Below are 57,671 nucleotides of genomic sequence, written 5' to 3'. Positions count from 1 at the left end.
AACACTCCAATTGTATTTTTCGGACTCTATTTCGTAAAAACGTCTTTCTTTTTCATCGTCAATTCGCATTAAGAAAACATAATGTGTCCAAGTCAATTTAAAAAACGAAGATAATGTTTCATAATCAAATTTATTTAAATCCGCAGTCACTGTCTGCGCTTTTTGAGATTTAAATTCCCCGGTCAGTGACTGGGATTTTTGAATTTGTAAAATCCGAGTCACTGACTCGGAAATTGAGTAAGCTAAATAAAACTTCCTCATATTTTCTAAATTATCAGTAGAAAACCCTTTTCCAAACTCAATAGTCAACTGTTCAGAAAGTCCTTTTAGCAGTTGCTTTCCGTATTCAGCTCGTTCTTTTCCGCTTTGCTCTTCTTCAACAATCATTCTTCCTATTTCAAAATAGGTATACACCATTGTTAAATTTACGGTGCGTAAAACCTGTTGACGGGCATTTTGCAATAACGCGACTACTTGAGAGAATAAAGCTTTATTTTGAATATTATGTGGAACTGTATTTTCTTCGTCTTTCATTAAATATATTCTATTGAATACTAATTAATTTTAATTTTGTTCTAAAGATTCTAAAAAGAATATTTTTCTTTACAAACATGCTCTTCTTTTGCAGTCTCAATTCCATTTTTATCCAACTCTCTATTTATAATTTTATCACATTCTTTATGATCATTACTTCTTATGATAAAAAAGGTAGTTGAAAAACTAATCACGAATAATACAGCGATGAAAATCAGTGTGTTTTTTGTAGGCATTTTATAAAGATTTAAACTTTTTCAATTACATCTAATTCTACTTTCAAATTCTTGATGATAAATTCTTGCCTGTCTGGAGTATTTTTACCCATATAGAAAGACAATAATTGTTCAATAGATGTATTTTTATCCATCATAATAGGATCTAAACGAATGGTTTCCCCAATGAAATTTTTAAACTCATCCGGAGAAATTTCTCCCAATCCCTTGAATCGGGTGATTTCTGGTTTTGGTTTTAGTTTTTCAATCGCTGCTTTACGCTCTTCATCTGAATAGCAATAAATGGTTTCTTTCTTGTTTCGAACCCTAAAAAGGGGTGTTTGCAAAATGTATAAATGTCCTTCTTTGATCAACTCAGGAAAAAACTGAAGAAAGAACGTAATCAATAACAATCGAATGTGCATTCCATCGACATCGGCATCCGTTGCAATCACGATGTTGTTGTACCGTAATTTTTCCAATCCGTCTTCAATATCCAAAGCCGCTTGCAATAAATTGAATTCTTCATTTTCATAAACAATTTTCTTGCTCATTCCATACGAATTCAACGGCTTACCACGCAAACTAAAAACCGCCTGTGTATTTACGTCACGTGATTTGGTGATAGATCCTGAAGCCGAATCTCCCTCAGTAATGAAAAGCGTGCTTTCCAAATTTTTAGGGTTTTTAGTATCCGGAAGATGCGCGCGGCAATCTCTTAATTTTTTGTTGTGTAGATTCGCTTTTTTAGCACGGTCTGTAGCTAATTTTCGAATCCCGGATAGTTCTTTACGCTCTCTTTCGGCTTGAAGAATTTTTCGCAATAATGCTTCTGCGGTTGGAGGATTCTTATGTAAATAATTATCCAGTTTCGTTTTCACAAAATCATTTACAAAAGTACGAACCGAAGGCATTCCCGGTTCAGAACCCATATCTGTTGAACCTAATTTGGTTTTAGTCTGCGATTCAAAAACAGGTTCCATTACTTTGATGCTTATCGCCGTAACAATCGATTTTCGAACATCTGATGCTTCAAAACTTTTATTGTAAAATTCCCGAATAGTTTTTACTATGGCTTCCCGATACGCCGCTAAGTGCGTTCCTCCTTGGGTGGTATTCTGTCCGTTTACAAACGAGTGGTATTCTTCGCTGTACTGTGTTTTACTGTGTGTTAAAGCCATTTCGATATCATCCCCTTTCAAGTGAATGATTGGATATTCCAAATCTTCGGCGTGAATGGTTTCTTCTAATAAATCTTTTAGACCATTCTCAGAAAAATATTTTTCTCCGTTAAAAATGATAGTCAAACCATTATTTAGGTAACAATAGTTTTTGAGCATTTTGACGATATACTCAAATCTAAATTTATAGTTTTTGAAAATCGATTCATCGGGAATAAAAGTTACTTTGGTTCCTTTTCGCTTCGTCGTTTCAATAATATCTTCTTCGAGAACAAGATTTCCAGCAGAGAATTCGGCTGCTTTTTGTTTTTCATCACGAACAGATTCTACACGGAAATAGTTCGACAACGCATTTACTGCTTTTGTCCCTACTCCATTCAAACCAACAGATTTCTTAAATGCCAAGGAATCGTATTTCCCTCCGGTATTCATTTTGGAAACTACATCAATCACTTTTCCCAGTGGAATTCCACGTCCATAATCCCGTACTGTAACCGTTTTATCTTTTATCGTTACCTCAATAGTTTTACCGGCACCCATGACAAATTCATCGATACAGTTATCAAGAACTTCTTTTAAAAGAATATAAATACCATCATCCGGCGAAGATCCATCACCCAGTTTCCCGATGTACATTCCGGGTCGCATGCGAATATGTTCTTTCCAGTCGAGTGACCGAATGTTATCTTCGGTATATTGATTTTGTTCGGACATTGTAAAATTTGTGGATTTTGTGCTAATGTAGTGTAATTCGATACATTTTAAAATAATGAAGCACCAAAGTTATCAAGAATAATATTGACAACCGATTTCTAATTTAAGATTAACGCTTTTAGATTGCAGATTTCAAATTACTATTAATACTGGTATTAAAATTTAAAAATTATTAATAATTTCTTTCAACTGATTATCCAACTCGGCATTGGAAATTTTACCGTTTTCGACATCAAAATTAACCTCAAAGCTAGGCAATGAAAACGTTGTTTTAATATTTCCACCGTAAAATGGAAATGCGTTTTTTGCAATTCCTAAAACGCTTGCTCCTCCTTTAGCTCCCGGTGAAGTTGCCATCAATAACATTGGTTTTTCCTGAAAAACTTTAGCATTTATTCTGGTACACCAGTCAAAGATATTCTTGAAAGCAGCAGAATAATTTCCGTTATTTTCTGCCATTGAAACCACTAAAACATCGGCGGTGGCAATTTTAGCCAGAAAAGCTTTGGCTAATTCGTGCTGACCAATTTCTTCTTCGATATCAACGGTGTATATTGGCATTTGGAAATCGTTTAAATCCAAAACCTCAACTTCTGCATTTTCGAAAAGATTTGCTGCGTAAGTCGCTAATTTTTTATTGATGGAGTTTTTGCTGGGGCTTGCGCCAAAAGCGATTATTTTCATAAGAATTAGTTTTTTTTAAAAGTACTTAAAATTGGCTCTGCTACAAAATAATTAGCCGAAGATTAAACGATTTTGAAATTAATAAAAAACTACGAAACTTCATTTTTATCTAAATCGATTTTACCCCAGATTACAATGGAAAGCATTTTTCACATCAATCTCATTTTTTCTTGACATAAAAGAGCGACCAGCGGAAGCTCCTTTTTGTCTTAGAAAAAAGAGATTGCCAGAAAAATCTTGAAGTGGAAAGCTGGATCAGGTACAAAAAAAACCTGCAAAATTACTCTTGCAGGTTTCTAAATTTATTTAATGTGATTGCTTCGATCCTCGTAATGACTACACGTTAAATCTAAAATGCATTACATCTCCATCTTTTACGATGTATTCTTTTCCTTCTACTTTAAATTTTCCGGCTTCTTTACATTTAGCTTCTGAACCATATTGAACAAAATCTTCGTATGCAATAACTTCGGCGCGAATAAATCCTTTTTCGAAATCAGTGTGAATTACTCCTGCGGCTTGTGGAGCAGTTGATCCAACATCAATAGTCCAAGCACGAACTTCTTTCACACCTGCTGTAAAATACGTTTGTTGTTTCAATAATTTATAGGCTGCACGAATAAGAACAGACGCTCCTGGCTCCGTTAAACCCATGTCTTCTAAGAAAACCTGACGCTCTTCATAGCTTTCTAATTCGGTAATATCAGCTTCAGCACCAACCGAAAGGATAATCACTTCAGCATCTTCATCTTTTACCAACTCCCGAACTTGGTCCACATATTTATTTCCGCTCACAGCTGAATTTTCATCCACATTACAAACATACAATACTGGTTTTGCCGTAATCAATTGAAAACCTTCCATCAAAATTTCCTCATCATTATTTTGAGGAGTTACCGTTCTGGCAGATTTTGCCTGCAGTAACGTCTCTCTGATTCGGTCTAAAAGCGCTTTTTCGGTTTGCGCTTCTTTGTTGCCTGTTTTTGCGGCACGATTTACTTTTTCCAAACGTTTTTCAACATTTTCTAAGTCCTTCAACTGCAATTCGATATCAATCGTTTCTTTGTCACGAATTGGATTTACATTTCCGTCAACGTGTACGATATTATCGTTGTCAAAACAACGCAAAACGTGAATAATGGCATTACATTCTCTGATGTTTCCAAGAAATTGATTCCCTAATCCTTCTCCTTTACTGGCGCCTTTTACCAATCCTGCAATATCAACGATATCAACCGTTGCCATTTGAACGCGTTCTGGTTTCACCAATTCTTCCAATTTTTCAATTCTCGGATCTGGTACATTTACAACACCTATATTTGGCTCAATAGTACAAAAAGGAAAGTTGGCACTTTGCGCTTTTGCATTGGATAAACAATTGAATAATGTTGATTTTCCAACATTTGGTAATCCTACAATTCCTGCTTTCATATGTGGATAATATTTGTTTTTTAATGGAATATTGTGTTGCAGTCTTTCTGTTTTTCTGGAACAGATCTTGCGAAATTTTTTTTACGATTAAGACGCTATTTCTGAATTTAGCGGGCACTGTAAAAGTTTGCAAATATAAGATTTTAATAATATTTAAATTGGTAAAAATTGCAGTTTAAACAGGTGTCACACATTTTTAAAAAAAAATTAAATTATCTTCTAATATTTTGTTAAAAAAAATTATATTGCGAATAATTTAAAACTAAAAAAACGGCTAAACACAACTTATTATGAAAAAATTTATATTATTGTTATTTCTATTAAACGTTACGTTTCTTTTTGCCCAAAAGGAAGTCTCGGGTGTAGTTCAAGATAATACTGGTGCAGGATTACCCGGTGTTAATATTATCGAGAAAGGAACGAACAACGGGGTCTCAACCGACGGTAATGGAGGGTATAAAATAAAAGTTAATGAAGGAGCGACATTAGTTTTTAGTTATGTCGGATTCTCTACCATTGAAAAAGTAGTTACGGACACTTTTATCAAAGTTGTTTTATCAGAAGAAGGGGGAGAAATCCTGAAAGATATTGTAATTGTTGGTTCCAGAAACTCGAAAAGAACGGTGGTAAATTCAGCTGTGCCCATTGATATCATCAATGTAAAAGACGTAACAACACAAAGTGGAAAATTAGAAATTAATGAATTACTCCAATATGTTGCACCTTCATTCAATGCCAGTAAACAATCAGGTTCTGACGGTGCAGATCATGTTGACCCAGCTTCACTAAGAGGTTTAGGCCCTGATCAAACGCTCGTTTTGATAAACGGAAAAAGAAGACACCAATCGTCTCTTGTCAATCTTTTTGGAACTCGTGGAAGGGGAAATACCGGAACCGATTTGAATGCGATTCCGGCATCTTCAATAAAAAGAATTGAAATTTTGAGAGATGGTGCTGCTGCACAATATGGATCTGACGCTATAGCAGGAGTGATCAATATTGTTATGAATGACAATGTAAATGAATTAACTGGTTCCGTAACCTACGGTGCTTATAATACAAATGCAAAGGGAGATTTTCTTCCCGGAACCGCTAATACAGATGGCAATCGATTAGACCAAAATGGTTTCGGTAATTCTAAAGGCAAAAATAAAAGTTTTGATGGTGGTTCTATAAAAGTAGCAGCTAATTACGGTGTTGCGATTGGAGAAAAAGGCGGTTTTGCTAATTTTACTACAGAATATTTAAGTAAAAATAAAACCTTACGCCCTGGATATGATTTCAGAAAAGGTTTTGGTGAAGCAGAAATTCAAGGATTCAATTTTTTTGGAAACATGGCTATTCCTGTATCCGATAAAACTGAATTTTACGCTTTTGGCGGAAGAAACTATAGAGATACGGATGCATATGCTTTTACAAGAAATGATGGTGAAAGAGTAGTAGAATCCGTATATCCTGGAGGTTACACCCCTAGAATTACGTCAAATATTATTGACAACTCTATTGCTGCAGGTTTTAGAACTGAAACGACAAGTGGTTGGAAAATAGACATTAGCAATACATTTGGAAAAAACCTTTTCCATTATTTTATCAAAGGAACTATCAATGCATCATTGGAAGATGCTTCTCCAACAGAATTTGACGCCGGAGGACATAGTTTGAGCCAAAACACAACAAATTTTGATTTTTCAAAAAACTACAGTTCCGTTTTATCAGGAATGAATCTTGCATTTGGAGCAGAATTCAGAACTGAAAAATTCAACATTTTTGCCGGAGAACAAGGTTCTTACGCTACTTATGACACCAATGGATTTCCTATAACTAATCCTGCAACTCAATCTGCTCCAATCGATCCTATTTCCGGAGAGCCAAGACCAGGAGGTTCTCAAGGGTTTCCGGGATATAGTCCAGCAAATGTCGTTGATAAAAGTCGTACGAACTTGTCTTTATATACGGATACAGAATTTGATATTACGGATAGTTTTTTAGTAAGTGCAGCGGTTCGTTTTGAAAACTACAGTGATTTTGGAAGTACTGTTAATGGAAAAATAGCGACTAGACTTAAAGCTTCGAAAAACATTAATTTTAGAGGTTCGTTAAGCACAGGATTTAGAGCACCTTCATTGGCACAAATTTACTACAACTTACGTTTTACTAATTTTAATGCCGGAGGAGCAACAGAAGTGCTACTCTCACCAAACAATAGCCCTGTAACGCAAGCATTTGGAATCGGGAAATTAAATGAGGAAAAAGCAGTTAATGCATCATTAGGTTTTACTTCAAATTTTGGCGATTTTACCGCTACAGTCGATGGATATTATATTAAGGTAAAAGACAGAATTGTTTTAACTGGCTATTTTGATGCAAGCCAACTAAATCTTGGTGTTTCAGCTGCCCAATTTTTTACCAATGGTGTTGATACAAGAACAGCTGGTTTAGATTTAGTTTTTGCATGGAAAAAAACATTTGGCGATTCAAAATTGGGAGCGACGTTGGTTGGAAATATCAATGACATGAAAATTGACAATGTGAAAAACGGAAGTTTAGACGAAGGTACTTTTTTTGGAAAACGTGAAAAAGCATTCTTATTGGCTTCAGCGCCAAAAAGTAAATTTGGTTTAAATCTTAATTATTCTAAAAATAAATTCGATGCTGGTTTAGCTTTCACCCATTTTAGTAAAGTAGTTCTTGTGGATTATGCTGATGAAGATGACGTATACAACGCAAAAACGGTTACTGATTTAACTTTAGGCTATAAATTATCTAAGCAATTAAAATTAAGCATTGGAAGCAATAACCTTTTCAATATTTACCCTGACAAACAAGATGAGCAAGGAAATACTGAAGCAGGAGGATATTGGGATTCAGTACAAATGGGATTCAGTGGTGCCTATTATTATGCTCGATTAGGATTTAATTTCTAATTCAATTATCCAATGATTATAAAAGGGCTGTCAATTACAGCCCTTTTTTTATTTCGCTTACTCTCCCAAAATTGAATACTTACTAACCGCTATTATTGACGGAAAATATATGCTACCGATTCGCGTAGTATGATCACACTACAAAAACAAAACAAAAAACCCCGAGCGTAAAACTCAGGATTTTTGGTTTGATTTACTAACAAATACTATTTTATTCGTTGTGTAAAAACGCTTGTCTATTCAGTAACGTTTCTTCGCTTTCAACGTGATTGTCATCCGGAATACAACAATCTACAGGACATACAGCCGCACATTGTGGCTCATCATGAAAACCTTTACATTCAGTACATTTTCCCGGTACAATATAATACACTTCATCAGAAATGGGAGTTTGAGCTTCATCAGAATCAATTTCGGTTCCATCAGGTAAAATCACTTTCCCTTTTAGTTTTGTTCCGTCTTTATATCTCCAATCGTCCGCTCCTTCGTATATTGCTGTATTTGGGCACTCGGGTTCACAAGCACCACAATTGATACATTCGTCTGTAATTATAATTGCCATCTTTTTAATTTAGGATTAAGGAAATAAGATTTTGGATTTAAGATTCTCATATCTTTCCTCTTTTAATCTTTTAACTATACGTTTTATAGCTTATTTTTGTGCAAAATTACAATCAAAACTATTCATAAGCAAACATTATGACATTAGAAACAAAAAAAAGTGTTTTTGTTGAATTAGGAAAATTTTTAAGTCAGTTTTCTGAAAATAACACTTTAAAAAATCCGGCTGTTTTGCACAACGAAACGTTTTTTGATGCTTTTGTTGACTTGATACATTTATCGCAATCGCATAATGGCTGGTACACTCCTGAAAACGTCTATTTCTCTATACATTCTTGGGCAGAAGCTTTAACAGAAGAAAACCTGAATCAATGGCTTTCGAGCTATACAATTCCCATTCAAGAGCCTAAAAAAGTCGCTTTAATACTTGCCGGAAATATTCCGTTGGTGGGTTTTCACGATTTCCTTTCGGTTTTGATTACAGGAAATACTGTATTGGTAAAAACATCCTCAAATGATCAGCATTTGTTGCCTTTTTTAGCGAAATACATCATTGCTGTTCAGCCAGAATTAGCTGAGAATATTACTTTTGTAGAGGGAAAGTTAGAAAGTTTTGATGCCGTAATAGCCACGGGAAGTAACAACACAGCACGTTATTTTGAATATTATTTCAAAGATAAACCGTCGATTATTCGAAAAAGCAGAAATTCAGTAGCGGTTTTGACCGGAAATGAAACCAAAGAACAACTTACCGCTTTGGGCGAAGATATTTTTCGCTATTTTGGATTGGGTTGCCGCAATGTTTCTAAACTTTTTGTACCGAAAGGATATTCGTTTGTTCCGTTTTTTGAAGCGATATTTGCTTATCAAGACGTCATTCATTACGAAAAATACGCTAACAATTACGATTACAACAAAGCCGTTTTCCTGATGAGTAATTTCAAATTATTGGACAACGGATTTCTGACTTTAAAAGAAGATCAAAGTCACGCCTCGCCTATTTCAAGTGTTTTTTATGAGTTTTACGATGATATAAATGAATTAAAAATGAGATTACAGTCTGAAAATGAACTGTTACAGTGTATCGTTGCTGATGAGACTATAGAAAACAGCGTGGCATTTGGACAAACTCAAAATCCCCGATTATGGAATTACGCAGATAACACCGATACAATTTCATTTATGTTAACAATATAGCCGAAAAAAGTTCAATTATTCCGAATTAATTAACGTTTTTTAAACTCCTATTGTCGAAATTTGCACTTTAATTTTTTGGACATAAACTACACCATGAAAAAACACAACTACAGCGCAGGACCTTGTATTTTACCGCAAGAAGTTTTTGAAAAATCAGCACAAGCAATTTTAAATTTTAACGATTCCGGGTTATCACTTTTAGAAATTTCGCACAGAAGCAAAGACTTCGTTGCGGTAATGGATGAAGCGAGAGCAATAGTTCTTGAACTTTTAGGTCTTGAAGGCAAAGGATATCAAGCATTATTTCTTGCTGGCGGAGCAAGTTTAGAATTTTTAATGGTTCCTTATAACTTGATGAGAGAAGGCGGAAAAGCGGCTTATCTTGATACAGGAACTTGGGCAGCAGCAGCTGTAAAAGAAGCAAAACTTTTTGGCGATACAGTTGTTGTCGCTTCCTCAAAAGAACAAAATTACAATCATATTCCAAAAGGATATACAATACCAGCAGATGCTGATTATTTCCATTGCACCAGTAACAATACGATTTTTGGTACGCAAATGAAAGAATTTCCATCAGTTGATATGCCACTTGTATGCGATATGAGTTCTGATATTTTTTCAAGAGAATTGGATTTTTCTAAATTTGATTTGATTTATGCAGGAGCACAAAAAAATATGGGTCCAGCAGGGACTACGCTGATTGTTGTAAAAGAAGAAATTTTAGGTAAAAATGGTAGAATAATCCCAAGTATGCTGGATTACGCCAAACATATCAAAGCAGAAAGCATGTACAATACGCCACCTGTTTTCCCTGTTTACGCATCTTTATTGACTCTACAATGGTTGAAAAACCTAGGTGGAATTGCTGCTATTGAAAAAATAAACAATGCTAAAGCGGCATTGCTTTATGGAGAAATTGACAGAAACCCATTATTCAAAGGAGCTGCCGCTGTAGAAGATCGTTCGAACATGAATGCTACTTTCTTATTAAATGACGAAGCGCATGCAGAGATATTTGATCCTATGTGGAAAGCAGCAGGAATATCTGGATTACCGGGTCACCGTTCAGTAGGTGGTTACAGAGCTTCTATGTACAATGCGCTTCCGTTAGAAAGTGTTCAGGTATTAGTGGATGTAATGAAAGAATTGGAAACCAAAGTCTAGTTTTCAGCCGCAGTTTTCAGTTATACAAAATAGCAATTGAATTCTGGATTCCTAGCCCTGATAGCAGTGAAAATCCTTTTATGTTTTTTCTTTAAAAACATAAAAAATTGTAACGGATAGCGGGAAATAGCTCCAGAAAAATAAAATTATAAATAATATGAGGATGGTCTTTTTTATTCCTCGCAATGATATAAAAAATGAAAGTATTAGCCAATGACGGAATTTCTAAAAGTGGAATTCTAGCTTTAGAAAAAGGTGGATTTGAAGTTATAACGACAAAAGTAGCGCAAGAACAAGTGGCTAATTTTGTTAATGAAAATAATGTAAGCGTAGTTTTAGTAAGAAGTGCGACTAAAGTTCGTAAAGATATTATTGACTCTTGCCCGGGATTGAAAATTATAGGTCGTGGTGGTGTAGGAATGGATAATATTGATGTGGATTATGCTAAAAGCAAAGGAATTCACGTAATTAACACTCCGGCTTCATCATCAGAATCAGTGGCGGAATTGGTTTTTGCACACTTATTTTCTGGTGTTCGTTTTTTGCATGATGCGAACAGAAATATGCCTCTTGAAGGCGATACCAACTTTGATGGTTTAAAAAAAGCCTACGCAAACGGAATCGAATTAAGAGGTAAAACGCTAGGAATAGTTGGTATTGGACGTATTGGTCAGGCTACCGCTAAAATGGCGTTAGGACTAGGAATGAAAGTTATTGCTGCCGATAGTTTTATACCACAAGTTGATGTAAAAGTGGAATTTTTTGACGGTCAATCCATCACGACTACAATTGTTTCACAATCATTGGAATCTTTATTCAAAGAAGCTGATTTCATTACGTTACACGTTCCTGCTCAAGATGGTTACATTATTGGAGAGGCAGCACTTGCCATTATGAAAGACGGTGTAGGCATCGTAAACTGTGCTCGTGGCGGTGTTATTGACGAAGTTGCATTAGTAAAAGCATTAGACAGTGGAAAAGTATTATTTGCAGGATTAGACGTTTTTGAAAATGAACCAACTCCAGAAATGGCTATTTTGATGAACCATAAAATCTCATTGACGCCACACATTGGAGCGGCAACAGGAGAAGCCCAAGATAGAATTGGTACTGAATTAGCCTCACAAATTATTAGTATATTAGGCTAGTTTTTCCTTCTTAAATATTTAATGAGAGGCTGTTTGATAAAAACAGCCTCTTTTTTTTGGTTAAAATACTATCAATCAATTATTTGTTTTTGTAACTTTATAATTCAATTTTTTCATCATGAAGAACAGTTACTATATAATAATCGTCACTTTTTGTTTGCTTTTGGGTTGTGCTACCTCAAAATCTGCTTTTCCAAATACTGAAAAATCTGTTGCCGCTCAAGGCGATACAGTAAGAATTGCCAATGATGAACTGGAATATGAAGTGATTATTATTGATCCCGGTTTTAATACCTGGCTCAATTCAAGAGCATTCCCACGAGAATATCATTCTCAATCTTTTTTGGAAACTAAAAACCAGCTTTATGTTAATGAATGGAACAGTCGGGTGTTGCAACCGCAACGATATGATCCCAATTTGTATGAAATGACAATCAATTATGACCCTAATATTGATTATGGGTATGAGGTAAATTATTTGATATACAATTACATGATTTATTTTCAAAACACGTACAAACAAAAACTTTTTGGTTTTGTCCCCATCAGATAATGTTGCTATATTTGTATTCATTATAAATAAAAATGAACAAACTGAAACAGCGTTGGGGAATTGACAGCAATTTCCAACTTACCCTTATATTTATTGTTTTTGCAATAACCGGATCGGCATCGGCATGGCTTTCAAAACCGTTTTGTTTTTGGCTTGGAATTACAAAAGAAGGTTTAGGCTATTGGTTTACTCCTGTTCGGTTAATTCTAATTTTTCCCATCTATCAAGTCCTATTAGTCTTGATAGGATTTTTGTTTGGACAGTTTAAATTCTTTTGGGCTTTCGAAAAAAAAATGCTGAAACGCATGGGATTAGGATTTCTTTTTAACGACTAACAAAAAATGCCTCGAATTACGAGGCATTTTTGTTTTTAATTAAATAATTATAAATCCAGGTTAAGGTAAACGTAGGAATAAAATCCGAAAATGGTAAAATTTCTTCCAGAAATGTAATTACTCCTCCTACTCGTCCTATTGTTCCTTTATACATCCAAGTCATTAAAAAACCAGCTAAAGGAGCCCAGATTACATCTGAAAATTCACCGATTAAGGGGACGGTAAATGAAAGCATTCCAATGGAATCAAACAGAATTCCCAACACCAGGTTTCTGGTTTTATTATTTACTGCACTAACGGACAATTGTTTTGTCATAGTATTTGGATTATTATTTTTCATAACAAGTACAAATCTAGTGCCAATTATTTTTTTAGTTTATCTTGGTATAATTTTTTCAGTTTATCAATTTTGGGCGTAATCACATAACTGCAATATCCCTGCGTTTTGTTCTGATTGTAATAGTTTTGGTGGTAATCTTCCGCTACATAAAACTTGTTTGCCGGAGAAACTTTAGTAACAATTGGTTTTCCAAACGTATTTTCAGTAGCCATTAGAGCCATATAATCTTCGGACAATTGTTTCTGGAAAGGATTGTGGTAAAAAATTTCACTGCGGTATTGTGTCCCAATATCATTCCCCTGACGGTTCAATGTTGTGGGATCGTGTGTGGCAAAAAATATTTCCAAAAGCTCACCAAAACTTATTTTATTGGGATCAAATGTAATCTCAATCGCTTCAGCATGACCCGTTTCACCGGTACTGATTTCCTGGTACGTAGGATTCACCGTGTTTCCTCCAATATATCCTGAAACTACCTTACTTACACCGTCCAGTTCTAAAAAAACTGCTTCAGTACACCAAAAACAACCTCCTGCAAAGGTTGCAACTTCCATTCCGTTTTGTATTTCCATATCTTTTGTTTCTATACTTTTGGGCAAAATAACACTCTTTTCTTTTGCACAAAATGAAAAAGGCAACAGCGCCAAAAAAAACCCAATTATTTTTTTCATATTGTATGATTTAAAGTCAAATTTATTCATTAAATCCCTTTTAATATTCGCTCTTAACTAAAGTTTATACTTTGTCAATGCAAAATATACTATGAAGCTTTTAATAATCATTAAAATCTTTGTTTCTTTGTCAAAACAGTTTCAAAATGATCCAAGCCAAAAATCTACATAAATATTACGATCAACTGCACGTATTAAAAGGAGTAGATTTGCATATTCAAAAAGGAGAAATCGTCTCTATAGTCGGTGCGTCAGGTGCCGGAAAAACGACACTTTTGCAAATTCTCGGTACTTTAGACAAGCCAACCGTTGAAAATGGAATCGAATTACGCATCAACAATGAGGACATTCTGACCATGAATGACAAAAACTTATCTAAATTCAGGAATTTGAATTTAGGTTTTATATTCCAATTTCACCAATTATTACCGGAATTTACCGCACTGGAAAATGTTTGTATTCCTGCATTTATTGCTAATAAACCCAAAGAAGAAACTGAGGTTGAAGCCAAAAAATTATTGACATATCTTGGTCTTTCACATAGAATGAACCACAAACCCAATGAACTTTCTGGTGGGGAACAACAACGTGTGGCGGTGGCCAGAGCGCTGATTAATAAGCCAGCCATTATTTTTGCTGATGAGCCTTCCGGAAATCTCGACACGGCTTCAGCTGAAAACCTGCACCAATTATTTTTTAAACTGCGAGATGAATTGGGACAAACCTTTGTCATTGTAACGCACAATGAGGAGTTAGCCAATATGGCCGATAGAAAACTAATAATGGTTGACGGTTTGATTAGTAATTAGGAGCTATTTCCAGCTATACACTCTATCTTTTTATTTTTAAAGAAAAAATAAAAAGGATGCCGTTTCTATCTGGGCTATACCTTTCAAGAACAAGCCGTACTTCCTAAAAAAATTAGTATTCAAATTCATCATCAATAATGAATTCATCAGAACTTAAAGATTTTCTCGACGAAAAAGTCTTGCAATACAACACATTTGATTTCATAGAAAGTGATCCGGTACAAATTCCACATTTATTCTCACTAAAAGAAGACATTGAAATTGCCGGTTTTCTAAGTGCTACTATTGCTTGGGGAAATCGAATGATGGATTTGATGGGAAATGCGCCGTTTGATTTTGTAATGTCGCACACCGAAAATGATTTGGAACGATTGGAAACTTTTGTACACCGCACGTTCAACGGAATTGATTTTGCCAGTTTTATTAGAAGTTTACAGCACATTTACACCAATCATGGCGGTTTAGAAACAGTGTTCAGCAAACATCAGGAAACCAATTCGATGCAAAAAAGTATCCATGAATTCAAAAAAATATTCTTCGAAATTCCACATCAGTATAGAACTCAGAAACATATTTCGGATCCGCTGAATAATTCCGCAGCAAAAAGAATTAATATATTTATGCGGTTGAATAAGGTAGTCTATTGAAAAATATAATCGTCTTATATAAAGAGAGTTAGTTAAATTCAACAAGATTTTTATTATCAAGTACTATTTCATCCATCATCATTGAAACAGAATCACCAGCAACAAAATCATTAAAATCTTCATCAGTGTATGGAATCCCTTTAAAATCTAATAAAGCTTTTGTCTTTTCAATATCTTCAATAAGTTGTTGTTCATTTGTTTCTTCACCACGTGAATAATACAGCCAAACCTATTTCAAACTGAACCAATTTGTTGTAAATGTTGAATACTCTTCAAATCCTTTATACTTAATTACAACATTAAAAACCCCACCCTTATCCAACTTTCTATGTGTGACTGTTATTCTTTCAACTAACGAATGAATAAGTCTTTTAGTGTCATCAAAATTTGTTGTAAGTTGATATTCATTAGTAGCATTTTCAACTTTTAACTTAGCAAAATTTGAATCAGATTCAAGAATCTCACACTTTAAAATTTCAATATTATTATTTACGTTATCAATATCTTTTACATTTTTCCTATACTGTTCTCTAATGGAATCATAACCTTCTAAATATTCATCATTCAACCATTTTAAATGTTTTTCTTTTAATTTGATTTTCTTTTTAAGCTCTTCTTCATATTTAATTAATTTACTTTTTAAAACAACTCCATCATTTGTATTGATGGGCAAGTTTATTAATAATTCTTTCAAGTTTTTATCAATAGATAGATGTTGAATTAGAAAGTTTTCAAATCTTACAATTGATATACCACTTGATTTAGGACATTTGCCTTGTTGAATACATTTGTAAGCTGAATCCTTATTTACAATTCTTTTTTTGCCACGATATTCTTTGCCACAACAACTGCAAATTATTAAACCATTAAATAGATATTCAAACTCAATTCTTTTTCCAACTTTTTGTTTATTCTTAAAAAGGTTTTAATTTACCCTGTCAAAGAAATCTTCAGTAACAATTGGTGGAAAATTTGCTTCGATTCGTTGTTTTTTACCTTTTTCATGACGATTCCACACTCTAATACCTTTATAAGTAGTATTTTTTAGCATGTCATGTATAACATTACCACGCCACTTAATTGTAGCTTTATTAAATACTTTTTTTTCACCTGCATAAGTGCTTTATTTAGCTATAAGAGCAATCACAATCAATAAATGGTATTGTAACACGTTCAAAACTTATTATGCAGTGGAAAACCAATCTATTTGTTGAGTCTATTGAATTCTGTGTTTAATATCTTTTTCAAAAGTTAACTACAAAACACAAAAAAACCGTTTCTGAAGTAGAAACGGCTTTTTGTATATTCTTTGTTCTTATTACCTATTAGGATTTAACTTACTGTTTTTATATCCGTAAAAAAAGTAAAACACTAATCCGATTAACAACCAAACACCAAACCATTTCCAGTTAGAAATTGCCATTCCAGTAAGTAAATAACAGCACGAAATTAATCCCAATAACGGAATTAAAGAAAGGTTTTTGAGGAATGACAAAATTGCCATCACAATACACAAAATAAAGAAAATTATCATCGTGCTATTTGTTGCCATTTTATCTTGAGAGAAATCGAAAGTATCCACAAAGAATGTCGGAAATAAATATTGAATTAAAAATGCTGCAGCCACAACCATTAGAGGAAAAATAAACTTCGAGTTTATGTATGGAATTTTGAATTTGCCGTTGGTCCTGCGCTCCGCAATTTCAGCTTCACTTTGAGGAGATAACATTAAAACCCCGCCACAAACCAAGACAAAAGCAAATAAAGTCCCAATACTTGTAAAGTCCAATACAAAGTTTTCATCGGTGAAAAAAATTGGAATTCCAACCACTAAACCAGTTACTATAGTTGCAAACCCCGGTGTTTTATATTTCGGATGAATTTCTGAAAATTTCTTTGGCATCAGTCCATCACGGCTCATTGTCATCCAGATACGTGGTTGTCCCATTTGAAAAACCAACATTACACTGGTCATAGCCACCACGGCAGCAATGGAAACAATAAATAACATCCATTTTACGCCTTTTAAAGCAAATATTTCAGCTAAAGGATCGCTAACGCCCAGCAATGTATAGGAAACCATCCCTGTAATTACCAACGCTAAAATAATATAAACAACAGTACAAACCAGTAAGGAATAAATCATACCGCGAGGTAAATCACGTTGCGGATTTTTACTTTCTTCTGCTAATGTTGAAACGGCATCAAACCCAATATAAGCAAAGAAAACTGCCGAAACACCACCCATAACTCCTTTAAAACCATTTGGCATAAACGGTGTCCAATTGTCAATATCCACATAAAAAGCGCCAACAACAATGACCAAAACTATTATCACCAATTTAATCATTACCATGACATTGCTGATATTTCTAGACTCTTTTGTGCCTCTGTAGACTAAATAAGTGATTAATAAATTGATTACAACTGCTGGCATATCAAAAATTATTCTCAAGCTGCCCAGCATCGGTGCAGTTTGCCAAGCATTAAATCCTTCTCCTGCTTTATTTTCTAAAAAGGCAGAATGTGCCGATTGATAATTTATCGTGAGCCAATCTGGCAAATGAATTTGAAAAGTTTCCAACAAATTCGTAAAATAGCCACTCCAAGAAAAAGCAATATAAATGTTCCCGATAGAATATTCCATTATCAACGCCCATCCGATAATCCATGCAAATAATTCCCCAAAAGAGACGTACGCATAAGTGTAAGCACTTCCAGAAACTGGGACACGTGAAGCAAATTCGGCGTAGCACATCGCGGTAAATCCGCAGGCAATAGCACAAATAATATAAAGTATTACTACTCCGGGACCTCCCGAAAAACAGGCATTTCCTATAGCGCTAAAAGTTCCGCCACCAATGATTGCGGCAATCCCAAAAAAAGTAAGATCCCTAACTGTCAATACCTTATGGAGTTCCGTGTGATCTCCATCACCGCCTTGCTGTAATATTGTTGTTGTTGATTTTCTTCTAAATAAACTTGAAAATGCCATATCTAAATTTTATCATTAAAAAATTAATCTATTTTTACGCCTTTTTACTTGCAGTTTGCAATAATATAAATTTTGTTCGGATATAAAAATATAAAAGAATTTTATTATTTTTATTTTTAAAAAAGTCTTCCATTATTTTTGGAAAACGAAAGCCAGTCACAATTTATCTGTCTTTTAAAAAATAGTTTCTATTTCAAACAGCTCCTTAAAATTGTGACCGGATGCAATGCTTTTCTGTTGGTTCCATCAAAAATCTGGTGGCGACAACTCGTTCCTGCTGCAGCAATGGATGTTGTTGTTTCAGTGGCTCTAATTTTTGGAAACAACGTGTCTTCTCCCATTTGCATGCTGATTTCATAATGTTCTTTTTCGTATCCAAAAGAACCTGCCATGCCACAACAACCCGAATTATAAATGGTAACCGAACTGTTTTTTGGCACATTCAACATCGCAAAAGTCGCTTCCATGGTGCTTAATGACTTTTGATGGCAATGTCCGTGAATTTTTATTGTTTTTTCCTCCTCAGAAAATTGTTCCGCATGAATTTTACCTTTTGTAATTTCATTTTTGAAAAACTCTTCAATCGTAAATACATTTTCGGCTAATTTTTGGGCACTTTCTTTATCATCGGCCAAGCGAATGTATTCGTCTCTAAATGTCAGTATCGCCGAAGGTTCGATTCCTATCAAAGGTAAATCTGCAGTAATATAATTCGAAAAAACGGCAACATTTATATTCGCAATTGCTTTTGCTTCTTCGAGAAAACCTTTAGAGATAAAAGCCCTTCCGCTTTCTTCGTGATCCACCAGAATCACTTCATATCCTAATTTTGTCAATAACTCGTACGCATCGATTCCAACTGAAACATCATAATAATTAGTAAATTCATCGCAAAACAAACATACTTTTCCGTTTACAAAAAAATCACTTGGCGATTGATTCCAATTTTTTTCGTACCATTTTCGAAATGTCTTTGGAGCCAAAAGCGGCACTTGTCTTTTGGCAGCAATTCCCATACTTTTTTTTACAAAGGGCAAGTTCACCATGAAATTCGTAAACTTTGGAGTGATACTTCCCAATCCATTCAATTTAGCATTAAAAGCAAACCCTTTATTGCGCCATGAAAATCCATTTGCTTTTTGGTATTGGTACAAAAACTCCGATTTTAATGCTGCCACATCCACATTACTGGGACATTCGCTGGCGCAAGCTTTACAACTCACACACAATTCAAATACTTTATACAATTCTTCATGGTCGAACTTATTGTCTTTTTCGGAATGCGTTAAATATTCTCGCAACGCATTGGCTCTGGCGCGCGTCGTATCTTTTTCATTTCGGGTCGCGCGGTAACTGGGACATAAAGTTCCACCCGCCGAAGGTAATTTTCTACAATCACCCGAACCATTGCATTTTTCCGCTGCACGCAAAATGCCCATACTATCTGAAAAATCCTGAATCGTTTGTATCTCCGGTTCCACTCTGCCCGCTTCCACCCTCAGGTTTTCATCCATTTTGAACGCATTTACGATTTTCCCAACGTTCAGAATAGTGTTAGGATCAAAAGCATGTTTGATTCTTTTCAACAATTCATAATTCTTGTCTCCAATCATAAAAGACAAAAACTCGCCACGAACAATTCCGTCGCCATGTTCCCCACTTAAAGATCCTCTATATTTTTTCACCAAAATGGCTACTTCAGTTGCGATGTTTCTAAATTGATGCAGCCCTTCTGTTGTTTTCAAATTCAAAACCGGTCGCAAGTGAATTTCTCCGGCCCCGGCATGTGCATAATATATGGCACTCTGACCGTGACGCTCCATCATGGCAGTGAATTCGGCAATATAATTGGGTAAATCACTCAACTCAACGGCGGTATCTTCAATAGAATCAGCCGCTTTATTATCGCCTACAATACTTCCTAAAAGTCCAAGACCTGCTTTGCGCAACTCATTTATTTTATCAATATCAGCTCCGTAAATTTTTGGCAAAGCATACCCGAAATTGTTTCTTTCCAAATCAGCAATTAAATCATCAGCTTGTCTTTCGGCATCTTCCATACTGTGATGCGACGCCACTTCGAGCATTATAACCGCTTTTGGTTCTCCTTGAATGAAAAATCGGTTTTTAGTTTGTTCCCGGTTGGTTTTTGTACAATCTAATATAGTGTCATCCATCATTTCACAAGTGTATAAATGGTGTTTCATCGCAGTAACCACAGCTTCTAAACTTTGCTGAATGGTATGAAAATGAGCCACTACCATTACATTATTCGTTGGTGGTAAATTATCAACTTTCAACGTAATTTCGGTGGTAAAAGCTAGTGTTCCTTCGCTTCCGCAAAGGAGTTTCCCTAAATTTATAGTATTTTCTGTTCCTCCAAAAAGTTCTGATTTCAATAATAAATCAATCGCGTAACCCGTATTTCTTCGGTGAATTTCAGGTTTCGGAAATTCCTTGATAATCTCTTTTTGATTTTCTGTATTCGAAAGTTCCTCATAAATGGTCTTGTAAATAGAACTTTCAAGCGTGTTCCCTTTTATTTTTTCAATGAATTCAGCAGAAGTCATTTCTTTAAATACTGCCGAACTTCCATCACTCAAAACTGCTTTAATTTCCACTATTTTATCGCGGGTAACTCCGTACCGAATTGACGTTGTTCCAGATGAATTATTGCCTACCATTCCGCCTATCATACAACGATTGGAAGTCGAAGTATTGGGACCAAAAAACAATCCGTGCGGTTTTAAATATAAATTCAGTTCATCCCGAATTACTCCCGGCTGTACGGTAACCGTTTTTTTAATAGAATCAAAAGCGACAATCTTGGTAAAATGTTTCGAAACATCCACGATAATTCCACTACCTACTGTTTGTCCTGCCAATGATGTTCCGGCAGTTCTGGGCGTGATTGAAATCTTATTTTTTGCTGCAAAGCGAATAATTTTGACAATATCTTCCTCTGATTTTGGAATCGCTACAGCAACTGGTATAATTCGATATGCTGAAGCATCGGTGGCATACAGCGTCTTATGGAGATCATCGTATAAAAGTATTCCTTCTAATGACTGAGATAATTCTTGTAGTTGAGGCGTGATTAACATGTAATGTAGTAAATTGCTATTATTTTCACAAATATAAATATATAGCGGTTTACACCTTAAGAACAAATAAGAAAAATTCAAATTCTTTTGTTATTTACTGGAAAGTATTCTTTAATTTCATTTTAAAAAAATTGGCAAAGAAATTGCGCTGGTAAAATAAGTCAAATTTTAAAACCATTTTAACTGGTAAATTTCACTAAAAAAACTATTTTTGGACACTATATAAACGATACTCCGATGAAAAATTGCAAGCACACCCTTTTGCTTATTACGTTCCTTTTACTTTCTTTTTGGAATGGTAACGCACAAGCATTGGCTACAAATCCAAAAAATGAATTTAGAGCCGTTTGGATTGCTACTGTGGTAAATATTGACTGGCCAAAAATGAGCACTGATAATGTTGCCAAACAAAAAGCGGATTATATTGAGATTTTAGAAACCTACAAAAAACTAAATTATAATGCTGTCATTGTTCAGATTCGAAGTGTTGGTGATGCTTTTTATCCAACAGAATTAGCACCGTGGTCACGTTTTTTGACCGGTAAAGAAGGACAAGCTCCAAAACCTTATTTTGATACATTAGCCTGGATGATTGCTGAAACCCACGCCAGAGGTTTTGAATTTCATGCTTGGATGAATCCATATAGAGCTACAATGGATTACAATACGTCGCTTTTAAGTCCGCAACATGATTTTTTCAAGCATCCAGATTGGATGATTAAATATGGTGGAAAATATTATTACAATCCGGCATTACCCGAAGTTCAAAACCACTTGACGGCAATCGTAGAAGAGGTTGTGGAAAAATATGATATTGATGCAATACATTTTGATGATTATTTTTATCCGTACAGAATAAAAGGAGAACTATTTGATGATACCGATTCTTTCAAAAAATACGGTAATGGATTAAGTATCGAAGATTGGAGACGTTCGAATGTGAATAATTTTGTACGATGTGTTTCCCTTTCGATAAAAAACATCAAACCGTGGGTGCAATTTGGCATCAGCCCATTTGGAGTTTGGAGAAATAAATCAGTAGATCCCAGAGGTTCTGAAACCGAAGCAGGACAAACGAATTACGACGATTTATTCGCTGATCCTTTAGCATGGATGGAAAATAAATGGATTGACTACCTCGTTCCGCAATTGTATTGGAGCATGGATCATCCAAAAGCTTCCTATTCAAAACTACTACGTTGGTGGTCTGAAAACTCAACGAATACAGCAATTTACATTGGAAATGGAACGTATAAAATCAACGCTGATTCTGATAAAAGATGGAATAATCCAAATGAAATCCCAAATCAAATTGACATTACCAGATCCTACAAAAACATTCAGGGAAATGCTTTTTTTAGTGCCAAATCATTTTTGAACAGAAATCAAAGTGTGACTAAGTTACTAACAGAAAACCAATACAAATATGCTGCTCTTCCAACTGTAGTGCCTGGTTCCATTAAAAAAATGGCTATCGTACCTACAGCGAATAATATTTTGATAGATCCAATTGCGTCACGATTTAATGTCACTTATCCTTTGTACAGTAAAGTGCGTTACGTAATGGTTTATGGAGCCAAATTCAATTCAAAAATTGACATCAACGATCCAAGTCAAATTATTGATAAAATAGCATTCAAAGATGATAATGATACGGTTGAAGTTGTGATTCCATCCTATAAGTTAGACAAAAATACAACCTGTGCGATTACATTCATTGATTTTTATGGTAATGAAAGTGAAGCAACTTTAGTGAACTTTACGCTGTAAAATTGAATCGAATATAAAACGCTAAAATGAAAACAGACAACAGACCTTGGTATTGGATTCCCGTTTTAAACTTTGCTTCCGGATTGCCTTATGCCATCATTATTTCGGTATCGGTGATTATGTATAAAAACCTCGGAATCAACAATGAGGATATTGGGATTTATACCAGTTTACTTTATTTACCATGGGTAATTAAACCGTTGTGGAGCCCATTTATTGATCTTTATTCGACTAAAAGAAAGTGGTTTTTAACCATGCAATTGCTCATTTCTGTCGCTTTTTTAATTGTAGGTTTAACAATTCCTTTAAGCAATTTTTTCGTTATTAGTTTAGCCGTTTTTTGGGTTGCTGCATTTGCTTCCGCTTCTAATGATGTTGCCAGTGATGGATTCTATATGCTGGCATTAGAGAAAGACCAACAGTCTTTTTTCCTTGGAATCAGGAGTACTTTTTATAGACTTTCCATGCTTACTGGAAATGGATTAATAGTGTTTATTGCGGGTTATTTAGAACAAGAATATGGCGATAAGCAAAAAGCATGGTCCTATACGATGGTAATTGTCGGTATCATAATGACTGTAATTACCATTTACAATTATTTTTCGACTCCAAAAATTGAAGCAAAAATCTTGGAAACAAAAGCGGAATCGGTTCCTAATAAAAGTTTTGCTGTTGTTTTTGCCACTTTTTTTCAAAAGAAACAAATTGGTTTAGTTTTGGCTTTCATTTTATTGTTTAGATTAGGAGAATCTCAATTATTAAAAATGTTGACTCCTTTTCTTATCGATCCGACAACTGCAGGCGGAATGGGATTAACCACTCAGGATGTTGGTATAATATATGGCACTTTCGGGGTTATTGCATTAACTGTTGGTGGGATTTTGGGCGGTATAGTCATATCTAGAGATGGATTAGGAAAATGGATGCTACCCATGATTTTAACTATGCACTTACCCATAATAGGGTTTATATTACTCTCCCATTTTCATCCGGGTTCCGTGATCTACGTTTATTTAACGGTAATTGCGGAACAATTTGGCTATGGATTTGGGTTTGCGGCTTTCATGATGTATCTAATTTATGTGGCAGATGGCGAATCAAAAACGTCCCACTACTCTATCGCAACCGGATTTATGGCTTTAGGAATGATGCTTCCGGGAATGTTGAGCGGTTATATCCAAGAATATCTGGGCTATGGAAATTTCTTTATTTGGGTATTTTTGGCAACCATTCCAGGATTGATTTTATCCCGATTTTTGATTTTTCCAGCCGATTTTGGAAAGAAAACCGAATAATTTAATAGCACACGGATAAGACGGATTTACTTTGTAAAGTCAACAATAAAAACCGTTTTTAAAAATCCGTTTTTACCTGCGTTTTTGAAATAGAGAATCCATTTTTTCTGCGTACTAAAAAAGTATAAAATTCTAACTAATGACATTAGAACAAAAAATAGGACAGTTTTTCTTTCCTGCCGTTTTCATTAATGATACTGAAGAAAACATTCAAGCTACCGAACAATTAATAAGGCATTACAATATAGGCGGATTGACTTTTTTTCACAGCCGAGCCAGTGCAGCGACGAATTATGAAACTAAGAAAAAAGTAGTTTTAAATGATGATAGTTTTCAACGTTTAAAGGAACTTATTAAAAGGTATCAAAGTTGTGCTACGACTCCGTTATTAATGAGTATCGATGCCGAATGGGGTTTAGCCATGCGCGTCGAAAAAACACCACAATATCCTTATGCGATTACCCTTGGCGCTTTGCCTGACAATCAAAAACATTTGGTTTACGAAGTTGGTAAACAAATAGGCTTAGACTTAAAATTTGTTGGAATTCATTACAATTTAGCGCCTTTGGCCGACATCAATAATAATCCTAATAATCCTGTAATAGGGTACCGTTCTTTTGGTCAAAACAAAGAAAAAGTAGCTGATTTTTCGCTGGAATATATTAGAGGAATGAATGATGTCGGGATTTTAGGTTGTTTTAAACATTTTCCCGGACACGGAAATACGAATATTGATTCGCACTTAGGATTACCCGTTTTAAAAGAAACTTTGGAAGAATTATTAGCCAATGAATTAGTTCCTTTTATAAAAGGAATTGAGAATAACGTTGATTCGATTATGATTGGCCACTTAGCAGTTCCCGCTTTAAACGATGGAAAAGACACTTCAGCCACGTTATCAAAATCCGTAATTGAAACGCTTTTGCGAAAGCAATTAGGATACGATGGTCTAGTGATTTCGGATGCGTTAAATATGCACAGCGTTTCTAAATTGTACGATAAAAAAGGACAGTTGGAATGGGAAGCTTTCAATGCCGGAAACGATGTGTTGTGCTTCGCCGAAAATGTTCCGGAAGGCATCCAGGAAATCCTAAAAAATGCAAAACCTGAAAGAATTGAAGCCAGTTTTCAACGCATCTGGAAATGCAAACAAAAAGCAGGAATTGTGGATGGAAAACTAAGTTTGCCAAACCTTTCAGCGACTGACTTTGATTTTAAAACTACTTCAAAATTAAATCTGAAAATTGCTCAAAACTGCATTACAAAAATTAAAGACAGAAACAATTCCAAAACTGTTTTTGATGCGAATAAAAGCAGCACGCTTGCCAAAATAAGCTTTTATAAAAACACAGATAATACATTTTTCAAAAGTTTAGCAGCTGATTTGCCTTCACCAGAATTTAGTTATGAAACTGGTGGTGAATCCGTTTTGAATAAATTAGAAAAAGAACTAAATAAATTTGACACGCTAATCATTTCTTTATTTGTTCCAAAGGCAAAACCTTTAAACAATTTTGATATTGAAGATTCCGTACTTCAATTTTTAGGTAACATGTTTACCGTCAAAAAGTGTATTTTATATGTTTTTGGGAATCCTTATGCGCTGCAAATTATTCCAAATTTGAGAGATGCTTTAGGAATTATTCAAATGTATCAGGATTTTACAGAATTTCAGGAAACCGCTGCCGAACAACTTTTGGAAAACACAAAATGCAAAGGAAGTCTTCCTGTGGAGGTTAACTTTTTATAATTAATAGGTAAAATCTTTAAAAATTTTTAGTATAATAATACCCTATTTTGAGATAAGTATTTATAATCAAAAGCTATTTCAATTTACTTTTAGTATGACTACATTTGCACCAACAAAAAACAATTAAAAAGTAAATAAAAATGTCATTAGTAGGTAAAAAATTTCCAAGTATTGCAGTAGACGCTATCTCTGAAATGGGTGATAATTTAAAAATCAACATTTTTGAAGAAGCTGTAAATAATAACAAAAAAGTACTTTTGTTTTGGTACCCAAAAGATTTTACATTCGTGTGCCCAACTGAATTACATGCTTTTCAAGCCGCTTTACCAGAATTCGAAAAAAGAAATACAATCGTTATAGGTGCATCTTGTGACACTAACGAAGTACACTTTGCATGGTTAAATACTCCAAAAAACAACGGTGGAATCGAAGGTGTTACTTATCCAATTCTTGCGGATACCAACAGAAACTTATCAAACATTTTAGGAATTCTTGATATTGAAGAAACAGCTTACAGCGAAGAAACTGATTCAATTATCATTCAAGGTTCTAATGTAACGTACAGAGCAACTTACCTTATTGATGAAACTGGAAAAATTTTCCACGAAAGTGTAAACGATATGCCATTGGGTCGTAATGTAAATGAATACTTACGTATGGTTGATGCTTACACACACATTCAAGAAAAAGGAGAAGTTTGTCCTGCAAACTGGGAAGCCGGAAAAGAAGCCATGAGCGCCGACCGAAAAAGTACTGCTGAGTACTTAAGTGTAAACTAAATCAATAACAATGTTAATTGCAATATCGAATTCAATTTTTAAAATTGAATTCGATATTGCAATTGATTTTTTAAATTTAAAAATATGTTAATCGAATTAACCGAAGATACGTTACAGGATTTAATTGAAAAAGACGAAAAAGTAGTAGTTCAATTCTCGGCCTCATGGTGCGGAAATTGCCGAATTATGAAGCCAAAATTCAAAAAATTAGCTTTAGAAAACGAAACAATCACTTTTGCACTTGTTGATGCTGAAAATTTTCCTGAATCAAGAAAATTAGCTAATGTGAGTAATTTGCCAACTTTTGCCACTTTTGTAAATGGAAAACTGGTAAACGAAACTCAAACTAATAAACAAGAAGTGCTAATTGAATTAGTAAACGAAATAGTTTAATTAGATCATTAAAGTAGATTTGATTTTTAGACTTGATTAGATTTTAAAAATCTAGAGATTTTTTTTATATTTAAATTCAATTTCGAGCCCCAACCAATCTAAAAATCTAATAAACCTTACAATCGAAAAATCGAAAAAAAAATGAAACTACCTGTAATTAAACATTTGTCCCAGTTTATAGAAGAGAATGATGAAGATTACATTATCGAAACAATCGAGGTTCTGGAAGCAATGACTGAAATTCCGTCATTGAAAGATGAAGAATTGGATGTTATTGGGGAATTAATTTCTAATATGTACGGCGCATTAGAAGTAAACAAATTAGTAAAAAACGGAACTGATAAAAAAGAAGCTTTAAACATTTTCATGAAACGTGTTTTGGGTTCTATCGATAAATAAAAGAATTTTTTATTTAATTCTACTAAAACGCACTCCAAAACGAGTGTGTTTTTTTATTCAATAAATCTAAAAGACGATATAATTTTACAGTTAATAATTTGAGTAAAATGGTAAACTTTAAACCACTATTTGAAGACAAATTCTTAAATAATTTTCATACTTTTGAACCTCATTAAAAAACAAACACTATGGCATCAATAACATTAGGAGGAAATCCAATTCATACTTCAGGTGAATTACCAAAAATAGGCACAAAAATCGCTGATTTTAAGTTAGTAAAAACGGACCTTTCTATCGCTTCATTGCAGGATTTTGCAGGTAAAAAACTAGTTTTAAATATTTTTCCAAGTATTGATACCGGAACTTGTGCAGCATCTGTTAGAAAATTTAACGAAAGCGCCAGTACTTTAGAAAATACTACTGTTTTATGTGTTTCAAGAGATTTACCATTTGCACAAAAACGTTTTTGTGGTGCAGAAGGACTTGAAAATGTTGTTAACTTATCTGATTTTCCAGAAGGAAGTTTTGGTAAAGCAAATGGTTTAGAAATGACTGACGGACCTCTGGCCGGATTACACTCAAGAGTTATTATTGTTGTTGATGAAAACGGAATAATTACACATACGGAACAAGTTGCTGAAATTGCCGATGAACCAAACTACGAAGCTGCATTAGCGGTACTTTAATCCGAATTTAATGGAATTTCAAAAAGACAATACTTTTTTTTCCGGAAGATTAAAAAGTGTCTCTTATGCCCTAAAGGGAGCTTTAAAACTTATCACGACAGAACACAGCGTGATGGTTCAATTTCTCTTAGGAATTTTGGTCACCATTGCTGGGTTTTATTTTGGTATTTCTAAAACAGAATGGCTTTTTCAGACTTTAGCTATTGGTTTGGTGATGAGTATTGAGGGTTTAAATACGGCCGTTGAAAAAATAGCCGATTTTATTCATCCCAATTATCATGAAAGAATTGGCTTCATTAAAGATATTGCTGCGGGAGCGGTATTTTTTGCTGCTTTGACAGCAATAGTAATCGGTTTAATTATATATATACCTTTAGTTTTTTAGGTATTATTACAAATAAGAATGGCAAAAACAACTCCTTTAATAAAAAAAAACGATACTAAATCAGCGGTCAAAACTCCATTAAAACTAACAAAACAGCATAAAATTGTTTTTGGTTCTTTATTGGTTTTATTTTCCGTTGCTTTATTGTTTGCGTTTGTGTCCTTATTCATTTATGGACAACAAGATCAAAGTGCTGTTCAACAATTGACGGATCGTTCAGAAACGGTTCAGAACTGGCTTGGAAAATTTGGCGCCTTTTTGGCTGATTTACTTGTTTATAAAGGTTTTGGAATTGCCGCATTTATATTCGTACGTTTATTTTTCCTTTCCGGAATATATATGATTCTTGGTATTTCTTTAGGAAAACTTAAGAATATTTGGTTTTGGGATTTATTTGTAATCATTATAGTATCCGTTTTATTTGGATTCTTCGCTACTTCAGCGCCTGAATTAGGAGGAACTATTGGATATGAATTGAATTTATTTTTGCAAGATTATATTGGAAAAACAGGAACATTACTGATTTTGCTTTTTGGACTCATTATTTATATCATTTTTAAAATCAAGCTTTCGCCGGAAAGTATTCAGTTGTTTTTTGATACTACCAAAAAAGAAATGAAAGCAGTTTCCATCACCAATCCGCTGAATAACGGAAAAAGCGGTTACAATTTGGAAGAATTTGCCGTTGTTGAAGAGGAAGAAATTGATGACATTCATTTAAAAACAAATGGTTCACAATTCGAAATCAACAAAGAGGCATTAAAACCAACTATTAGTAATTCATCTGATATTAATAGAGACCCTATTGCAAAACCGCTTGCAATGGAAGTAACACCAATAGCAACTCCAGAAGTTATTTCGAATGTTGAGGAATCGTTTATAATAGAAACCGCTCCGGAAGAAGATATTATCGAAGAAAACTTAGCGTCTCGATTAGTAGCTGATTTTGGATTATTCGACCCAACTTTGGATTTATCCAATTATAAATTCCCTACGATTGATTTATTAAAAGAATATTCTACAGGAGGAATTACCATCAATCAGGAAGAATTAGAAGAAAATAAAAACAGAATTGTAGATACCCTTCGCAATTATAAAATAGAAATTGCACAGATAAAAGCAACCGTTGGACCATCGGTTACGCTTTATGAAATTGTACCGGAAGCAGGAATTCGTATTTCAAAAATTAAGAGTTTAGAAGATGATATTGCACTGTCACTTTCGGCATTAGGAATTCGTATCATAGCTCCTATTCCTGGAAAAGGAACGATAGGAATCGAGGTTCCCAACAAGAATCCAACGATGGTTTCTATGAAAAGTGTTATTGGCTCTGCCAAATTTCAAGAAGCTGAAATGGAATTACCAATCGCTCTTGGAAAAACAATTTCGAACGAAACTTTTGTAGTGGATTTAGCCAAAATGCCTCACCTTTTGATGGCAGGAGCTACTGGTCAAGGGAAATCTGTTGGTTTGAATGCCGTTCTGACTTCTCTATTGTACAAAAAGCATCCTGCTGAAGTCAAATTTGTATTGGTCGATCCTAAAAAAGTAGAGCTTACACTTTTTAATAAAATTGAAAGACACTATTTAGCTAAACTTCCAGATATGGATGACGCTATTATTACGGATAATGCAAAAGTAGTTAACACATTAAATTCCCTTTGCGTAGAAATGGACAACCGTTATTCTTTGTTGAAAGATGCGATGGTGCGTAACATCAAAGAATATAACGATAAATTTAAGGCTCGAAAACTGAATCCTGAAAATGGACACCGATTTTTACCTTACATTGTTCTTGTTGTTGATGAGTTTGCTGATTTGATTATGACAGCAGGCAAAGAAGTTGAAGTTCCTATAGCACGATTGGCACAATTAGCACGAGCCATTGGAATACACTTAATTATAGCAACACAAAGACCATCTGTGAATGTAATTACAGGTTTAATAAAAGCCAATTTCCCTGCGAGAATAGCATTTAGAGTTACCTCAAAAATTGATTCCCGTACGATTCTGGATACTCAAGGAGCGGATCAATTGATAGGTCGTGGTGATATGCTTTACACCAATGGAAATGATGTAGTGCGGGTACAATGTGCCTTTATTGATACTCCAGAAGTAGAGAAAATTACTGATTTTATAGGTTCTCAAAAAGCTTATGCTACTGCTTATTTACTTCCTGAGTTCGTTGGGGAGGAAAGTGGCATTAATCTTGATATGGATATTTCCGATAGAGATACTTTGTTTAGAGAAGCTGCTGAAATTATTGTGAATGCACAGCAGGGATCAGCTTCCTTATTACAAAGAAAACTTAAATTAGGCTACAACAGAGCTGGAAGACTAATCGATCAACTCGAAGCTGCTGGAATTGTAGGCCCTTTTGAAGGAAGTAAAGCACGTAGTGTAAACGTTCCGGACATGAGTTCTCTTGATCAATTTTTCAACAATGAAAAAAACAAATAATACTATGAAATCAAAAATTCAAGATTCTAAAAAAATTAATATACAAAGTATGAGTAAAAAGTTCCTTTTATTAACGGCTATATTTATTCTTACTTTTTCAGCTCAAGCACAAGATAAAAAAGCAAAAGACCTTTTAGATCAAGTTACTGCTAAAGTTAAAAGTTATAATAATATTGCTATTGATTTTAAATACTCCTTGAATAACGCCAAAGAAAACATCAATCAGGACAGTAAAGGAAATGTGACGATGAAAGGAAATCAATATGTTTTAAATTTCATGGGAGTTACTAAAATTTTTGATGGTAAAAAAACATACACTATCGTTCCAGAAGATGAAGAAATTACCATTTCAGCAGTAAATGAAAAAGATGATAATGCCATAACTCCATCAAAAATGTTGACTTTTTTCAATACGGGCTACAAGTATAACATGGATATTTTGCAAAACGTAAAAGGCAGAAAAATTCAATATATCAAATTGGTTCCGTTAAATGCTAAAGATCAAAGAAAAGAAGTATTATTGGGAATTGATGTTCAAACGAAACACATCTACAATTTAATAGAAATGGGCAAAAAAGGCACAAAAACAACATTAACGGTTAATTCTTTCAAAACCAACCAACCTTTGTCAAAAAATCAATTTACATTTGCGGGAAGTAAGTATCCAAATTACTACATCAACAAATTAGATTAATGCGCTAGGTGAAAATTCTTGACAAATACTTATTAAAAACCTTTTTGACTACATTTACTACAGTATTTGTAATCCTATTTTTCATATTTATACTTCAAACCGTTTGGTTATTCATATCCGAATTGGCCGGGAAAGATTTAGATCTATTAATGATTATTAAATTCCTGGCCTTTTCTATGCCTAGAATTGTACCCTTGGTATTACCACTTTCTATACTTTTATCTTCGATAATGACTTTTGGAAATTTGGCTGAAAATTATGAATTCGCAGCGATGAAATCTTCTGGAATTTCACTTCAACGAGCCATGAGAAGTCTCACTGTATTCATCGTTTTACTAAGTATCGTGGCTTTTTTCTTTTCGAATAATGTCATTCCTTATGCCGAATACAAGTTCATTAATTTTCGAAAAAACATTGCACAGGTCAAACCAGCATTAGCTATCGCCGAAGGACAATTTAATGATGTTGGATTTTATAATATTAAAGTCAATAAAAAAAGTGGCGCAGAAGGAAATATTCTGACAGGAATAACTATTCACAAAAAATCTAAAATTGGTGATGGAAGTAAAACTGTAATCAAAGCCAAAAATGGAGAATTAATTAGTAGTGAAGAATCCAGTATTCTGCAATTAGTGCTTAACAAAGGGTATTATTACGAAGACATTGTTCCAAAAAAATATGAAGATCGCAGTAAGATGCCTTTTGCAAAAAGCTCCTTTAAAAAGCAAATCATAAATATAGATTTATCTGAACTGAATAAAGTGGATGTAAATGACGAATCTGTTGCCAACACAAATACCATGCTTACCGTTAATGAACTAAATTACACTTTAGACTCATTAAATAAAAACATGAAAACGGATATTATTACGTTTACTGAAAACAGCAATGCAAGAATTGGATTTCCAGAGAAAAAAAAATCAGTACAAGCAGCCAAGAAAAGTAAACCACTTCCAGATGATATTTTATCATTATACACGAACCAACAAAAATCGGATATTTTAAAAATTGCCAGCAGTAATGTAATCAGCACTAGCTATTCCATTGATTCTTCTAAAACCGAATTATTCAATAAGCAGAAAAATATAAATCGACATTTATTGGCTTTTTACGATAAATTTGTAATTGTATATGCTTGCTTTCTGATGTTTTTTATAGGAGCGCCATTAGGAGCCATTATTAGAAAAGGAGGATTAGGACTTCCAATAGTTTTTGCTGTTTTTATATTTATAACCTTTCATTTTATAAATACTTTTGGAAAAAGGATTGCTCAGGAAAACGGAATGACTCCATTTATGGGAGCTTGGTTATCCTCATTTATACTAACACCATTAGCTATTTTATTAACTTACAGAGCTACAAACGATATTGGATTAATAAATATGGATGTTATTTTAGCTCCATTCCAAAAAGTAATAAAAAAAATATTCCCATCACAAAACTAATACCCGAAATGGACTTAAATAAAATACAACTTAACACAATTGAAGAAGCTATAGAAGATATTCGCCAAGGAAAAATTATTATAGTTGTTGATGATGAAGATCGTGAAAATGAAGGAGATTTTTTGGCAGCAGCCGAAAAAGTAACACCGGAAATGATTAATTTCATGGCTACTCATGGTCGCGGATTAATATGCGCTCCCTTGACAGAAAGCCGTTGTAAAGAGTTAGGATTGCATGTGATGGTGACCAATAATACGGACCCAATGGAGACCGCTTTTACAGTTTCGGTAGATTTAAGAGGAAACGGAGTTACAACCGGAATATCAGCAGCAGATAGAGCAAAAACAATCTTAGCACTCGTAAATCCAGAAACGAAACCGCATGATTTAGCAAGACCTGGACATATTTTTCCTCTAATTGCCAAACAAGGTGGTGTTTTGAGAAGAACAGGCCATACAGAGGCAGCGATTGATTTCGCTCGTTTAGCTGGATTCAAATCAGCTGGAGTAATTGTGGAAATCATGAATGAAGACGGCACAATGGCACGTCTTCCCCAATTAGTCGAAGTAGCAAAAAAATTCGATTTAAAATTAGTTTCAATCGAATCCTTAGTCGCTTACAGAATGCAACATGACAGCTTGATTGTTAAAAAAGAAGATTTTGATATTGAAACTCGTTTTGGTACATTCAGATTACGCGCATACCAACAAACCACTAATAAACAAATACATATTGCGCTGACTAAAGGCAACTGGAATATTGGTGAACCAATACTAACCAGAATCAATTCTACTTTAGTCAATAATGATATTTTAGGAACATTGACCAATGATGCCAATAAGAAATTAGACGGTATGTTTCAATTGATAAATGATCAAGGAAAAGGGGCAATTTTATTTATTAATCAGGAAGCGCAATCAATAGACTTATTGAATCGAATTGTAGAACTGAAAGAACTGCAAGCGAAAGGAGAATTCAAAGCACCACAAATTAAGATGGATAATAAAGATTTTGGTATTGGTGCTCAGATTTTACATGATATCGATATTTCAAAAATCCGTTTATTATCCAATACTGAGCAAACAAAACGCGTTGGAATGATTGGATATGGATTAGAAATTAAGGAATATGTAAATTATTAAATTCATTTAAAAAAAAATTATAAAAATATTTTCATCTAAAGTATACAAAATGAAACCTTTAAAAATTAGTCCAAAAAATAGATGCTTTTTTTCTAAAAATAGATTTGCATAACTAAAAAAGGTTCTTATATTTGCACTCGCATTCAGATAATGGATGCGACATACTGGAGAAATGGCAGAGCGGTCGAATGCGGCAGTCTTGAAAACTGTTGACTGTAACAGGTCCGGGGGTTCGAATCCCTCTTTCTCCGCGGAATTAAAACCCTAACCACTGTTAATCAGTGGGTTAGGGTTTTTTATTTACAATATATCCCCACATTATCCCCACAATCATTATTATTTTTTCGTTATTTTTATATAAAAATAGAATTTATGAAAAATCCAGTATCGCTTAAACAAATTGTAATTGATTTCATCTACATCAAAGAACAGCTTGCCGAGCTGTTTAAGAACGAAAAACAATATCACGTCATAATTGATTTTCTTATTGCTAAAGATTACTTAAATGATGATCTAGACCCCCCCTTTCCTAAAGTTAAAGATATTGAAGAAGCTACAGGTTTAAAAACTCATACCCTAAGAAAATTACTGCTTGAGATGCATGAACAAATATTTGGCTTTGCAAATGTGAAAAGTTTAGATTTCAAGAAAGTCTTATATCATTTCAATATTCACTATTATGGAAGTAGCTTTACTTTTACGATCTAAAAACTGAAACATTTACCTAGGGTTGGAGAAAACATTAGTTTACCGTTTATCAAAGCAATAACAAATATAAATTGGTTCTATGTTGAAGAAATAAAACACGAATTTGAAAACACAACACAAAACGTGCATTTAACATTAAAAGTTGGCGAATATAACTCCTACTGGCAGTTCAGAAAAGATCAAGCCCTTGCATTAAAAGAAATCGGATTTACTGAAGTTATGCATTCGAGTGAGACTGAATTAAAAAGGAAAGTGTTTTCGAAAAATCATTGGCGAAGATAAAAATGAATTGTAAGTACGACTATCATAAGGCTTATGTTGGCCATTTACCAAAGATTTAATCTTCAGTATTGAATGGCATATTACCAATTACGCTATCCTGTTAAACCCTTTTTCAGGCTTAAAATGAGCTCATTTCATATTCAAAAAATAAACTAATAATATTTTTATATCGAACGCTACTCACTACAAAATATTTTCAATTTGCAACCTAATGCGCCAACATTCGTTAATGTACCATTAAGAAGCACTAACGTCTGTAAAGCTGCGCTGTTGCCTTCATCCTTCTTTAGCTTTTTTATTAACTCATTTCTCGATAAAATACCCCCTAGAAACAACCACACTTCATTATCAATAGAAGGGTCCGAAATTCTACTATGAATATGATCCCAAACTTCATTAGTACTTTTGAACGTTCCAAACCTTAACCTATCTTTCACTTTTCCTTTAACACCTCTTGAACCTGACCATTCTTTTTGCCATTTAGATTTTACTCCAGATGGCTTTTTATCATTAAACATTGATAAATATTCAATGTTTTTTACGGCTTGACCGCAAACATCCATAAGGTTGGTTGCCGACACTTTTGATGACGGTTTATTACCAATACCTTTGACATGGATAAAAGCTACTTTTTTATCTGTGCATAAGATGAAATCGGCTACCTCCTCCCCCATATCATCACAAATTAATAGTTCTGTATTTTCGAATTCCTTCTCGATTTCAGTTCCTACGCATAATGTATCGATCAGATGAAACATAGAATTTTTATCCCAACCACTACCATCAATAGCACATTTTTTTCCTTTTTCATCTTTGGTGGTATTTAATGACTTTACCGGGATGATAATATTTCTCAATTGAAATTCTTCAAGTTTAAATGTGCTTCCAAATTTTAATTTGGGATCATAAAATGCTCCAAATGCATAAAAAATGTTCTTATTATCTGTTATTACTCTGAAGCTTTGTTTAGTATTAAGTAACCGTATTAAATCAATTTTATCTTCATTGCAGAAACTTTGAGTTATTTCCTGGGATTCAAGTATAAAAATTTTCCTCAGTGCACTAAATTTAATTTCTACGACATAGGGTAAAGAATTTAAATGAATCACAAATGTAAACTTCCCTTTATTTTCAGTCACTTCTGATGCGACTTCATATTCGTCTAATTCTATATCATTACTTTTAAAACTTATCCTTTCAATCTCTGAAAAATCTAAAAGAATATGTTTAGGTTTAACATCTGATTTTAGCTCAACCTCCTTGGCATATCTATTAAAAATATTAATTGGAGAAGAAGTAGTATTTAGCCCCTTAATTATACTGTCTAGCCATTTAATATAGTCTTCCAATTTATATTTGACATTTGATTGCGTGATTTTTCCATTAGAAAACCCTAAATACCTTCTAAAAGATTCTTTATCTTTTAGAAGGTCAATTTTTTGTTCTTTACTATATCCAATTACGGATGATATTACTTGACCATGGTCGTCCAAAAAAGGAGCGACATCCGCTATTGAAGCCGCATTATATGAATGACCTGAAATGGAATTATACCCAAGGTTTGAATTCTTTAATGATACATTTGTTAAACGAGATTCTGAGTTGTTTGAAATTAATTTTTTTAATTTCTTTGTTTCTATTAAAGATAGTCCAAATTCACTTAATCGGCTATATAGATTCATCCCATTAGAGTTATAAAATCCAATATGGTTACTGTAGATTTTGAAAAAACTAATGTGTAAGTTAATATTAAAAAAAAACTTAGTTATTAAGTGTGGCGAATTATTGTATGAGATATGAATATAAAGCCCTGATTCATCAGAAATAGGATAATACGAAAAGGACTGATCATTTTCACCAAAATTATCCTCTAAGTTACTTTTAAGTATTGAAATAGTTACATCTCCTTTATTGTACACATTACAACTTAAGGGTATAGCTATTTCACGTAAAACAGAATCAATATCATTTTCTAGATAGCTGGTGCGAAAACTTCTATCAATATATTCCGTGTTTGGCAATTGTGATAACACTTCGCGCAAAGTTTCGCCATATGTTTTTCCAATTAAGTTTTTGAATTGGTCATCATATTCTAAATATGAATCCCAAATAGCTTTATGATCTAGAGTCTCATTGTCAAGTATATAAGCAGTAGCATTATCTATTTTGGTTGGGTTTCTTAATACTCGTCCTATCTGCTGTACTAATTGTCGTGAATTTTTAAAGATAGAGTATGTTGCAAGCATCTTAAACCGAGGGTCATCAAACCCTTCAATCAGTTTAAATTGATGAATCCAGATGCGCGCTTCAATATTTTTGTCTGGAACTTTTTTATATTTCCAATTTTCCTTTTGACCTTGAAATCTTTCATGAATGCAAACAAAATTAATTTTTTTTGACTTAATAATATTTGCAATTTTTAAAATTGATGCATAGTCCTCACACCTTATTATTAATCTGGCTTCTTCATCGCTTGCAAACTTTTTATCAAACTCTTTTAATACAGTTTCAATAAATTTAATTGGGTCTGTATCTATATTTATTGGAATAAACTCAGGAGTTCTTAGAATTTTTAAATTTTGTGCTTCCTTCTGAGTGATTGAGTACATATATCTTGAATCAAATTCGAATTTTTTTAAATCATTCCTGAATGGTGTTGCAGTAAAAATTATCTTAGGTGCCTTTATTTCTCGTAATGCTATACTCCAACTAGTGGCAGGCTCATAGTGCCCCTCATCAAATATAATTAGGTCAAAATTTTTGCATACACTATCAAATATGTTTCTTGATTTAGTGAAGGTAACATTTAATTTTTGGATAGTTGTAACAACAATTTTATCCAAATGTGAGACAGCGAAATCATTTCCAGGAGTTAGTTTAATTACTTTTTTTAAATCAGTAGAGGAATAATCAATTTTTTTAAAAAATTCATTGTTTATTTCTTCAAAAAGTTGTGTTCTAAGTACGTCACGGGGTGAAATAACGAGAACGCTCTTTATACTTTTCTCTAGGTGAGCAATGCAAGTAATAACTCCTGTTTTCCCAGAACCAGTTGGCATTTTAATTAAACAAGACGCTTTTGTTTTACCCTCTTTAAAATCAATAATATAATCATGAATTTTCTTATAAGCTTTTTTCTGTGGCACCCATAAGGCATCTGGTAGTTTCATATGATTCTATTAAAAGGTCTGTTATTTTTTAGTTCAAAATAATATTTGTAATCCTAATTCAAGTGTTAAAAACCTCCTTATTCTTTAGAATGATCCAGAAAGGCATCCGATTAAAAGCTTAACTATTTCAAATTTTTAATAAACGGACTCAATGCTTTTTCAAACTGTGGAAGATTTGAAACCATAAATTCATTCATTGTTTCCCAATCGGATTCACTGAACAAATTAACACCTTGTTCTTCTATTTTTATTCGGCTCATTTTGCTTTCAGGAAGTTCTTCCCAGACTAAGTCACCGCCAAATGTTTGTTCTATTGCTTCTTTGTTTTTGAGGAGTTTTTTGAAATATATTTTGTTTGTTTCTTTGCTGGAAGTCGAAATGGTAAGTTCAATTCTAACGAAAGATTTAGTAATAACAAAAGTATATGATACACCTGCAGTTCCTGCGCCTGTAGATAACCAATGGTCTTTTGAAGGATTTACATTTGCAAATAAGCTCGTGTTTTCTACTAATGGTAGTAGTTGTTGCCAATATTTTTTTCTAACATTAAAACGATTTGGTTCCGCCTCGTTATCTTTTCCCGATGCATATTTGATTGATAATTCCTCTTCCATTTCAAACAAGGTTAGCAGTCTTTTTAAACAACTAAACTTATTATAACTATCCATATTAGCTTCAACAAACCAGCCGTTAATTACTTCTTGTGGGGATCTAAAATCAGATGTGTTTCTTGATATTTTAAAAACATCTTTATTGTTTATCAGTAATTGAGAGTTCTTTTCATACAGACTTCTAATCACATATACATACATTTGGGAAACTGTATCCTCTTCGATTTTTGTATTTTCAAAAATAAAGTAATCCAGTTTTTTATTTTTGGGACTTTCCGCATCAAAAATGTTTTGTTCCTCTGACTCATCATTTTCTTCAATGACAAGATTAGGATATTCCCATATTTTTAGAAATCGGTCATAAATAAGGTTTTGACGTTCTTCGTACTCTGAAGTAGTCCAAACATCAATCGACTTTAAATAAGTATTCAACCATAACCTGCTGTAGTTATAACCTTGTTCATTACCCTCCTTATTCATTTCTTTTTTATGCAGGAATGACTTATTGCTTAATGCTCCATTATTTCCTGACAGGGTAAGATTTCCTATTGTGTTTAAATGTTTTTCTTTAAATGAAAAATATTCATCTGATGATAGATCAGTACTCCAATCGTTATTAGGGTTTCTTGGAAAAATGTGTTCAATTGTGATCTGTTCATTATTAGTATTCACATATTCTTTATTGTTATAATTCTCCAGCATTTCAAAAAGATAGTTTCTGTTTTTAGGTTGGGTGTTGTACAGATCTTTATCCTTCAATGCTGTTTTTAAATCTTCATTGGTTGGGAATTTGGCACTGCCTTTCTTTTTGAGTAATACTTTAGCAATAGAATCGTAATATTCCTCCGTATCTACTTCGGCATACAGACTCATAAATATTTTATTTAACGCATTGGTTGGCAAACCTACAACAAACCTTCTCCAAGCATAGCTTTGGATTAGTCTCAATATTTTTATCAAATCTTCTTTGCTTAACAAACCATTTTCTGCATCCTCAAATACTTGCAGTAAAAAAGGATAGGCCACATTAATTTCTAAACGATTGATGTATTCTAATTCTTTTCTGATTTTAACGTCTGAAACCGTAGATGGATTGACTAATTTTTTATAGTGAACGGATAAAGATTTTATGTTTTCTAATTCCTGATGATAAGCCTCTTCTTTTTTGTTTGAATACAGGCTTTTAAACTCCGCATACACTTTGTTTTTATTGGGTATTTTCTTTTTGCGAAGTGTCAGGTAATCTCTTATGAACTCTGAAACTAACGAGTTTTGTTTTACTATGTCTTTTGCGTTTTCTTCAATTGGATTCCATATGGTTTCAAAAATCCTGTTTTGGTCTTTTGGAGGTAAGTCCATTAAAATGAAATTACGAATCAAATCCGATTGTGATAAATCTAAGCCTGTTGAATTTAAACTTTCAAAAATACGCTGTGGATCGTCTTTGTCTCGTTCTAATGAGATTTCTACAAATATTAACCGATTTAAACCTCTAAGTATCAAATCAAAATTTTCATCGTTGATAGCGCTTCTAAAATAGTTGTAGTTCTCTATCACATTTGAGAATGTACTAAATTCATTTTGTGTCCCTAGTATTATCGCTTTGAATGCCAATGAATTGGTGTCTGTTTGTTTGAGTTTTAACTTGCTTGATTCATTTTGAACATATTGATTGGTCAAAAACATATTGTACAATCTGTCCGCATCCTGTGGTTTACTGTTTTCTTTAGCAAAGCGATACAAGGCTACATATAAAATATTAATTGTGGTCAAACGCTGTTGTCCATCAATGATTACCAATTCTTTTACTTCGCTTGTGCTATAAGTGCCTTCGTGAACAAATACAATGCTCCCAATGAAATGCGTTCCTCGATCTTCTGTTTCAACTGATATAATATCATTTAACAATTCTTTGCACTCCGCATTTTTCCAATCGTAATTGCGCTGATATACCGGAATCACAAATTGTACATTAACGGCTTGTAAGAAGGTTATTATTGGTAATTCGTTTGCTTTCATTATTTGTTTTTTTGCTAATCACTTGATCCTTTTAAAAATCATAATCGATAAAACTATTTTATAAATATAGATGCACTTTTAACATCAAATATATACTTTACAACCTCTCCGCTAATTATTAACTCTATTGCTTGTTCTATGACTTCGATAGGAGCAATAAACCATTCTTGTGGTGAATATCTTTGTCTGTTTTCATCATAAATGTCAATATTAAGACATGCTTTACCAAAGAAATTATGGAGTAACTGTTCTAACTTCTGTGGGTTCATATTGAAACATTTCCAAGAAGTAACAATTTTAACTTGCGCCATTAAATAGGTTGGGTCTTTTTCGGCATTTTTTATTCTCTCTTCAACTTCAACTTTAGAGTAACCAATTTTAAACAAATTATCGATATCAATGATTCGTTCGTCTTTACTTTTGGAACGCAACACATAAATATATCCTGCTGCTTCATCTTCCTCTTTAATATCATAAAATCTTTCTATGAAGTCTTCATTTACCTGATCTACATTCTCTGAGACTACTTGACCATTGGCATATAATATCTTTTCAACGGAACGTTTAAGCATATTAGAAACTGTACCGTTTTCAAATATACATTTGGTCCTTCCATCTTCTCGAACTCTTGTACCGTCTTCACGGTAATGTTCTTTTTTAGAAATATTAATTTCTTCTAATAAAAATAAAACACCATTATGAACGTAATAGCCACCAACTCGTAAATTGTCCATTTTAAAATCAACTAACTTTCTTTTTCCAGAAGCTAAATCAGACTGGATTTCTTTAAATAAAGGTTCGTATTTCTCAAAATCTTTTAATGACCTTCTTTTGGCAACAAAGTCTGTTGAAATTCTTTCATCAGGTTTTGGAGTATGTCTGAAATCAAATAAATCTGTATCATCTTCCAATATATTAAACATATCATCATTGAAAATATCATCAATTGAATTGATTTCTTTTTCTTTAGTTTTTAATAATCCGTGTATATCTTCATTTTCTAATAACAGACTTTTCTCTGGGTTATCCCTAATTCCCTTTAATCTTGAATAGAGTTGAAACTCTGATATATTGGTTGCATTAGGTTGTGGCTCCACCTTGTTTTTTAAAACGAAATCATTAATTTCAGTAAAAGTAGCCAACAATCTTTCATCTGCATTTCTAGCATTGGATACTTTAGGCTTGACATTTAAAATATCAAACTCGTCATTATTAAAAATATCGTTAAGAGCTTGATTTTTATCCATTTGCCATTAGTTTTCTTTTTTCTTCCTTTAAGTAAATGATACATTCCGCCATTCTTCTCTCTAGTGGATCATTTGCTTGTAGACTAGGCTCTTTGTTGTACATTTTTTTAAACTGTACTATTTTGGGCCATAAAATCTTGGCTTCTTCAAAATCCATTTTTATCCGTGTAGCTTCAATTGTGTCTTGAATTACCTTTAACACTTTTGTAGTTACTGATTTGGATAGAATTTCAAATGCTTTTTGGAATGGATTAATGGTGTCAATTAAGTCAATATGAATATCATCTATGTTGATGAATTTATCAGTCATTCTAATAAAACGCTGGTCGCCCACTTCTTTTATTTCACCTGCTTTTATTACAGAATCAACCACAACATATTGACGAATTTCTTCAATTTCTTCATCAGATAACTCAGGGTATTTAATCCTGATAATTTTAGGGATTAATACTTTATTGATTACTTCCGGGTCCACGTTTCCAGGTATTGCTTTAAGCATAATGTCATCTTGCAATATGGTGGCTTTTAAATCATTTAAATCCGATTCTACTATGTCTTTTACCCTTTTAGAACTTGGTTTCTTAAACCCTCTAATTTTAATTACTCCTGGTTCAATATCGTCATCATCATTGTCAAGTTTAGTTTTGAACTTAAAATTAGGCGCTAGTACTTGTTCCATAAGCAATGATGCTGTTATCGCTTTAAGCATATTGTTAGTAGCTAATTTTACATCGTCTTGTATGGCTTCTGGCTGTGCAATAAGGTTAGTAAATTGTGCGTGTGTTTTATTATTGCTATCCCGTGTACATCGACCTATGATTTGAATAATTTCGGTTAATGAACCACGGTAACCAACGGTTAAAGCGTGTTCACAAAAAGGCCAGTCAAAACCCTCTTTTGCCATACCTAATGCAATAATTAAATCCATATCATCTACAGATTTTACATTTCTAAGGTAGTTTACAATTTTGTCTCTTTCTCTTGAACTGTCTTCAACTAAATCAGCCACTTTAAGTACTTTTCCATCAGCATGTCTTTCTACATAAATAACACCTGTTTCTGAATCTTGCTTGATTACTTTACCTATGGCATCAATTATAAAATCGACTTCATTGTGTTTGTCTTTTGTAGATTCTCCAGAATTTACATTTGGAATATGAATTATTGTTTTTTTATCTGTGTCTAACACTTCTAGAATTGCCGAAGTGAATTTTCCTGTGTAAAAGTGGTAGCCAATGCCCAATGATTTTAAGAAGTTATAACCGTTTAGCTGTTCATAATAATTATAGGTGACTTTAGTAAACTTTGCTTCATTCTCGGGAGTTAAAATAGGCACTGAATCCCCTCTAAAATAAGATCCTGTCATCGCTACAATATGAGCCGAAGATTTGGACATTATCATTTTTAATAATTCACCCAGTCTATTGTTTGCATCAGCAGAAACGTGATGAAATTCATCGATTGCCAAAAGAGTACTATTGAATTTAGAATCATCCAATTCTTCACAAGCAAAACGCAATGTTGCATGTGTACAGATTAATATCTTTTCATCACTATCCATAAACTTATGGAATGCTTTTACTTTACTGCTGCTGCCATCATCACCAGGAGTACATAAATTGTAAATGTCATTGGGCTCCCAATCAGAGAAAAACCCATCTTTCGTTAAATCAGTTTTAGAAAACGAACCGCCAATTGAGCGTTCAGGAACGGCAACAATCACTTTCTTAATTCCTTGATTGATTAATTTATCTAGAGCTAAAAACATTAATGCACGAGATTTTCCCGAAGCTGGTGGCGCTTTTAATAATAAATATTGTGCGTCACGAGATTCAAAGGCACGAGTTTTTATTTCTCGCATTCCCATTGTATTGGTGCCAGTGCTTTTACCTGTTTGGTGGTATGATACGTTTACTAAATTTGGCATATTATTATATTAAATATTCTGAAATTGAAAGATCTGCATTATTTAAATCAAAAATTAAAGGAAAATCTTCTGGTTCTGAACCTTTTACTAAAACAGATTGTTCTAAAATTTCTAATAATTCGAATTGTCTACTTTGGAAATGCAAATTAATTTCAGCATTAACGAAGTCATATTCTTCAATAGAGATTTTATAAAAAACAAGAAATTCTTTGTAATTTGGTTTAGCACTAATTGTAACATCTGAAACATTATGAATCTTTAATAAACTTTCAGTATAACTATTTAAACTATTACTTAAACTAACACAAGTTTTTCTATTATTTTTAAGATAATAATCCCAATTTCTTCCTTGAGCATTTGAAGGAGGATATTTTTGTTTTAATTCACTCAACAAATCCTTGTAAACATTTAGTAATTCAGTTTGGGTAGTTAAGTTATTAATTGTGATGTTTTTTGATATTCTTATAGTTTTCATAAATTAGTTTTTTTGGCTTTCTTTTCTTCTTGAAACAATGTGTCTTTCTCTTTTTCCTCCGCTATCATTTTTTCATAGAGTTTGAACAAATATTCTAAACGCTCTTCATCACTATCAAAAGGTTTAGAACGATAACAACGTTCTACCGCTAAATCATTTAATCTGTGTCCTTCTCGCAAACCTTCTGGCATTTTATCGGGGTCGTATAATTGTGCTAATGTTTTCTCGGAGTGGTTTTCTCGCTCTTCCAGAATTCTAAAGACACATTGCTCCAGTTCTTGCTTTTGTGCTCCTGAAATTTTAGGAAAAGGAAAAGTATTATAACTTAATGCTGAAGAGTATCTATAATCTGTTTTTAATCTTCCAGCGGTAGCCTTAAACCAAACCATATGAATCGTTGAGTTTAAAATTGAAAAAATGTATGGTTCTGGGTCATAAATTGCTTGTGCAGAATCAGAAATAATCGTATTGCAATCTAAAAAACCTATAGGTACATACTTTCTTCTTTCAGACGAAACTCTTGGTATTATTATTTGATTATTTAAAGCAACGTTGACTGAATAAAATCTATGAGGAATATCTTGGTAGTTCTTTGCAATAATTCCGCCATTTTCTCTCATTATTCTAACGTTTTCGATTCTTTGATAAATTGGCTCAATGATTCTTACACTTTCTAAGTCATTGTTATTTAACCATAAACACCATCTAACCTGATTGTTAATGAATTCTTTAGAACCAACAATCAACTTAAAGTATTTAGATGAATTTGGATAGTCCGAAATTATTTTGTCTTTTTCATTTTCATTCAATAATAAATAGCCTCCATCCAATGGCATATTTCCATACTCCATATTTGGTAACCCAGACAAATTTTTATTTCTTTTTTTAATAATAATATTACTGCCATTTACTAAATAGGGATTAATATTATCAACGTTTTGTTTGATTAGATCTTTAAATAAATACTTTGGTTTATTATTTTTATTTCTCAAACCAATGATTGAACATATTACTTGTGCTTTAGCTTTAGCATTATTATCCCATTTAAAATCCGGGTAAGCAAAACTAATTTCAATATCTTTTTCTAAAATATGTGACCATAACATATCAACTTGATTTCCTTGACAAATTGAATTTGTAGACACAAATGCAAATTGACCATTTATATTTACAAAATAGTCGGAAGCTTTTAAGAACCAACAAGAAATATAATCTAAGAATTTAAAATTATCCAAACCTTTAAATACAGCAATCATATCATCTTTTTGATTTTTATTTTGAAAACTAAATCCTAAATAAGGCGGATTGCCCAAAATATAAATTTCGTCACCATCTTTTTTAGGACAAACTTCTTCCCAATCTACTCTAGTAGCATTACCGTGAACAATGTTTCCTCCTGCTTGAAGCGGTAAAGTGGGGTTTGCAACGCCAAAGACTTCTTTGAATTTTTGATTCATCTGGTGCTGTGCCAGCCATAATGATAGAATGGCAATTTCGTGCGCAAAATCATCAATTTCAATACCGTAGAATTGAGCCAGCTCGATTCTAGAAAACATGGAGTGTTGGTATTGAGCTGCTAAGGTTAATTGCGCTTTAGGTATAAGTTCCAATTGATAAGGTTCAAATCCTGTAGCCGCTTTTTGTAAGGTTTGCAATTGCTCTAAGATTTTAATTTCTAGCAATCGTAATTCTTTGTAGGCAATAATCAGGAAGTTTCCACTACCACAGGCTGGATCAAATATTTTTAGTTTACTTACACGGTCTAATAGTTTGTTTAGTTTTTTGGGTTCATTTTTACCGTTTTCAAATTCTTCATATAAATCGTTTAAGAACAAAGGCTCTATGACTTTCATAATGTTAGGAACCGAGGTGTAATGTGCTCCTAGTCCTCCACGATGTTCTGGTAAAATAACTGCCTGAAACATAGAACCAAATATATCAGGATTTATGGCGGCCCAATCTAGTTCTCCAGCATCTATGATAGCCTGACGCGAACGACGCGTAAAAGTGGGTGTCGGGTGATTGTGTTGGAACAAACCTCCATTTACATAAGGGAAGGCAGAGAGGTACTGTGGTAAGTCTTTACGTTTGTTTTCAGGAGTGTTTAATACATCGAATAACTTATTTAGATACTCATTTAAATCATTTCCATCAGTTTGTGTATGTGATGCAATTGCATTTGTAAACTGTCCTAGTTTATAAATCCCTGTGTCTTCAGCAAAAAAACAAAACAGCAATCGTGATAAAAAAACATTGAGTCCGTGAATAAATTCAGGTGAAGTATCTGGATTGTCTTTTTTGATTTCATCAAAAAGCTTTACCATTTTACCTGCTGCTTTTACATCAGCTGGATTCTCATTTTGATGCGTTGCTTTCTCCATTCCTGCCCAGGGCAAAAAGAAATCGAAATGTTTGGGTAAAGCTTCAAATTCAATATCTAAAGTATCAGTAGTCTTGGTGTCTATCGCCAATACGGTTTTGAAATCAGTAACGATAATAAAACGTTGTTCTTGCTTTAATTGGTCCTTGCAATTGGTAATTGCAATGCGTAAATCTTCGTTAAAAACTGGCTTAAAAAACAGTTTCTTCTTCCATGATATTTCGCATTCTACTTTTGAAAGGTTTAAATTTCCTTTTTGTAATCTGGTAATAGATGCTTTGGGTAAACCGTAAGCTATTAACAATTCATAAATGAAGGTTTCTTGGGTGTAGTTTAATATAAGGTTTTGAAGGTTTTCTTCTATTTGAGCAATGTTCATAAACTTATTATGTTACAATTTTAATGCAATTAGCTTTTAGAATTAAATTCTGACAATTCATTTGCTAAAGTATCGAATATTTAATTAGTATAAATGAGGAAAACCGTAAAGGAGTTACCTATTTAGTGTTTATTTTATTTCGTTTGATTATTACTGATTGCATTTTTGTAAATAAACGATGTTTTGTAGGATTTTACTATACCCACTTTTAGTGATATTTATTTGAGTCTATGGTCACTAAATATAATAATTAATAAAACGTGCACGAGTTGCGTTAACGTAACTCGTGCATGTAGTATTTTGTTAATTTAATGTGATCCGATCGCAATATTCTCGCCAAAAAACAGCGTTGTAAGCGTGTAAACAAAAAACCCGTTAACGGTTATTTTTTCAGTTAACGGGTTTTTGAAAATAATACTTAACATCCTGATTGCAATCAATTTTTTAATTTTGATAAAAAATATTACTCATTAAGGGTTTGACAAGGTGCTAAAATAAATATATTGATGGTGATTTAGAGAAAAAAGAAAATGATCATAAAACCTAAAAGTTTGAAAATCTTAATTAATCTTGTCTTTCTTATCTAATCCTAATGATATCAAGGCTTCGGTGTATATAAGACCATCTTGCTTATCTTGTCTATCTTACCTATTTAATAAATTAGTTAACAAAAGACAAGATAAGACAAGATTAATATTTAAAGGCTATCTATTTCTATGCCCTGATTCATAAATAGTTAGGTAGAGATAGTTAAGAAGACAAGATGAAAAGATGAATTTTATTTTTTATTATTATTTATTTCAGAACTGTGTCTTTTTTTATAACCCAATAACCCCATTCTTGGTTTAATCTATCTTTTTTATAACCTATTTTCCTCATTGCTTTTCCAACGGCAACACAACTCACCTTAATTCCTGATGACCATAAATGAATATGCTCCGCAATGTCCGTAGCGGATAGAAACTCCCCTTTCGTAACGTCATTTGAAAATTTGAATAGCCTATTTATTAGGTCTCTTTCCGGTGAAATTATTTGAAACTTTTCATTACGGGATTCATTAATTAATATTTCATCCTTACTTATGGTCTCTATAAAATTCAAGTCTTTTGCCAAGTGTACTGCTTGTGACCAGAGAGTGTTGATATCAAAATTTGATTTATATTCCCAATTAATCCCTTCGGCAATAAAACAAATCCATCTGACGGAACCTGTTTCATCATGAAGAAAATTTGTCATGTTGGTTGATCCCAAAAAACTTGCAACCCTCTGTATTGTTGAGTTTTTTTTGTCATATGGTAATCTATCATTAATTTGTGAAGTGCTAAAAAAGGATTTCAATTTATTCACATCCATTTTGTTCATACTGTCCAATTCATCCAAGTTGATAAATAAATTTTTACAAAGTGAAATTCTTGCATCTTTCTCGTTTGTACTTATGTTTTCGGCTATGTAATGTGATAGTTGTGGAGGGCAAAGAAACCTACACCAAGATGTCTTTCCCATACTCTGTCCTATACCGTCATCAGTGAGGATAAATGCTTCTTTATTAAAGTATCCATCAATGGTAGCGCATTTTACAACTCGAACACACCATTTTTTAAATTGTTCTATAAAATGTTCTTCATTTTCACCTGGTGCGAGTTTTACATATTGGGTAAACTGTTTTATATAGTCTGTGTCTTCATCCCATTTTGGTAGTTTTTCAAAGTATTGAATTAAGGGATTGTATTGTGGAACAAAATCACTCATTAAAATCGAGATTAAAGAGAGTTTCGGAATTTTAATACTTTTCTTTTGCAGTTCCCTATAAATTGAATTTTCGTTTAATGATGTCCAATCTTCTAGATATTTTTTACTGATCTCAATATCATTGGAAATTACATTTAGCCGGATGTCGTAGTTCTCGGTTAAATACTTTTCGGCTACGTGAAATATTGTCCATTTTTCGCTTTGTTCTTCAACAATTGATTCGTTTTTTCCTTTTAGGGCGACATCAATAATGTTTTGAAAATCAGAAGCCGATTTTTCCTGAAAATAGTCTGTAAGATCATTGTATACTTGCGGGAGTGTTAGCGGAATTGTTTCTGGATATTTATCTATTATTTTATTTCTACCATTAATACCTCCATTATCGTTATCATAACAGATATAAAGGTGTTGGCAATAGCTTTGCAAAGTTTTTATTTGGGATATTGTTGGGTTGTGTGTTTCACTTCTAAAAGTTACGGCTTTGAATCCTCTTGAAACGGCGACGATAGTATCTTTTTTTCCTGCACAAATAATTAAATTTTCTATTTTTTCAGTTCCTAATTGTTCCAGCCCAAAAACGTCGCCATTCTTTAATCCATTGCTAAATTTTTTTGGTTGATTTTTATCAAGCTGTGCCGGAATATAAACTTCAAAATTTTCATTTACTTCATAACTAAACACTAAAACGTCATCTTTTGTGACAAAAGTTAACTCTTTATTTTTTGCAGGACTAAAGAAGCTATATTTTGAAACTGCTCTAACATTATATTTTTTTAAAAGTTCTCTTTGAACTCCTAATTTGTCCCAATAAGCTATATGGTTATTTTCGAATTCAGTATGAGTAACTGATAACACAAAAGGTTTTTCTTGTTTTGGTACTGATTTTTTTGGCTGGTACGGGAGATTTCTGGTTGATTCAAGAGTTCCTAGAGGTAAATTCATCTCTTTTGCAACCACATTTAAAATCTCTTGGAACTGAGTTTTGCAATCAAGTTGGTTTAAGTCGGCTACAAGCTGAAAAACATCACCTTGTTTTCCCGTGCTGTTGCATTTGAAACTTCCGTTAGAGTATAACTTGAATGAGGGTTTTTTATCTTCAGAAAATGGACTGGATATATTCCCTTTTGGGAGTTCAGGAAGATTTAAAAATTTTAGATAAATATCTTCAGGGGTTGCATGACTGAAAATCATATCTTTGGATAATTGTAATGGTGTCATAATTGTTACATATTATTAGCCCATTGTAACGGTCAATTACAATGGGTTTTTTTGTGGAAATTAATGTTTTCGTTTCGTTTGAGTTTTGAGATAACCTTTTATTGATATTTAATAAATTCATCAAATACATACTTAGATTAAAATATATTTGAGATCAATTTTTTGTCAAGTAGACATAGGTTTGAGTTTGATAGTCATAAAATGCTCGAGCTCCATCCTGTCTATTAGGAATGTTATTTATTGGAGAATATCTCCCTTTTAGTGTTCTAATTAGATTTGATATGTCTTTTTTTGTAGCTGGTTTGTTATCATGGCTTGTGAAAAAGTCTGTTGCCACTTTTGCAACCAATGCACCTGCTGCTGCATTTCCAACTCCGGATAAACTCATTTTTTCAATTTGAACAGGATTCTTCGGTTCGTTATTGCCCTCAGCTTTCACCACAGAGTTCTTTTTTTTATTCAGATTGAAGGAGTTTACGCGACAACTATTGCTGCAAAAGCGTTGTTTGTGTCGTCGGTTGGGTTTGTATTGGTTGCCACAATAGTGGCATGGATATAGATAGTTGTCCATTGTGAATTAGTTTAACGTTAGATTTACGGTTAATTTTATTTTTTGAGTAGTCTGAGCAAGCAGATTTGTTGTTAGTACAAATCAAACCCTGTTTAAAAAAGCTGGAGTTATTAAACTTTTTTAGGATTAATACATATCAATGCCTGCTCAATTTCGGAGCGCTTGTAGCGGATTAAATTACCCAATCGATACGGATTAAGAATTTTCTTTTTGTTCCAATCGGAAAGTGTTACCAGTGATACTTTGAGTATCTCTGCTACTTCTTGGCGAGTAAGATACTCGGGCGGAATAACTGGTTGGAAGTTTAGAGCAAACTCTTTAAACCCTTCTCGTACAATATATTTGAAATCTTGTTTTAATTCCTCGGATCCAACCCCGTGTACTTGTGTAATTTTGTAATGTTCCATTTTACTTTTTATTAAGTTTCTATGGAGCAAATGTATATTGCACTTTATATGTGCAAAATATGTAATTGTATGCAGTTATATGCTTCTTTATTTAGACATACTCAATTTACTTTTACTTAAGTTTTTATGGAGATGTAAATTGCACTTTACTTGCTTAAAATATGTAAGAATGTATAATTATATTAATATTTATTTATTCTCACTTAACCATTTTTGTATCGTAACATGATAATTAGAGCCATCAGACATGGTCCTATTACTATAATTTACATCAAAAGTATTATTAAGATAATCTATATAATCTTTAAGATCGCAATGTTCTCTAAATATCTGGTTTTTAGAAGATGGACAGCCCCATATAGCATTTAGCTTTGCTTGTACACCTCTTTTTAGGCAACTTTCTTTAGTTATATTAAATTTATCAAGTAAAAAAAAGAAAGTTTTCCAAGCATTATCTGATTTAAAAATAACCTTTTCTAATTTATTAACTCCATCTTCCGAAAAATATTCTTGTTTAGATTCATCAGTAACTAATGATCTGTATTCCAGGTATTCTTTAATTGCCTGTTTCATAAGTTGATTTCCGGAAAGATGTTCATCTAATGAATCAAGTAAAACTTTTTGAAAATGTGTACAAAAAAAACCATACACTTCGTGATGTATAGATTTATCTATTAATATATCCTTCGAAATATTACCTTCAAATTTATTTTTGTAAAAAGATATAATATATTTAGATAATACCTTGTCATACAATTTATTATCTGTAACGTAACTAATCTTTATTTTTTTTTTCTTCAGCCACTTTTTAAAGTTTTTATTTTTTTTTACTTCAGTAAATTTTGACTTTAAAACTTTAGCTCTAACATCTCTTATAATAATATCTCTATTTTCGGGGTAATTATCTATCTCCTCAAGAACATCTGCTAAAACATTTTCACCATCTTTTTTTAATAAGACCAATTCATCCCCAATCGAATATTCAATATTAGGGTCGGGATTTACTGCCTTGTCGCAAAATTTTTTTAAATTATAATTACTCATAGTGTAAATTAAAGTCTAAATATATTAAACTTTTCTTACTTAACTACTTTCATTTTTTTCTCCTCAATTTCTTGCTCTTCATTTTGCTTATTCCAATACTCTTTTAATTTATCGGCTTTCTCAGTATTGGTTATTTTAACGTATTTCAAAAATTGGGTTTCTGTTTGATGGCCAGTGATAGCCATAATAGTCAAGTTATCTAATTTACCGTATAAGTTGGTAGCAAAGGAACGACGGCAAATATGAGAAGTAACCAATTCCCATTTATGATACATTCCGTCTTCTTTTCTTTTGGTTTTCTTGTTGATTTTAGAACCTTGTACTTTTTCTTCAAATCCTGCAACTTCACATAAATCTTTTACGTGCTCATTAAACTTTTGATCTGAAATGGCTCTGGGAAATCCGTTTCTTTTTTCCAAAATAGCTTTTACTTGAGTATGTAGCGGAATGGTAACCGTTTGTCCTGTCTTTTGGGTTTCAATTTCAATATACCCGTTTTTGATATTAGCATCTTTCAATCTTAAAAAATCAGATATTCGCAAACCGGTTCGTAGGCCGATTATAAATAAATCTCTAGTGTTCTCCAATCGTTCCACTCCCTTAAAATCGTGATTGAATATTTTATTGATTTCGGTGTCATTCAAATAAATACTATCAGCCGTAATTTTTGGAACAAAAAAGTTCGGATGCTCAATATGCGGATGCACTGGTAAACCTTTCAATTTTGCATCTCTGGCAATCGTTTTTAATGTTCCAATATAGTTTCCTATCGTACCTAAATTTATACTTTGTTCCTGCGATAAAAAATTGACAAATTTGTCATAGAAAGTTAAATCTAAATCCGTGAATTTTAGCTTTGTTTTAAATCGTTCTTCGAACTCTTCTAGCTTGTGTTTTGTTGTTGTGTACTTTGTAATGGTTCCTTTTGCAATAACCTTATTTTTACCTTTAATGATCCTTGTTGGAGCGTTTTTAATAAAGGTTTCAATGAATGGAATAAAAAATACCTGGTCAACTGCAGTTTCATCAATTGGTCTATTGAAGAAATTGGCAATCTTTTTTCTTAGCCAGTACTTGTCAATAAACTCCCCTTTGCTGTTGTCTGAATTAAATTCATCAAAGATGAATTTCTCCAACTCGATTAATTTATTATTGACTTCATCCTTTGTGGGATCATCGGCTGTAAGTTTGACTTTCTGTTTGGCAGCACTCCATCTTTTAGGTTCTACTTTTAAATCTGTTGTAGCTGTCAAATCAAATTTTCTGCCATTTTTAAAACGCAAAAGTATGTTTGTTGCGTTTTTTTCTCCCCTAACGAGATAGTTTATTGTTGCCATATGCGTGGAAGTATTATATTTTTCAATACTTTAAAGGTATAAAATAATCCCCACATAATCCCCACATAGACTTTATTTATAGATAATTAGCTTATTTTTACTTACTTGCAATATATCAAAAATTCTTTATTTTACATGGGTTAACACGTTTTTTGATATGTTTTGATATGATGAGAAAAAGTAGATTCTAGTTCCTCTTTCTCCGCTGATAAAGATGTCAATTGACACTTTAAAAGTCAAAACCCTTTAAACATCAACGTTTAGAGGGTTTTTTGTTTTTGATACATAGTCAAAATACACATTATATATCAAAGCTAAGTTACCCTATAGGTTACCCTTGAAATTATTCAAAATTAGGGTAACCGAATTTCTGGGGAATCCTTGGGAATCCCTCGGCAACCTTTTGTTTTACTGATAATTTTACAACAAATTAAAAATGTAACATTATGATTAAGACTTTTTTTTATCTGAAAACTGACAAGCAAAATAGTGAAAGAGAATCTCCTATTTATGCCAAAATTAAACTACAAGGTAAATCCACAACCTTAAGTACTGGTAAATTTATTAGCAGAGAAAGATGGGAATTCACAAATAAACTTAGAAATAAACTTCGTTTAAATAGTGAAGTCAACTGCAAAATAGCAATCGATTTACTTGAAAATAAGATCGAGTCTATTTATTTTGAACTGACTCGCCACAACCCTAATACTTCCCTTTCAGATATCAAGAACAACTTAAATGGGAAATCAACAAAATCTGGTGAATATGATGTCCTAAAATTATTCAAAAACCACAACGAATATTTTAAAAAGAAATCTGAAGTTGGTGAGCGTAGTAAAGCTTCTCTTCAAAAATACAACAGAGCAAAAGATTTGTTATTCAATTTTATTAAAATAAAACACGGCAAAACATCATTTGACATTAATGATATAGACAATGAATTTATATATAATTTGGAATATTTTTTAAAATACGATTCCTCTTTTAATAGCAAACTCGGTATAAGTCATAATTCTGTAGTTAAATATTTTCAATGTTTTAAAACTGTTTGTATGTTTGGAATCAAAAGAAATATTATTACTAATAATCCTTTTTTATGTTATGATGAAAAGTTAATAATTAGTGATGCCGTATTCTTAACAAAAGATGAACTTGCAAGAATCGAAGCAAAAGAATTTAGTTCGGAACGACTTAACAAAGTCAAGGACATTTTTTTATTTTCATGTTATACAAGCTATGCCCCCATTGACGTTGAAAACCTCACTAAAAAAAATATTATAAAAGATAATAATGGGGAATACTGGATTGTAACTAATAGGGCAAAAACCAAAATAAAGTCTAATGTACCAGTATTACCACCAGTTCAAAGGATTATTGATAAGTACGCAAATTTGGATAGTGATAAACTACTTCCAAGAATCAGTAACCAGAAAATTAACGAATACCTTAAGGAGATAGCTGATTTATGCCGTATAGATAAAAAGCTAACTCATTACGTTGCGAGACATACTTTTGCTACTACAGTAACCCTTGGTAACGGTGTTAGAATTGAAAATGTTTCTAAAATGATGGGGCATACAAGAATCACAATGACCCAACATTACGCTAAAGTACTTGACACTAATGTAATGAAGGATATGGATAAATTAAAAACAAAATTCGCTTAATCAAATATTTTATTTATTTTAGAAGCCCTCTTAAGAGGGTTTTTTTCAATTAAAACTATTATATGCTAAAATTAGTCAAACTCAATTTAGAGATAGAAAAGCTTCTTAAATTTGATATTGAATACAATAATGTTATTCAAAATTTTTTATACAACAAAAATTGGGTTACAGAAATTCCATCAATATATTTTGAAGAAACTAAAGAGAAAATTGAAAATTTAATCGATGAGAATATAGACTATACAGATGAGAAAAATATATTATTCATAGAAAGCATTTTAGAGGATATTCAAAAATTTTCTGTATCTCTAACACAACTTTTAAAAAGATACTCTACCTATAATTTCTCTTCTGATGATTGGTCAATGTCTCTTGTATTTCCTGATAATCCTCCCCAAATTTCCCCAATGGATTTACCTGAACCCAAACCGAGTAATTTTTTTGATGCTAAAAATGAAATTATAATTGAAGTAATAAAAAACTTTTTTAACATTGGCACCTCTTTATATGATGAAAGTGAAACATTAGAAAATATTTTGATAAAAGAATTTAATATTGAAGAAGATGAAGTAGAATTTGTATTCGCTAAAGCACATCTTACATATATTCTGACTTTACATCTTGAAATGATTCATGATATTGGAAATTTTCTTAAAAGCATAACTACCGTCTACAATCGAAGAAAATCTAATATTGAAGAAAACTTAAATAGTTTTATACCTGAAGATTTAAAACTGGAATTTGACCTTACTAAAACAAACCTTGGACATCTATTTTACAATCTATATGAAATTGGAATTATTGCTAAGGATAAAACAGATGTAAAAGATGAAAGAACAAGTCTTAAAAATTATATCAATCATGCCAACATCTTTTATTTAGATAAATCAATCTATACCAAAGCTCAAAAAATGACAAAAGCCATGCCTGTCGCAAGAGGTACAGATTCTAAAATTCTTGAAAACGAAATCACTTTTCTTAATGACCTAGTTGGGAAGCTATCCCAAAGAATTGATTCGTTAACAGAAAAGAAGGTAGATTTAAAGAAGAAGGGTTACTAATTGTATTGTTGGAATCCTTGGGAATCCCTAGATAAACTTGTCAGAACCCCATAATTTTGCATTATAATAATTATAAAAAAGCATCTTATGGAAAACAATAATTCGCAATTAATTTTACTGTCAGTAGAGAAACTTGAAAATATACTATATCCCCTTTTCAATAAACTGAATAGTATTGAGGAAAAACTCAAAAAAGAGAAAGTAAAGCAGGAAGATACTTATTACAGAAATACAGACCTTAAAGCAAAATTTGGTCTTTCACCTAATACTATAATCAAATATAGAGAATCTGGCATAATACCATATACCATGATTGGTGAGTTATACTTGTATCCTAAAGCTCAATTTGACATCATCCTTAAAAAGAATTCTAACTGGGATTTATTCCAAAACAAACCTAGTTAGAGGTCATTAATCAAATATTTTTTACCAAATATTTTAAAACTTTATTACCCATCGTTTATAAGCAACTAAAATTCTGGAATTAATTGAGTTGTTCTTGAATAAGATGAAGCAACATCCTTGGTTATGATATATCCAACTTGAACCAGATTGGATATTGTTTCAAGTATAATTTTTCTGGTTATCCAAAGTTCTTTAGCCCTATCTCCAGCTCTTAGATTGAATAAAGCAATAGGAGGAAAATCTAGCATAAGCATCTAAGGATTAGTCAAATCAATAACGGTAGTATGGATATGCAAATAAAACCCGCAGTATTAGTTAAGCAACATTTTTAAAATTATTTTTCTGTTTCCAGAATTCTTCTATTGTTTTGTAATCTAAGGCGGAATGCCTTCTTTTTCTGTTGTACCAGATTTCAATAAATTCAAATATATCGAGTTCCATTTGCTCTTTTGATATAAGTTTATTACCATAAATTTGTTCGGTTTTCAAAGTCTTAAAAAAGCTCTCAGCTACTGCATTATCCCAACAATTCCCTTTTCTACTCATACTCCTTGTAATCATTTTATAGGAATCAATCACATTAGTAAACTTCTTGCTGGCGTATTGAAT

47 protein-coding genes, 1 tRNA gene and 3 pseudogenes (1 of these 51 running past the window's edge) are annotated in these 57,671 nt (G+C 32.9%); 25 read left to right on the top strand and 26 right to left on the bottom strand.

Annotated features, from left to right (window positions below):
• The 5 genes from BMZ76_RS11535 to ychF form a co-directional block, all read right to left on the bottom strand.
• Positions 1 to 534, bottom strand: the beginning of a protein-coding gene (locus BMZ76_RS11535; protein WP_091206497.1) for a PDDEXK nuclease domain-containing protein. It extends 594 nt beyond the left edge of the window; only the first 534 of its 1,128 coding nucleotides appear in the window; the start codon lies at positions 532 to 534; the stop codon falls past the left edge of the window.
• Between the two features lie 50 nt (positions 535 to 584).
• Positions 585 to 770, bottom strand: a complete 186-nt coding sequence (locus BMZ76_RS11530; protein ID WP_091206494.1) for a hypothetical protein — start codon at positions 768 to 770, stop codon at positions 585 to 587.
• An 11-nt stretch (positions 771 to 781) separates the two neighbouring features.
• A complete protein-coding gene (locus tag BMZ76_RS11525) occupies positions 782 to 2,644 on the bottom strand; it encodes a DNA topoisomerase IV subunit B (protein WP_091206490.1) in 1,863 nt (620 codons plus the stop codon).
• Between the two features lie 162 nt (positions 2,645 to 2,806).
• Entirely contained in the window at positions 2,807 to 3,328 is a 522-nt protein-coding gene (locus BMZ76_RS11520) for an NADPH-dependent FMN reductase (protein ID WP_091206485.1), read from the bottom strand.
• 336 nt (positions 3,329 to 3,664) lie between these two features.
• A complete protein-coding gene (ychF, locus tag BMZ76_RS11515) occupies positions 3,665 to 4,759 on the bottom strand; it encodes a redox-regulated ATPase YchF (RefSeq protein ID WP_091206482.1) in 1,095 nt (364 codons plus the stop codon).
• A gap of 290 nt (positions 4,760 to 5,049) precedes the next feature.
• Here ychF and BMZ76_RS11510 point away from each other — a divergent pair, with 290 nt between their 5' ends.
• The gene (locus tag BMZ76_RS11510; RefSeq protein WP_091206477.1) at positions 5,050 to 7,683 is read left to right on the top strand and encodes a TonB-dependent receptor; all 2,634 of its coding nucleotides are present in this window, start codon (positions 5,050 to 5,052) and stop codon (positions 7,681 to 7,683) included.
• A 211-nt stretch (positions 7,684 to 7,894) separates the two neighbouring features.
• On the opposite strand, the gene BMZ76_RS11505 is transcribed toward BMZ76_RS11510, so the two are convergent.
• A complete protein-coding gene (locus BMZ76_RS11505; RefSeq protein WP_091171992.1) occupies positions 7,895 to 8,245 on the bottom strand; it encodes a 4Fe-4S dicluster domain-containing protein in 351 nt (116 codons plus the stop codon).
• 137 nt (positions 8,246 to 8,382) lie between these two features.
• On the opposite strand from BMZ76_RS11505, the gene BMZ76_RS11500 reads away from it, so the two are divergent.
• The 5 genes from BMZ76_RS11500 (at position 8,383) to BMZ76_RS11480 (ending at position 12,641) form a co-directional block, all read left to right on the top strand.
• Complete coding sequence (locus BMZ76_RS11500; protein WP_091206475.1) at positions 8,383 to 9,441, top strand: acyl-CoA reductase; 1,059 nt, start codon at positions 8,383 to 8,385, stop codon at positions 9,439 to 9,441.
• A gap of 93 nt (positions 9,442 to 9,534) precedes the next feature.
• Complete coding sequence (gene serC / locus BMZ76_RS11495) at positions 9,535 to 10,605, top strand: 3-phosphoserine/phosphohydroxythreonine transaminase (RefSeq protein ID WP_091206472.1); 1,071 nt, start codon at positions 9,535 to 9,537, stop codon at positions 10,603 to 10,605.
• Positions 10,606 to 10,802: 197 nt separating this feature from the next.
• A complete protein-coding gene (locus tag BMZ76_RS11490) occupies positions 10,803 to 11,753 on the top strand; it encodes a D-2-hydroxyacid dehydrogenase (protein WP_091206468.1) in 951 nt (316 codons plus the stop codon).
• 118 nt (positions 11,754 to 11,871) lie between these two features.
• A complete protein-coding gene (locus BMZ76_RS11485) occupies positions 11,872 to 12,306 on the top strand; it encodes a DUF6146 family protein (RefSeq protein WP_091206463.1) in 435 nt (144 codons plus the stop codon).
• A 32-nt stretch (positions 12,307 to 12,338) separates the two neighbouring features.
• On the top strand, positions 12,339 to 12,641 hold the full coding sequence (locus BMZ76_RS11480; RefSeq protein WP_091206460.1) for a DUF6787 family protein: 303 nt from the start codon (positions 12,339 to 12,341) through the stop codon (positions 12,639 to 12,641).
• 16 nt (positions 12,642 to 12,657) lie between these two features.
• On the opposite strand, the gene BMZ76_RS11475 is transcribed toward BMZ76_RS11480, so the two are convergent.
• Together BMZ76_RS11475 and msrA are read right to left on the bottom strand one after the other, a co-directional pair.
• Positions 12,658 to 12,981, bottom strand: a complete 324-nt coding sequence (locus BMZ76_RS11475) for a hypothetical protein (RefSeq protein ID WP_244281803.1) — start codon at positions 12,979 to 12,981, stop codon at positions 12,658 to 12,660.
• A 23-nt stretch (positions 12,982 to 13,004) separates the two neighbouring features.
• Positions 13,005 to 13,553, bottom strand: coding sequence for a peptide-methionine (S)-S-oxide reductase MsrA (gene msrA / locus BMZ76_RS11470; RefSeq protein ID WP_091206645.1), 549 nt, complete (start codon positions 13,551 to 13,553; stop codon positions 13,005 to 13,007).
• A 245-nt stretch (positions 13,554 to 13,798) separates the two neighbouring features.
• Here msrA and BMZ76_RS11465 point away from each other — a divergent pair, with 245 nt between their 5' ends.
• Together BMZ76_RS11465 and BMZ76_RS11460 are read left to right on the top strand one after the other, a co-directional pair.
• Complete coding sequence (locus tag BMZ76_RS11465; RefSeq protein ID WP_091206456.1) at positions 13,799 to 14,461, top strand: ABC transporter ATP-binding protein; 663 nt, start codon at positions 13,799 to 13,801, stop codon at positions 14,459 to 14,461.
• 137 nt (positions 14,462 to 14,598) lie between these two features.
• Positions 14,599 to 15,087, top strand: a pseudogene (locus BMZ76_RS11460) (DUF2400 domain-containing protein); the annotation flags it as partial.
• A 250-nt stretch (positions 15,088 to 15,337) separates the two neighbouring features.
• On the opposite strand, the gene BMZ76_RS11455 reads toward BMZ76_RS11460, so the two are convergent.
• The 5 genes and pseudogenes from BMZ76_RS11455 to BMZ76_RS11440 form a co-directional block, all read right to left on the bottom strand.
• Positions 15,338 to 15,802 carry a hypothetical protein gene (locus tag BMZ76_RS11455; protein WP_091206452.1) on the bottom strand — a complete coding sequence of 155 codons (465 nt, stop codon included), beginning with the start codon at positions 15,800 to 15,802 and terminating at the stop codon, positions 15,338 to 15,340.
• Between the two features lie 27 nt (positions 15,803 to 15,829).
• Positions 15,830 to 15,997 (bottom strand): annotated as a pseudogene (locus BMZ76_RS16510) (recombinase zinc beta ribbon domain-containing protein); the annotation flags it as partial.
• A 36-nt stretch (positions 15,998 to 16,033) separates the two neighbouring features.
• A pseudogene (locus tag BMZ76_RS16505) lies at positions 16,034 to 16,204 on the bottom strand (recombinase family protein); the annotation flags it as partial.
• A gap of 222 nt (positions 16,205 to 16,426) precedes the next feature.
• The gene (locus BMZ76_RS11445; protein ID WP_091206446.1) at positions 16,427 to 18,103 is read right to left on the bottom strand and encodes an amino acid permease; all 1,677 of its coding nucleotides are present in this window, start codon (positions 18,101 to 18,103) and stop codon (positions 16,427 to 16,429) included.
• Between the two features lie 188 nt (positions 18,104 to 18,291).
• Positions 18,292 to 21,207, bottom strand: coding sequence for an FAD-binding and (Fe-S)-binding domain-containing protein (locus BMZ76_RS11440; protein WP_091206443.1), 2,916 nt, complete (start codon positions 21,205 to 21,207; stop codon positions 18,292 to 18,294).
• Positions 21,208 to 21,444: 237 nt separating this feature from the next.
• Here BMZ76_RS11440 and BMZ76_RS11435 point away from each other — a divergent pair, with 237 nt between their 5' ends.
• From BMZ76_RS11435 to BMZ76_RS11370, 14 genes are all read left to right on the top strand, one after another.
• On the top strand, positions 21,445 to 22,977 hold the full coding sequence (locus BMZ76_RS11435) for a glycoside hydrolase family 10-like protein (protein WP_091206441.1): 1,533 nt from the start codon (positions 21,445 to 21,447) through the stop codon (positions 22,975 to 22,977).
• Positions 22,978 to 23,003: 26 nt separating this feature from the next.
• Complete coding sequence (locus tag BMZ76_RS11430; RefSeq protein WP_091206439.1) at positions 23,004 to 24,272, top strand: AmpG family muropeptide MFS transporter; 1,269 nt, start codon at positions 23,004 to 23,006, stop codon at positions 24,270 to 24,272.
• A 139-nt stretch (positions 24,273 to 24,411) separates the two neighbouring features.
• Positions 24,412 to 26,022 carry a glycoside hydrolase family 3 protein gene (locus BMZ76_RS11425; RefSeq protein WP_091206437.1) on the top strand — a complete coding sequence of 537 codons (1,611 nt, stop codon included), beginning with the start codon at positions 24,412 to 24,414 and terminating at the stop codon, positions 26,020 to 26,022.
• A gap of 140 nt (positions 26,023 to 26,162) precedes the next feature.
• Positions 26,163 to 26,801, top strand: coding sequence for a peroxiredoxin (locus tag BMZ76_RS11420; protein ID WP_091206434.1), 639 nt, complete (start codon positions 26,163 to 26,165; stop codon positions 26,799 to 26,801).
• A gap of 84 nt (positions 26,802 to 26,885) precedes the next feature.
• Positions 26,886 to 27,194 carry a thioredoxin family protein gene (locus BMZ76_RS11415; RefSeq protein ID WP_091206430.1) on the top strand — a complete coding sequence of 103 codons (309 nt, stop codon included), beginning with the start codon at positions 26,886 to 26,888 and terminating at the stop codon, positions 27,192 to 27,194.
• A gap of 141 nt (positions 27,195 to 27,335) precedes the next feature.
• Positions 27,336 to 27,593, top strand: coding sequence for a DUF6952 family protein (locus tag BMZ76_RS11410; RefSeq protein WP_091206428.1), 258 nt, complete (start codon positions 27,336 to 27,338; stop codon positions 27,591 to 27,593).
• A gap of 188 nt (positions 27,594 to 27,781) precedes the next feature.
• Positions 27,782 to 28,279, top strand: coding sequence for a thiol peroxidase (gene tpx / locus BMZ76_RS11405; RefSeq protein ID WP_091206425.1), 498 nt, complete (start codon positions 27,782 to 27,784; stop codon positions 28,277 to 28,279).
• A gap of 10 nt (positions 28,280 to 28,289) precedes the next feature.
• Positions 28,290 to 28,664, top strand: a complete 375-nt coding sequence (locus tag BMZ76_RS11400) for a diacylglycerol kinase family protein (protein WP_091206422.1) — start codon at positions 28,290 to 28,292, stop codon at positions 28,662 to 28,664.
• 18 nt (positions 28,665 to 28,682) lie between these two features.
• A complete protein-coding gene (locus BMZ76_RS11395; protein WP_091206418.1) occupies positions 28,683 to 31,124 on the top strand; it encodes a DNA translocase FtsK in 2,442 nt (813 codons plus the stop codon).
• Positions 31,125 to 31,173: 49 nt separating this feature from the next.
• A complete protein-coding gene (locus BMZ76_RS11390; RefSeq protein WP_396230410.1) occupies positions 31,174 to 31,818 on the top strand; it encodes an outer membrane lipoprotein periplasmic chaperone LolA1 in 645 nt (214 codons plus the stop codon).
• 8 nt (positions 31,819 to 31,826) lie between these two features.
• A complete protein-coding gene (locus BMZ76_RS11385) occupies positions 31,827 to 33,263 on the top strand; it encodes an LptF/LptG family permease (protein ID WP_091206415.1) in 1,437 nt (478 codons plus the stop codon).
• 8 nt (positions 33,264 to 33,271) lie between these two features.
• Positions 33,272 to 34,405: a 3,4-dihydroxy-2-butanone-4-phosphate synthase gene (ribB, locus tag BMZ76_RS11380; protein ID WP_091206411.1), complete on the top strand. Its 1,134-nt coding sequence runs from the start codon at positions 33,272 to 33,274 to the stop codon at positions 34,403 to 34,405.
• Between the two features lie 166 nt (positions 34,406 to 34,571).
• Positions 34,572 to 34,656, top strand: a tRNA-Ser gene (locus BMZ76_RS11375).
• Positions 34,657 to 34,777: 121 nt separating this feature from the next.
• Positions 34,778 to 35,113 (top strand): hypothetical protein, encoded by a 336-nt coding sequence (locus BMZ76_RS11370; protein WP_091206408.1) that lies wholly within the window; start codon positions 34,778 to 34,780, stop codon positions 35,111 to 35,113.
• A gap of 458 nt (positions 35,114 to 35,571) precedes the next feature.
• Here BMZ76_RS11370 and BMZ76_RS11365 read toward each other — a convergent pair whose 3' ends face one another.
• From BMZ76_RS11365 to BMZ76_RS11315, 11 genes are all read right to left on the bottom strand, one after another.
• Positions 35,572 to 38,565 carry a DEAD/DEAH box helicase gene (locus BMZ76_RS11365; RefSeq protein ID WP_091206404.1) on the bottom strand — a complete coding sequence of 998 codons (2,994 nt, stop codon included), beginning with the start codon at positions 38,563 to 38,565 and terminating at the stop codon, positions 35,572 to 35,574.
• A 122-nt stretch (positions 38,566 to 38,687) separates the two neighbouring features.
• Positions 38,688 to 41,195, bottom strand: coding sequence for a DUF4268 domain-containing protein (locus tag BMZ76_RS11360; protein WP_091206400.1), 2,508 nt, complete (start codon positions 41,193 to 41,195; stop codon positions 38,688 to 38,690).
• A 53-nt stretch (positions 41,196 to 41,248) separates the two neighbouring features.
• The gene (locus tag BMZ76_RS11355; protein WP_091206397.1) at positions 41,249 to 42,442 is read right to left on the bottom strand and encodes a GIY-YIG nuclease family protein; all 1,194 of its coding nucleotides are present in this window, start codon (positions 42,440 to 42,442) and stop codon (positions 41,249 to 41,251) included.
• Positions 42,435 to 44,369, bottom strand: a complete 1,935-nt coding sequence (locus BMZ76_RS11350) for a DEAD/DEAH box helicase (protein WP_091206394.1) — start codon at positions 44,367 to 44,369, stop codon at positions 42,435 to 42,437. The genes BMZ76_RS11355 and BMZ76_RS11350 overlap by 8 nt, the downstream gene beginning before the upstream one ends.
• 4 nt (positions 44,370 to 44,373) lie before the next feature.
• Complete coding sequence (locus BMZ76_RS11345; RefSeq protein WP_091206390.1) at positions 44,374 to 44,844, bottom strand: hypothetical protein; 471 nt, start codon at positions 44,842 to 44,844, stop codon at positions 44,374 to 44,376.
• Positions 44,841 to 47,603 carry a class I SAM-dependent DNA methyltransferase gene (locus BMZ76_RS11340; protein WP_091206386.1) on the bottom strand — a complete coding sequence of 921 codons (2,763 nt, stop codon included), beginning with the start codon at positions 47,601 to 47,603 and terminating at the stop codon, positions 44,841 to 44,843. Before BMZ76_RS11340 ends, BMZ76_RS11345 begins: the two co-directional genes overlap by 4 nt.
• A gap of 795 nt (positions 47,604 to 48,398) precedes the next feature.
• The gene (locus BMZ76_RS11335; protein WP_091206381.1) at positions 48,399 to 50,570 is read right to left on the bottom strand and encodes a VapE domain-containing protein; all 2,172 of its coding nucleotides are present in this window, start codon (positions 50,568 to 50,570) and stop codon (positions 48,399 to 48,401) included.
• A 154-nt stretch (positions 50,571 to 50,724) separates the two neighbouring features.
• The gene (locus tag BMZ76_RS11330; protein WP_143071087.1) at positions 50,725 to 51,141 is read right to left on the bottom strand and encodes a hypothetical protein; all 417 of its coding nucleotides are present in this window, start codon (positions 51,139 to 51,141) and stop codon (positions 50,725 to 50,727) included.
• A 110-nt stretch (positions 51,142 to 51,251) separates the two neighbouring features.
• Complete coding sequence (locus BMZ76_RS11325) at positions 51,252 to 51,548, bottom strand: helix-turn-helix domain-containing protein (RefSeq protein ID WP_091206376.1); 297 nt, start codon at positions 51,546 to 51,548, stop codon at positions 51,252 to 51,254.
• A gap of 189 nt (positions 51,549 to 51,737) precedes the next feature.
• Positions 51,738 to 52,592 carry a hypothetical protein gene (locus tag BMZ76_RS11320; protein WP_091206371.1) on the bottom strand — a complete coding sequence of 285 codons (855 nt, stop codon included), beginning with the start codon at positions 52,590 to 52,592 and terminating at the stop codon, positions 51,738 to 51,740.
• Between the two features lie 35 nt (positions 52,593 to 52,627).
• Entirely contained in the window at positions 52,628 to 53,929 is a 1,302-nt protein-coding gene (locus BMZ76_RS11315) for a site-specific integrase (RefSeq protein ID WP_091206368.1), read from the bottom strand.
• Between the two features lie 446 nt (positions 53,930 to 54,375).
• Here BMZ76_RS11315 and BMZ76_RS11310 point away from each other — a divergent pair, with 446 nt between their 5' ends.
• From BMZ76_RS11310 to BMZ76_RS11300, 3 genes are all read left to right on the top strand, one after another.
• A complete protein-coding gene (locus BMZ76_RS11310; protein WP_091206365.1) occupies positions 54,376 to 55,596 on the top strand; it encodes a site-specific integrase in 1,221 nt (406 codons plus the stop codon).
• Positions 55,597 to 55,658: 62 nt separating this feature from the next.
• On the top strand, positions 55,659 to 56,657 hold the full coding sequence (locus BMZ76_RS11305) for a hypothetical protein (RefSeq protein WP_091206362.1): 999 nt from the start codon (positions 55,659 to 55,661) through the stop codon (positions 56,655 to 56,657).
• Between the two features lie 87 nt (positions 56,658 to 56,744).
• Positions 56,745 to 57,062, top strand: coding sequence for a helix-turn-helix domain-containing protein (locus BMZ76_RS11300; RefSeq protein WP_091206358.1), 318 nt, complete (start codon positions 56,745 to 56,747; stop codon positions 57,060 to 57,062).
• Positions 57,063 to 57,127: 65 nt separating this feature from the next.
• Here the strand turns inward: BMZ76_RS11300 and BMZ76_RS11295 are convergent, their stop codons facing one another.
• Together BMZ76_RS11295 and BMZ76_RS11290 are read right to left on the bottom strand one after the other, a co-directional pair.
• Entirely contained in the window at positions 57,128 to 57,310 is a 183-nt protein-coding gene (locus BMZ76_RS11295) for a hypothetical protein (RefSeq protein WP_143071086.1), read from the bottom strand.
• A gap of 67 nt (positions 57,311 to 57,377) precedes the next feature.
• A partial coding sequence (locus tag BMZ76_RS11290) for an integrase core domain-containing protein (protein WP_167547456.1) occupies positions 57,378 to 57,671 on the bottom strand: 294 nt, incomplete at its 5' end.

It is taken from the genome of Flavobacterium xueshanense (assembly GCF_900112975.1).
Classification (GTDB): Bacteria; Bacteroidota; Bacteroidia; order Flavobacteriales; family Flavobacteriaceae; genus Flavobacterium; species Flavobacterium xueshanense.
This window is presented reverse-complemented; position numbering and strand designations above follow the sequence as displayed.

Coding starts and splice junctions, on each gene's coding strand:
- BMZ76_RS11430 (WP_091206439.1), top strand. CDS start 23,004: ATGAAAACAGACAACAGACCTTGGTATTGGATTCCCGTTTTAAACTTT.
- BMZ76_RS11490 (WP_091206468.1), top strand. CDS start 10,803: ATGAAAGTATTAGCCAATGACGGAATTTCTAAAAGTGGAATTCTAGCT.
- BMZ76_RS11390 (WP_396230410.1), top strand. CDS start 31,174: ATGAGTAAAAAGTTCCTTTTATTAACGGCTATATTTATTCTTACTTTT.
- BMZ76_RS11505 (WP_091171992.1), bottom strand. CDS start 8,245: ATGGCAATTATAATTACAGACGAATGTATCAATTGTGGTGCTTGTGAA.
- BMZ76_RS11325 (WP_091206376.1), bottom strand. CDS start 51,548: ATGGAACATTACAAAATTACACAAGTACACGGGGTTGGATCCGAGGAA.
- BMZ76_RS11435 (WP_091206441.1), top strand. CDS start 21,445: ATGAAAAATTGCAAGCACACCCTTTTGCTTATTACGTTCCTTTTACTT.
- BMZ76_RS11360 (WP_091206400.1), bottom strand. CDS start 41,195: ATGAAAGCAAACGAATTACCAATAATAACCTTCTTACAAGCCGTTAAT.
- BMZ76_RS11530 (WP_091206494.1), bottom strand. CDS start 770: ATGCCTACAAAAAACACACTGATTTTCATCGCTGTATTATTCGTGATT.
- BMZ76_RS11510 (WP_091206477.1), top strand. CDS start 5,050: ATGAAAAAATTTATATTATTGTTATTTCTATTAAACGTTACGTTTCTT.
- BMZ76_RS11345 (WP_091206390.1), bottom strand. CDS start 44,844: ATGAAAACTATAAGAATATCAAAAAACATCACAATTAATAACTTAACT.
- BMZ76_RS11415 (WP_091206430.1), top strand. CDS start 26,886: ATGTTAATCGAATTAACCGAAGATACGTTACAGGATTTAATTGAAAAA.
- BMZ76_RS11520 (WP_091206485.1), bottom strand. CDS start 3,328: ATGAAAATAATCGCTTTTGGCGCAAGCCCCAGCAAAAACTCCATCAAT.
- BMZ76_RS11440 (WP_091206443.1), bottom strand. CDS start 21,207: ATGTTAATCACGCCTCAACTACAAGAATTATCTCAGTCATTAGAAGGA.
- BMZ76_RS11370 (WP_091206408.1), top strand. CDS start 34,778: ATGAAAAATCCAGTATCGCTTAAACAAATTGTAATTGATTTCATCTAC.
- BMZ76_RS11315 (WP_091206368.1), bottom strand. CDS start 53,929: ATGGCAACAATAAACTATCTCGTTAGGGGAGAAAAAAACGCAACAAAC.
- tpx (WP_091206425.1), top strand. CDS start 27,782: ATGGCATCAATAACATTAGGAGGAAATCCAATTCATACTTCAGGTGAA.
- BMZ76_RS11350 (WP_091206394.1), bottom strand. CDS start 44,369: ATGCCAAATTTAGTAAACGTATCATACCACCAAACAGGTAAAAGCACT.
- BMZ76_RS11475 (WP_244281803.1), bottom strand. CDS start 12,981: ATGAAAAATAATAATCCAAATACTATGACAAAACAATTGTCCGTTAGT.
- BMZ76_RS11310 (WP_091206365.1), top strand. CDS start 54,376: ATGATTAAGACTTTTTTTTATCTGAAAACTGACAAGCAAAATAGTGAA.
- BMZ76_RS11355 (WP_091206397.1), bottom strand. CDS start 42,442: ATGGATAAAAATCAAGCTCTTAACGATATTTTTAATAATGACGAGTTT.
- BMZ76_RS11480 (WP_091206460.1), top strand. CDS start 12,339: ATGAACAAACTGAAACAGCGTTGGGGAATTGACAGCAATTTCCAACTT.
- BMZ76_RS11395 (WP_091206418.1), top strand. CDS start 28,683: ATGGCAAAAACAACTCCTTTAATAAAAAAAAACGATACTAAATCAGCG.
- ribB (WP_091206411.1), top strand. CDS start 33,272: ATGGACTTAAATAAAATACAACTTAACACAATTGAAGAAGCTATAGAA.
- msrA (WP_091206645.1), bottom strand. CDS start 13,553: ATGGAAATACAAAACGGAATGGAAGTTGCAACCTTTGCAGGAGGTTGT.
- BMZ76_RS11425 (WP_091206437.1), top strand. CDS start 24,412: ATGACATTAGAACAAAAAATAGGACAGTTTTTCTTTCCTGCCGTTTTC.
- BMZ76_RS11525 (WP_091206490.1), bottom strand. CDS start 2,644: ATGTCCGAACAAAATCAATATACCGAAGATAACATTCGGTCACTCGAC.
- BMZ76_RS11420 (WP_091206434.1), top strand. CDS start 26,163: ATGTCATTAGTAGGTAAAAAATTTCCAAGTATTGCAGTAGACGCTATC.
- BMZ76_RS11305 (WP_091206362.1), top strand. CDS start 55,659: ATGCTAAAATTAGTCAAACTCAATTTAGAGATAGAAAAGCTTCTTAAA.
- BMZ76_RS11340 (WP_091206386.1), bottom strand. CDS start 47,603: ATGAACATTGCTCAAATAGAAGAAAACCTTCAAAACCTTATATTAAAC.
- BMZ76_RS11500 (WP_091206475.1), top strand. CDS start 8,383: ATGACATTAGAAACAAAAAAAAGTGTTTTTGTTGAATTAGGAAAATTT.
- BMZ76_RS11465 (WP_091206456.1), top strand. CDS start 13,799: ATGATCCAAGCCAAAAATCTACATAAATATTACGATCAACTGCACGTA.
- ychF (WP_091206482.1), bottom strand. CDS start 4,759: ATGAAAGCAGGAATTGTAGGATTACCAAATGTTGGAAAATCAACATTA.
- BMZ76_RS11335 (WP_091206381.1), bottom strand. CDS start 50,570: ATGACACCATTACAATTATCCAAAGATATGATTTTCAGTCATGCAACC.
- BMZ76_RS11400 (WP_091206422.1), top strand. CDS start 28,290: ATGGAATTTCAAAAAGACAATACTTTTTTTTCCGGAAGATTAAAAAGT.
- BMZ76_RS11320 (WP_091206371.1), bottom strand. CDS start 52,592: ATGAGTAATTATAATTTAAAAAAATTTTGCGACAAGGCAGTAAATCCC.
- BMZ76_RS11295 (WP_143071086.1), bottom strand. CDS start 57,310: ATGCTAGATTTTCCTCCTATTGCTTTATTCAATCTAAGAGCTGGAGAT.
- BMZ76_RS11330 (WP_143071087.1), bottom strand. CDS start 51,141: ATGGACAACTATCTATATCCATGCCACTATTGTGGCAACCAATACAAA.
- BMZ76_RS11300 (WP_091206358.1), top strand. CDS start 56,745: ATGGAAAACAATAATTCGCAATTAATTTTACTGTCAGTAGAGAAACTT.
- BMZ76_RS11410 (WP_091206428.1), top strand. CDS start 27,336: ATGAAACTACCTGTAATTAAACATTTGTCCCAGTTTATAGAAGAGAAT.
- serC (WP_091206472.1), top strand. CDS start 9,535: ATGAAAAAACACAACTACAGCGCAGGACCTTGTATTTTACCGCAAGAA.
- BMZ76_RS11485 (WP_091206463.1), top strand. CDS start 11,872: ATGAAGAACAGTTACTATATAATAATCGTCACTTTTTGTTTGCTTTTG.
- BMZ76_RS11365 (WP_091206404.1), bottom strand. CDS start 38,565: ATGAAACTACCAGATGCCTTATGGGTGCCACAGAAAAAAGCTTATAAG.
- BMZ76_RS11445 (WP_091206446.1), bottom strand. CDS start 18,103: ATGGCATTTTCAAGTTTATTTAGAAGAAAATCAACAACAACAATATTA.